The organism is Kitasatospora sp. NPDC085879 (assembly GCF_040686255.1).
Classification (GTDB): Bacteria; Actinomycetota; Actinomycetes; order Streptomycetales; family Streptomycetaceae; genus Kitasatospora.
Map to the genome: position 1 here is coordinate 1 of NZ_JBFBJZ010000053.1, position 53,464 is coordinate 53,464.

Here is a 53,464-nt window from a genome sequence, read left to right on the forward strand (position 1 = left end):
TGCAGATGTCGCAATCCACACCGAGCCAGAAGGCCCTCACTCATTTCAAGATCACCAGACCGTGAACCCCGTCACCAACCTCCATGGTCAGTACAGCTATAGATCGCCCTCAGAGGTCAGATCCAGAGGGTCTTGTCACGGCGGGTTAGCCGGTCAGAGCCCTTCGTTGAGGGCTGCGACCAGCACGGCCGCCTCGTAGCGGACGGCAAGCTTGTCGTATCGCGCGGCGACGCCTGAGGCGGTTGATGCCGCATTCGACCGCGTGCCGTTCGCGGTTGGCCGCCACGGGGACCCGAGCCTCGGCCGGCCCCAACTGCGAGGCCGTACCGACCCCTTGCCAATTGGTATAGGCCAATCGTAGGCTCCGAGCGGCTGACGGTGCGTCGGGTCCGCATCGCCGCGCCCGCAGGCTCCCCGGGTTCGCACCTCTCCCCCACAACCGGCCCGAATCCGTACGAGGAGAACCATGTCCTGGACCCGCAGAGTCCTTGCCGCCGGCGTGCTGACGGCCGGAGCGCTGGCCGCCACGGCCGGTCCGGCGAGTGCCCACGGCTCGCTCTTCGGCCCCACCAGCCGGGTGGCGGCCTGCTACGCCGAAGGCCCCGAGCACCCGCAGTCCCAGGTCTGCAAGGACCTGGTAGCGATGAGCGGCACCCAGCCGCTGTACGACTGGAACGAGGTCAACATCGCCGACGCCGCCGGCCGCAGCCAGCAGATCATCCCGGACGGCAAGCTGTGCTCGGCCAACCGCGACAAGTACAAGGCGCTCGACATGGCCCGCACCGACTGGCCTGCCACCACCGTCACCGCGGGCACCAACTCCTTCAACTTCCGCGTCACCGCGCCGCACCAGGGCGTCATGACGCTCTACATCACCAAGACCGGCTACAACCCGACCCAGCCGCTCAAGTGGACCGACCTCGACCTGGCCAGCCCGGTCGCGCAGTACGCCACCGGGCGGACCGCCACCAACGGGTACTACACCTTCACCGGCACCCTGCCCAACCGCACCGGCCGCCAGCTGGTGTACCTCGTCTGGCAGCGCACCGACAGTCCGGAGGCGTTCTACGGCTGCTCGGACGTCACCTTCGGCGGCACCGCGACCGCCGCGCTCGCGACCGCGCACTCCCCCGGCAACCCGACCGAGCAGCAACTCACCGCCGACGCTGCCAAGTCCACCGCGGCCTACCACGACCACGGCGCGGCGGCGGCCGCGCCCGCGGACCTCGCGATGGCCCCGGCCTCGCTCGCCACCGACTCCGCCTCCTCGGCCGCGCTGCTCGGCCTGGTCGGCCTCTCCCTGGTCTCCGCCGGCGTGTCCGGCGTCTACCTGTACCGCCGCACCCGGACGGTCGCCGCCGCCGCCTGACCACGGATCTGATCACCCGGCCGGTCGGCCCGTGGCCCTGCAGGTGCGCAACTGCAGGGCCACGGAGTGGTGTTGATCACCTCACCGACTGATCACAGCTCCGCAACACGCCGGACCCGGCGGCCCGGCGCAGCGGTAGCGTCGGGGCGCTTCAGCCCGCCCGTCCCTGGGGAGCCCATGCGCCTGAGTACCACCACCCTCGCCCGCACCAACCTTGTCTGCGCCACATTTGCCCGCACCGCACTCGTCTGCGCCGCCGTCCTCGCCGCCGCCACGGCCTGCGCCGAGCCGGGATCGTCGGCCTCGTCCGTGACCGCGGGGGCGGCTCCGGTCTCCGGCCCCGCCAAGGCGGTGGGCGATGCGACCGCCGTGACCAAGCAGCTGCTCGCCACCGGCCTGCCGGTGAAGCTGACCGTCGCCTACACCGACGCCGACGACCCGGAGCGCCGCCTCGGGCAGCCCCACCAGTACGTCTCCAAGACGGCCTTCGACGACACCCGGGTGTCGGGCAGCCCGCTGGCGAAGGAGGACGCGGTCGGCCACCGGCGCGACGCGGTCTCCTACGGCGGCACGGTCGAGGTCTTCGCGACCTCCGAGGACGCCGAGGCACGGGTGCGGGACATCGGCGGCGAGCAGCAGTCGTCCGGCGCTGCCAGGCCGGACTACCTCTACCGCTCGGGTGTGGTCGTGGTCCGGGTGTCCCACCTGCTGACCCCCGAGCAGGCGCGGGCCTACGAGGCGGCGATCGGCTGAGTGCCCGTGCCCGGTGCCTCCGTCGGGCCCGTCCCCGACGGAGGCACCGCCCGGGAACGAGGTCCCGCCCGAAGCCGCCGCAGCGCCTCGCCCCAAAGGAGGCACGGGCACGGGACCTCTGGGATCCTGGCCGTACCATGCCCCCACGCACCGCGAGGAGCGGCCATGTCCGGACAGTTCGAGGCGACCGTCGAGATCGACCGCCCTGTCGAACAGGTCTTCGCCTACCTGGCGGACGGCCGGCACGACCCCGAATTCAGCCCCCGGGTCCAGGAGATCAGCAAGACCCCGGACGGCCCGACCGCCATCGGCACGGTCTTCCGCAGCACGGTGAAGGACGCCGGGATGAAGTCGTCCCGCGAGTTCCGGATCACCCGGTTGGAGGCACCGCGCACCGTCCGGTGGGCGGAGCAGAGCAAGAACCTCATCACCGCCGAGGGCGGCTACGACCTCGAACCGCTACCGGACGGCCGGACCAGGGTCCGGATCTTCAACGAGCTCGAGGGCCACGGCCTCGGCAAGCTCCTGCTCGGCCCCGCCCTCCACGCCGCCCGCAAGGACGCGCCCGCCTTCGGCGACCGCATCAAGTCGGCGGTCGAGCACTCCTGACGGATCATCACTTCGGTGCCCCGCTTCGGCGCGCCACTTCGGAGGGCCCGGCCGGACCGGCGCCGAGGCCTGCCGGCCAGCCGGCGCGGTTGCCGTCGTCCCGGGCTGCGGCGACCGTGGGAAGGTGGAGTGCCGCCGCGGCGTGCGGACCAGCACCGGGACGGCCCTGCACCGAGCACGCCGGCCGGTCGCGCGCACCCTCCCGGACACCGCAGTCCCGCGGGTGCGCCCTCCCGGCCCGAGCGCAAGGGAGCAGTACATGACCGAGGCCCGCCCCGGAACCGACCGGCATGTCACCGACGGCACCTCTCGGTTCCCGGCACGGCCGGAGGGCGACCGCCGCGAGGCCGTCGCCGACCTTCGGCGCGTCGGCATCAACCCGGACTTCTGGTACCCGGTGGCCCTGTCACGGAAGATCGCGAAGCAGCGCACCTTCCCCGCGGTGTTCGCCGGCGAGCGGATCGCCCTGTACCGCGGCCGCAGCGGCCGGGTCTACGCCCTGGAGGACCGCTGCGCGCACCGCCAGGTACCGCTGAGCATGGGCGTGGTGGAGGACGAGATCCTGCGCTGCTGCTACCACGCCTGGGCCTACCGCGGGAACGGGCACATCTCGCAGATCCCCTACCTTCCGAAGGGCTGCGAGCGGCCGCCGCGCGGGGTGCGGTCGTTCCCGGTGCGGGAGGCGTACGGCCTGGTGTTCGTCTTCCCCGGCGATCCGGCGAAGGCCGATTGGGCGCCGTTCCCGGTGCTGCCGGAGTACGACTCGCCCGCGCACCGCACGATGACGTTCTCGCGCACGGTGCGGTGCCACTACTCGTTCATGCACGAGAACCTGCTGGACATGAACCACCAGTTCCTGCACCGAGGCGTGCTGGGCAGGATCCAGCCCGAGCTGCTCGGCTACGAGAGCGGCCCGGACTCCGTGGAGGCGCGCTACCTCTTCGTGCCGGCCGGAGGCAGGAAGGACCGCGGCGCGGGCCTGCTGTCCGCCGAGGGGTTCGGCGGCAAGCAGAGCCCGGACGTCATCACCATCCGCACCGGGTACCCCTACCAGACCCTGCACGACGTCCCGGAGAGTGCCGAGCTCCCCGCCTTCTCGCTCTGGGCGGCCTACGTGCCGGAGGACGCCGAGCAGCGCACCAACCACGCCTACGGGCTGCTGATGATCGCCAAGCCGCCCGTCCCCGGGGCGCTCCACCTGGCCTGGCCGTTCATCCGGCGGTTCACCGAGCGGGTGTTCGCCCAGGACAGGACGGCCGTCGAGGCCGAGCAGCGGGCCTGGGACGAGCAGGGCGGCGACCGCAACCACGAGGTGTTCCCGCTGATCCTGGACGTCCGGGACGTGCTGCGCAGCAACGGCGTACCGATCCGGTCCCACACACCCGTCAACGGCTCGACCGAGCGGAGGCGTCCGTGAAGGATCTCAAGTTCGAGCAGAAGCGCTCGCTGTCGCGGATCGAGGCCGCGGCGCAGCTGGAGGCGCTGGCGGCCGCGCTGCGGCACGGCGGTTCGGCGGAGTTGGAGCTCGGCCCCGGGGTGCTGACGCTGCGCATACCCGACGAGCTGCACACCGAGCTGGAGGTGGAGGCGGGCGAGGGCGAGATCGAGTTGGAGATCGAGCTGAAGTGGTCGACCGGGGCCGACTGACGGCCCGGCCCACCACTGAAACTCAACAACTCGTCGGGCAAGTCGAGCGGGAGTAGCGGGAAGGCCGCGACTCCCGCCGGTCCCCTGTCCGTCCGCCCCGTGGATCACGCCCTACCACACGATCCGCATTCGTTGCGGCGATCCCGCCAGAATCCGCTCGCACGAGCGAATCCGGCGCCGGACCCCGGCATGACAACTCCCGGTGCGGCAAGTCTGGTTGGCGACAGCGACCGACGAGCCGACGGCCCGCCCTTCGCCTGCCTCCGACAGGCGTGCGAATACCTGGCATGTCCCACAAGATTGCGCTAAATCACCTGTACAGCAGTGTTTTTGAGTGAGTGTCAGATATGTCCTGAAACCGGCTATGCTTCTTCCGGCCCGGCCGCCACACCACCGTTGCACCACCGCTGCACCGCCGTTGCACCAGGTCACCGCGGTGGACGCGGGAGCCGCGCCGCGTGCCGAGACGCAGCCCCACGCCTCCGGAGGGCCCGCCCACCCGTCCGTCCCCCCTGCTCGCTCGATCGCTTGAGGATGCCGATGCTTCATGCTGGATCGTCTCCCGCCAACCGGGTCTCCGCTCCTGCCCTCGGATGGCTCCTGCCCACGGTGGTGACGGCTGCGGCCGCGGTCGTCGCCGTTGCGGTGGTCTCCGCCGGCGCCCGCGCGGGAGTCGTCTGGTGCGGGCTGGCGGGCACGGCGGCGGTGGCCGTGGTGGCCGCCGAGGCGGCCCGGCGGGGGCGCGCGCTGGCGGCCGCGCGCGAGCAGTTCGCCCGGCGCGAGGACGAACTGCGCAGCCGGCTGGCCCGGCAGGAGGCCGAGGCCGTCCAACTGGCCAGGGTCGCCCTGCCCGAGGCGGTGGCCCGGCTGCAGCGCGGCGAGTTCCCCGAGGACGTACTGAAGGCCTACGAGTCCCAGGACACCGGCGAGGCCACCGACTTCCGGGCCGCCCGACAGGCCGTGCTGCGCACCGTGCTGGACGCCGTCGACAACGAGGAGGGCATGCGCGAGTCCGCCCAGCGGGCGTTCGTGAACATCGCCCGCCGGGTCCAGGCGATCGTCCACCGGCAGGCCCAGGACCTGCGCTCCATGGAGGACAAGCACGGCAACGACCCGGCCGTCCTCGACGACCTGCTGCTGCTGGACCACGGCAACGCGCTGATCGGCCGTCTCGCCGACAGCATCGCCGTGCTCGGCGGCGCCCGGCCCGGCCGCCAGTGGAGCCGGGCCGTGCCGCTGTACAGCGTGCTGCGCGGCGGCATCTCGCGGATCCTCGACTACCGGCGGGTGGAGCTGCACCCGGTCTCCGAGGTCGCCGTCGTCGGCCCGGCCGTCGAACCGCTCATCCACGCGCTCGCCGAACTGCTGGACAACGCCACCCGGTACTCGCCGCCGCACACCAGGGTGCACCTGTCCGCCGCCGAGGTGCAGGCCGGGATAGCGATCGAGATCGAGGACGGCGGTCTGAGCCTCAGCGAGGAGGGCCGCGCACGTGCCGAGCGGATGCTCCGCGAGGCGCAGGCCGGCATCGACCTCAACGACCTCGGCGAGACCCCCCGGCTCGGCCTGGCCGTGGTCGGCCGCCTCTCCCGGGCGTACGGGTTCCAGGTCTCGCTGCGCCCCTCCGCGTACGGCGGTGTCCGCGCCGTGCTGATCGTGCCGCAGGAACTCATCACCACGGCGCCCGCCACCGGCAGGGCGCACGGCATCGGCGCCGCCGCCGGCCTGCGGCCGCTCACGGGTGCCTTCCCGCAGCCCGCCACCGGGCCGCGGCCCCACGGGCAGACCACGGCGGGCGCGTTCTCCGCCGGGTCCTCCTTCGGTTCGGCCGGCGGGGTCCTCGCGGACTCGAACCGGACGGCGAACGAGTTTCCGGCGGTGATCGAGCGGTCCCCGAACGGGCTCCCGCAGCGCCGCCGCCACGCCAGGTCCTCCCGGCCGGGCCCGGTGGAGGTCTCCCCGGTCCCCGAGCCGGCCCAGGCACCGGTGCAGCCCGGCATGTGGCTGGCCGCGTTCCACGAGGGGGTGAACGGCCACGCGCCGTCCACCGGTGCGGGGGACCACACCAGTGAAGAGTCGGCAGGGAAGGGCGAGCAGTGATGCAGCAGCGCAGCAACATGGACTGGATGCTCAAGGAGCTGGCGAACAGCGTCCCGCACACCCGCCACATCATCGTGCTGTCCGCGGACGGCCTGCGGATGGCGCAGTACGGTACCGACCCGGACACCGCGGACCGCCTGGCCGCCGCCTGCGCCGGTCTGCAGAGCCTGGCCACCGCGGTGGGGCACGAGTTCCCGCACGGCGACGGCCGGATGCGGCTGGTCGTGATCGAGGTCAGCGGCGGCTTCTTCTACCTGATGTCGGCCGGCGCCCGGGCCTACCTCGCCGTGCTCGCCGACGAGGGCGTAGACGCTGGCCTGATGGGCCAGCGGATGCGGGACCTGGTCGCCCGGATCGGTGAGCATCTCAGTACACCGCCGCGCAACGGCGAGCAGGTCGCATGAGTGCAGGCGACCAGGATTGGGACGAGGGCATCCCCGAACGTCTCTATGTGATCACGCGAGGCCGCAGCGGCCTGGCCGAACAGGCCACGTTCGACCTGGTCACCCTGATCGTCTCCCGCTCCGAACCGGCGCCCACGATGCAGCCGGAGCACGCGGCGATCCTGCGGATCTGCGGATCGCCACTCTCCGTGGCCGAGATCTCCGCCTACCTGCGGCTGCCGACCAGCGCGGTCACCGTGCTGCTGGCGGACCTCCTCGCCGAGGGACGGATCGAGGCGCGCTCCCCCGTCCCGCAGGCGATCCTTCCCGAGCGTGCCCTGCTGGAGGCGGTGATCCATGGACTTCAGAGGCTCTGACACCATTGCGGGGCCGGAGCGGGCGGACCTGCTCCCCGACTCGGCCACCATGGCGGTCAAGGTGGTGATCGTCGGCGGGTTCGGCGTCGGCAAGACGACCCTCGTCGGGTCGGTGAGCGAGATCCGACCGCTCACCACCGAGGAGACGATGACGCAGGCCGGTGCGGACGTCGACGACATCGCCGGGGTCGAGCGCAAGACCGAGACCACCGTCGCGATGGACTTCGGCCGGATCAGCATCACCGACGAACTGGTGCTCTACGTCTTCGGCACCCCCGGGCAGGAGCGGTTCTGGTTCCTCTGGAACGGGCTGTTCGAGGGCGCGCTCGGTGCTGTCGTCCTGGTCGACACCCGCCGGCTGGAGGTCAGCTTCGACGTCATCGGACGGCTGGAGGACCGCTGCGTTCCGTTCGTCGTCGCCGTCAACTCCTTTCCGGAATCCCCCGGTTACCCGACCGAGGAGCTGCGGGCCGCCCTGGACCTGCCCGCCGAGGTGCCGATCGTCGCCTGCGACGCCCGTTCCCGCGAGTCCAGCCGGGACGTCCTGCTGACGCTGATGCGCTACCTGTACGGCCTCTCGGCCGCGGCGGCACGGTGACCCGGCCGCCCGCCGCCCCGCCTGAAGACCGGACCTGACGACCCGACCTGACGACCCGACCTGACGACCGTTCACGACGCCCTCCACCGACCCCGATCGCCTTGACGACCCTGCCCCCACGCCGATTCCGGAGACACCGTGACCACTCCGTTCCCCGAGCACTCCGCACCGACACCGCCGCCCGGCTGCCCCGCCCACGGTCTCGGACCCGACGGCCTGCGCCGTCTCTACGGTCCCGAGGCCGAGGCCGACCCGGCCGGCCTGTACGAGAAGCTGCGCGCCGAGCACGGCGAGGTGGCGCCGGTGCTGCTGCACGGCGACATCCCGGCGTGGCTGGTCCTCGGCCACTCCGCGAACCTCGCCGCGATGCGCACGCCCTCCCGGTTCTCCCGGGACTCGCGCCGCTGGACGGCGTTCCAGAACGGCCTGGTCACCGCGGACTCCCCGCTGATGCCGGTGGTCGCCTGGCAGCCGCTCTGCGTCTTCGCCGACGGCGAGGAGCACCGGCGGCTGCGCGGCGCGGTCACCGACGGCCTGAACCGCTTCGACCGGCGCGGCATCCGCCGCTACGTCACCCGCTTCGCCGACCAGCTGATCGAGGAGTTCGGCCCGTCCGGCCACGCCGAGCTGATCTCCCAGTTCGCCGAGCACCTGCCGATGCTGGTGATGACGCAGCTCGTCGGCATGCCCGAGGAGTACGGCCCACGGCTGGTCGAAGCCGCCCGGGACCTCATGAAGGGCACCGAGACGGCGATCGCCAGCAACGAGTACGTGGTGGACTCGCTGCGCCGGATGATGGAGCGCAAGCGGGTCTCCCCCGGTGCCGACCTGGTGACCTGGCTGATGCAGCACGAAGCGGGTCTCACCGACGACGAGGTGATGGAGCACCTGCGGGTGGTGCTGCTGGCCGCGAACGAGACGACCGTCAACCTGATCGCGGACGGGCTGAAGATGGTCCTCACCGACCGGCGGTTCCGGGCCCACCTGTCCGGCGGTCAGATGACCCTGCCCGACGCGCTGGACCAGGTGCTCTGGGACTCCCCGCCGATGATGCTGGTGGCCGGCCGCTGGGCCACCGGCGACACCGAGCTCGGCGGGCAGCGGATCAAGGCCGGCGACATGCTGCTGCTCGGCCTCGCCGCCGGCAACGCCGACCCGGCCGTCCGGCCGGACCTGTCCACGCCGCTCTTCGGCAACCGCTCCCACCTGGCCTTCGGCAGCGGCCCGCACGAGTGCCCCGGCCAGGACATCGGCCGGGCCATCGCGGAGACCGGTATCGACATCCTGCTCACCCGGCTGCCGGACCTCCGACTCGCCGTCCCCGAGCAGGAGTTGACCTGGACCTCGGCCTGGATCTCCCGGCACCTGGTCGAGCTGCCGGTGAGCTTCTCCCCGCGGACGGCCACGGCGGACACCGCGCCCGGCACCACCGCCCCGCCGGTCACCCCGGCCACCCCGCCTGCCACGCCCGCGCCCGTCACTCCGGCAGCGCCCGCCGCCCCGGCAGCGCCTGCGCCCCAGGCGGCACCTGCCGCGCCGCCCGCCGCCGGGCCGGTGTCCGATCCCGCCGGGCCGGCCGTTCCGCGTCAGCGGCTCGGCTGGTGGGACACCCTGGTCCGGCTGTTCCGGCGCTGACGCCCCGGATCCGTGGGCGCCGTCAGCGGCTGTCGTAGGAGCGGCGGGCGGCGTCCACCGCGGGGAGGGAGCGCTCGACCCAGTGGGCGAGGCCGCCGACCAGGTCGGCGGCCTGCTCACCGAGCGGGGTGAGGCTGTAGTCGACCCGGGGCGGGATGACGGGGTGGGCCTCGCGGTGCACGAAGCCGTCCCGTTCGAGGGTCTGGAGGGTCTGCGCCAGCATCTTCTCGCTCACACCGGCCACCGCCCGCCGCAGCTCGCTGAAGCGGTAGCCCCGCTCGCGGAGGGCGATCAGCACCAGGACGCCCCAGCGGCTGGTGACGTGCTCCAGGACTCCGCGCGAGGGGCACATCCGGTCGGTGACGTCGCCGAGGAGGGGGGCGGGGACGGATTCGAGCTGGGTACTCACCTTCATATCAGTACCGTACTTCAAAGTGGGTACTTTCGAACGGTTAGTGCTGCCCCTACGGTGGTGGTTGAAGTCGAAACCACCCGAGGGAGCGCATCGTGATCGTCGTCACCGGAGCCACCGGACAGCTCGGCCGCCTGATCGTCGAAGGACTGCTGGAGCAGGTGCCCGCACAGGACCTGGCGGTGGCCGTCCGCTCGCCGGAGAAGGCCGCCACGTGGGCGGCACGCGGCGTCGAGGTCCGTGAGGCCGACTACAGCCGCCCGGAGACCCTCGACGGCGCCTTCCGCGCCGGCGAGACGGTGCTGCTGGTCTCCGGCAGCGAGGTCGGATCCCGGGTGCCGCAGCACACCGCCGTGATCGACGCCGCCGTGTCGGCCGGGGTCGCCCGCCTCGTCTACACCGGCGTGCTGGGCGGCGACGAGGCCACCTTCGACCTCGCCGCCGAGCACCGGGCGACCGAGGCCGCGATCCTCGCCTCCGGCCTGCCGTACACCCTCCTGCGGAACGGCTGGTACACCGAGAACTACACCGCCGGTGCGGCCGGGGCCGTCGAGCGCGGCAGCGTCGTCGGCAGCAGCGGCGACGGCCGGATCGCCACCGCCTCCCGCGCCGACTACGCGGCCGCCGCCGTCGCCGTCCTCACCGGCGCGGGCCACGAGAACCGCGCGTACGAGCTGAGCGGCGACACCTCCTGGAACCTCGCCGAGTACGCGGCCGAACTCGCCGCCCAGTCCGGCCGCCCGGTCGCGTACCTGGACGTCGCCCCGCAGGAGCACCTGGACGCCCTGGTCGGCGCCGGCCTGCCCGCGGGCTTCGCGGCCGTCCTGGTCGACGTCGACGCGGCCATCCGCCGCGGCGAACTCGACCGCGACCGCGGCGTGCTCTCCACCCTCATCGGCCGCCCGACCACCCCGCTCGCCGACACGGTGAAGGCCGCCCTCGGGGCCTGACCGCACCGCGCACGCCGCGGCTGGCCGTCTGGGCGGCCAGGGACCTTCGGCCCTCCGTGCGGTACCGGCCGGTCCTGGTGACGCGACGACCGCGGTGCCGAGGATGGTCCTGCGCCCCTGCCGCGCAGGTCACCTCCGAGAGGAATTGCCATGCCCCAGTACGTTCTTGCCGGGATCGACGGCTCGCCGGAGAGCACCGCGGCGGCCCGGTGGGCGGCCGAGGAAGCCGCCCGCCGGGAGCTGCCGCTGCGCCTCGTGCACGCGCAGACCTGGCTGGACGACGTCCACGCCGGCGCCGGGCAGCCCGCGGACGTCCGCGGCCTGACGCTGGGCATGCTGGCCGACGCCCGCACCGAGGTCCGCACGGCGCACCCGGCGCTGGAGGTCCGGGCCGACCTGATCGGCGGCGGCGACCCGATCGAGGTGCTGGTCGAGGCCGCTGCCTCGGCAGAGCTGCTGGTGGCCGGGTCCCGCGGGCTCGGCGGGTTCGCCGGGCTGGTGGTGGGCTCGGTCGGCCTGGCCCTCGCCGCGCGCTCCGAGGCGCCGACCGTCCTGGTCCGGTCCACCGGGGCGCACCGGCCGGGCCCGGAGGGGACGGCCGTGGTGGTCGGGGTCGACTCCCGGTCGTCGGCGCCCGACGTGCTCGACTTCGCCTTCCGCGAGGCCTCCCGGCGCGGGTCGGTGCTGCGCGCGGTGCACGGGTGGACCCCGCCGCCGGTGTGGGGCTACGCGGGCGTGATCACCCCCCAGGTCGAGGCGGAGCAGTTCGGGGCGATCGAGGCGGAGCTGTTGCGCGAGGCCCTGACCGGCTGGCGGGAGAAGTACCCCGAGGTGGCCGTCGTCGAGGACTGCCGGATCGCGGGTGGAGCGGAGGCGGTCGTGGACGCCGCTGCGGACGCGGCACTTGTGGTCGTCGGCCGGCGGCGCCGCCGCCACCGGATCGGCATGCAGCTCGGCCCGGTCGCCCATGCGGTGCTGCACCACGCACAGGCCCCGGTCGCGGTCGTCCCGCACGACTGACCGGGGCGCCGGACGCTGGACGCTGGACGACGGCGGTGGACGCGGCCGGCCCTGTGGTGGCGCACCCCCGGCGCGAGTTCTCACGGGCGGACCGCGAGACCGTGACAACGCCGTTCGAGGCGACACCGCGCACATCTCCGAAGGCCGCACCGGGCGTGCAGGCGCGCGGCCCGGCGGACGGCGGGGACGGCGCGGCGCCTCAGGTGAGCAGGTGCTCGATCCGGTCGAGGGCGCCGGGCAGGTCGCGCGGCCGCAGGATGCCGGTGCCGGGTTGGCGGCCGGCCCAGCCCGGGCCGGCGGTCAGGACGACCGGGCGGGAGCGGGACCCGCGGCCGCCCCAGGCGGTCTCGGCGGTCCGCCGGGCCAGTACCCGGTCGGCGGTGTGCTTGGCCTGGGACCAGATCATCACCGCGGCCGGCCCGGTCCTGCGGACCGCCTCCAGCAGCGCCTCGGCCGGCACCGCGGCGCCGAACATCCGGTAGGGCAGGCCGCGTTCGGCCAGCCCGGCGGCGACCGCCTCCAGCGGGAGGGTGTGCAGTTCGGCCGGCATGCCGACGAGCAGCGCGGGCGGGCCCGACCGGGGCGGTTCTGGGCGGTCGGCGACCCGTCGCAGTGCGGTGGAGACGTGCCAGGACAGCAGGTGCTCGACCTCGACGTACCGTTCGCCCTCGCCGGCCCACTTGCGTCCGGCCGCGCGCAGCGCGGGCATCATGACCTCCGTCCAGGCGGCCACCACCCCCATCTCGTCGACCACCTGACGGAGGATCAGTGCGACCTCGACGGTGTCGAGGCGGACGGCGGCGCGGGTGAGGCCGCGGCACTCCGGGCGGACCGGGCCGGCCGGCGAGGCGGTGCCGGGGTCGAACGGGTCGCGGCCGTCGCGGTACGGGGTGCCGGGAGGCTGTGGGGGTCCGGTCCGGGCGGTGTCGAGGGCCAGCCGCGCCGCCTCCCCGGGTGGTACGCCGCGCGCGGTCAGTCGGCGCATGGCCTCGAGGACGGTGACGTCCTGCGGGCTCCAGCGGCGGTGGTGGCCGGTTTCGCGCAGGGCCGGTCCGATGCCGTACCGCCGCTCCCAGGAGCGGACCGTGGTCGGCGAGACGCCGAGCCGACGGGCCACTCCCCCGGTGGTGAGGCTGGCCCCTGCGAGCGGCGGAGCGGAATCGGCTCCGGGCAGGGGCACGGAAGCTCCGGCGGGTGCCGGGCCGCCGCGCACGCCCGTGGCGCTCACCATGCGGCGCGGCGGCGGGAGGCTCGGACGGGTGCGGCGCAAGCCATGACTCTCCTCCTCGCGCTCGGTCGGGGCCGCCCGGCGGTCGCGGCAGTCCTTCGCTCCGCCGGTGGCCCACCTCCGTCCAGCATCGCGAACCGGGCCGGTGCACACGGCTCGCAGCGCTTGCGCACCGAACTGCCGGCGATAGCTAGGCCTCCGGGAGGTCCTTGACGAAGACGATCCCGTCGTGGTCGGCGAGATGGGCCGGGTCGAGGGGGGCGTAGCCGAAGTACGGGGAGACGCGGGGGGCGGGCGGGGCCTCGCCGAGGAGGGCGGCCAGCCGGCGGGCGTCGACGAGTCGGCGCTGCTCGGGGAGTGTGTAGAGGAGACCTTCGAGGGTGTCCGGCGGCGGGGTGTCGACCCCCCGGTGCCGGATGGTGCCGAGGGCCGTGGCCAGGAAGGTGTACTCCTCGCCCAGGTGGGCGCTGACGAGTGCGCCGGCGCTCCACCACTCCAGCGGCAGGTCGCCCATCCGCATGCTGCTCCTGTGCCGCTGGAGGTGGCCGTTGTGGGCGTGCACGAGTGCCGGGCCGCGGGCGGCGATCGCGAGGAGGTTGTCGGCCATCATGCCGTCCCGCAGGCCGACCAGCCGCGCCAGCCGGCTCGACGAGGTGTCGGCCATCCAGAAGTGGTAGCGCAGCAGGCCGGTGGCGGTGCGGCCGTGGAGCCGCGCCCTGTCCCAGTCCTCCCGCGAGGTTGCCGCGATCAGGTGCGGCGTCTGCGCGTCCAGGAGGGCCACGAGGTCGTCGGCGATCAGCCGCAGCTCCCTCGCCGCGGCCGACTGCCCGACGGACTTCGTCGGGGCCCACATCGCGCCGGGATCGGTCCACGGGTCGTCCGCGCCGAGCAGGCGGTCGAGTGCCTCGGCGGTGCAGGGCAGCAGGTCCGCGGCCACCCGGGCCGCGAGGTACCCGTGGAGCGCGGTGAGCGCCTGCCGGGGGCTTGCGGCACCGGTGATCTCCAGCGGGCCGTCGAAGCCGGCGAACCGGAGCCGGTCGGTGGCGGGTCGGTCCGTGTTGAAGTCGCGCATCCAGCGCACGAGTTCGCGGTTGGCCGGGGATTCGCCGAATCCGTGGCTGAAGCCGCGCTCCATGGTGTCGTCGAGGGTGCCCGTGCCGGTGGTGACGTAGTCGTCGACGAGCAGGCCCGTCATGCAGTCGCTCTCGAGTGCGATCGTCCGGTAGCCGTCCTGCTCGACGAGCTGTCGGAAGAGTTCGTTGCGGACGTCGAGCAGGGTGTCCTCGCCGTGGGTGGGCTCGCCCAGGGCGAGCAGCCGCGGCCGGGTGGGGAGCAGCCGCATGACGGCGGCGGCGTCGACGGCGTGGGCGGTGTCCGTGATGTCGGTGACCATGCCTTCAACGCTATCTTTGAACCTTCGGTGGAAACTTTCCGGCGGATTCGGCGGGGTCGTGGGACGAAACCTTCAAGGCGGTGATCGGCTCAGGCCGGTCGATCTGGCGCGTCGGCACGGTCTGTCCACCCAGGCGGTCAGGAACTACGAGGAGGCGGGCATCCTGCCGCCGGCCGGTCGCACACCCCACGGCTACCGCACCTACACCGCGTTGCACGTCGGGGCCCTGGGCGCGTTTCTCGCACTGCTGCCCGGCCACGGCCACCGGACGGCGGCGTCGATCATGCGGGCGGTGAACGAGGACGCCGAGGAGGAGGCGTTCCGTCAGATCGACGAGAGCCACGCCCGGCTCCTCGACGACCGGCGGACCCTGCGGGCCGTGGAGGACGCGCTCCGCAGCCTGGAGGCCGGTGCCGCACCCGGCCCGGGTGCGGTGTCCGGCTCAAGTGCGGTGTCCGGCCTGGGCGGCATGTTCATCGGGCCGCTGGCGAGGCGATTGGGGATCCGGCCGGCGACGCTGCGCAAGTGGGAGCGGGCCGGGCTGGTGCACCCGCGCCGCGACCCGTCGACGGGGTACCGCGTCTACGACGACGCCGCTGTGCGCGACGCCCTTCTGGCTCACCAACTCAGGCGTGGTGGTTACCTGTTGGAGCAGATTGCGCCGCTGATCGGCGAAGTCCGCGCGGCCGGCGGGGTGGAACCCCTGGAGGCGGCGCTGCGCGACTGGCACGGCCGGCTGTCCGCCCGCGCGCGGGCGATGCTCACCGGCGCCGCCGCGTTGGAGGCGTACCTGAGCGAACGTGCCGCTCACTCGTCCTGATGCCCGGGCCCGGTCATTCCCGGACGGCGAGGGTGTCCCGCATCCGGATCAGGCCGTCGCGCATGCGGGTCTTGACGGTGCCGAGGGGGGCGCCGAGGAGTTCGGCGATCTGCGACTGCGAGTAGCCGCCGTAGTAGGCGAGGGCGATCGACTGGCGCTGCAGTGCGGTGAGGGCGCGCAGGCAGTGCCGGACCCGGTCGCGGTCGAGGCGGCGTTCCACGGCTTCGGAGACCTCGTCGAACGGCGGGGCCGGCGAGGCCGCGGCGGCCCGCCGGTCGCGGTCGGCGGCCGCCTGCGAAGCCCGGACCCGGTCGACGGCGCGGCGGTGGGCGATGGTCAGCACCCAGGGCAGCACGCCGCCGCGCTCCGGCCGGTAGCGGGCGGCGGTGCGCCAGACCTCCAGCAGTACCTCCTGTGCCACCTCCTCGGCCTGTGCCGGGTCCCGCAGCACCCGGCGGGCCAGGCCGAGCACCGGTCCGGCCACCGCCTCGTACAGCTCGCCGAACGCCCGCTCGTCGCCGCGCGCGACGCGCGGCAGCACGTCACCGAGGTCGCGAGGGCGGCCGAGGTCACGAGGACCGCCGAGGTCCCGGTGGTCCTCGCGGGACGGCGTCGGGATGCGCTCGGCGGGGGGTGGGGCTAGGGGGTGCTCGCGTACGGCTGTCACACTGCGACCCTCGCGGTCGGCACCGATCAGGGGCCAGTCGCAGCGTTGCTGCACCGTTCCGGAAGGGCGTGTCTCAGTCGGTGAGCAGCGCCGCGACGCGGTGGGCGGTCTTCTCTCCGGCCCGCTGTCTGATCAGCCCTTCCTTGGCGGCGGCCCGCAGGTGGAGGAGGGTCTCCTCCGGGCCTTCCGCGGTGAGGACGGCGGTGACCAGGACGGGGTTCATGTTCCACGCTCCCCCGCCGGTCATCACCCGGATCGTGCGCCGCCCGGCGACGCGCTCGGCGGCTCGCTCTCCGCGCCGCGGTGCGACCCGGTGGCCGATCCGGGCCAGGAGGCCGGTCACCCGGGCCTCGGCGCGGGCGAGGCCCAGCGGGAGCCGGAGGCCGATCTCGTGGACGTTCTTCGGCAGCCGCCTGGCCACGAATGCCGCGCCTCGCCCGCCGATCGAGCCGATCGCCTCGGCCAGCACCCGGTCCTCGAACTCCACGTCCTCGAACTCGACGTCCTTGAACTCCACGGTCCGCCTCCCCTCGAAGCGGCCACGATAGCGGGCGGGCTCAGGCCCCGGCCGGGGTGGTGGTGGAGACGGCCGACGGCGCCGCGCCCTGCAGTTCGGCGGGCGGGGTGCGGGCCGCGTCCATCGCCTCGACCCGGACCAGGCTGCCCCAGACCGCCATCCGGTACAGCGAGGTGTAGACGGGGGTGCAGGTCGTCAGCGTGATGTAGCGGCCCGGCGCGCGGTAGGGGGATCCGGCGGGGACGGGCTCGACGATGCCGATGTTGTCGGGCGGCGTCTCCGGCAGGACGCCGTCCACCCGGTAGACGTACCAGTGGTCGCGGGTCTCGACCACGATCGGGGCGCCGACGCCGACGGCGTCGAGGTCGTGGAACTTCGCCCCGTGGCCGTCGCGGTGGGCGGCCAGCGCGAAGTTGCCCGACGGGTCCCAGGGCATCGCCGCACGGGGCTCCCGGTAGACGCCGGCGACGCCCTGGTCCAGGACGGCGGGGCCGGTCCCCACCTTGATCACCACCGGGTCCGGCCGCATCGCGGGGATGTGCAGGAAGCCGAGGTCCTGGCCGATGCGGTCCGGGACGGGCGCACCGGAGGTGCCGGGCGAGGCCCAGCCCTGCCGCAGCCGGTCTCCGGCCCGGTCGGCCTGCCGGTCGGCGACGAGGTCCGTCCACCAGAGCGAGTACGCCGCGAACAGCACGGCCGCCAGGGCGACCGCCAGCAGCACGTTGCCCAGGCCGTCCGTCCACCGGCCGACGCGCGACCGCGGCCGCGTGCTGTCCTCCGGAACCCGGCCCATCGGGTCCTCCTCCGCCTCGGGTACCCTGCGGATAAGGAACCCGCCCGGGGATGAGTGCCCCCGTCAGACCCCGCTCTGGCAGCGCCGCTTGTCCGTTCCACCAGTCTGCCGAGTGGCGGACACGGATCCGCCCGAACGGCGCGCGGGCAGTCGGGTGGTCCGCCCGTACCGCCCGCGTCCGGGCCGATCCGCAGGCCGCGTTCTAGCCTGGACGGATGGCGATCCACGGCTTCGCGACCACCGAGTTCCAGCTCGTCCTGCTGCGCCGCATGGCCGACTTCCGCCCCGAGCTGGTCGAACAGGCCGTGCGCCGGCTCGGGGCCACCCGGGCCGGCATGCGCGAGGCGAACAAGCGATGGCAGGCGATGCTCCGGTCGAGCCGCCTCCCGCACGGCGCCCGCCGCTACACGGCCGTCCTCGGCCCGCCGGAGGCCGTGCTGCCCCGCCGGATCGGAGATCTCGACTGCACCGCGCAGCACTGGACGCTGCCGCTCTGGCCGGAGCTGCGGTTCGAGATCCTGCTCGGGCCGGCCGGCGAGGCCTCCCCGCCCTGGAACGAGTGGCTGGTCCGCGCACCGGGCGCACCGGCACCCCGCCTGCGGACGCTGGCGGACCTGGCGCCGTGGCGCTGCGTCGTGTCGGACGTCGGCGCGGCCTTCCCGCCCGCCGTCCCGCGCGAGGGCAGTGCGCCGACCCGCTGGCAGCTCGACTTCACCGCCCCGGACGCGGCCGGCCGCCCGCATCCCTGCACGGCCGACTTCACCTGGGGCCTGCTGCAGGAGGTCCGGACCGACGAGCAGGCCGTGCCGCTGCGCTCCGGAGACTGACACCGCGTCGGGGCGGTCCCGGCCCGGGAGGTGGACGGCTTCCGGCGGAAGTTCCTCGTCCGACGTCCCGTTCCCCCGGAGTCGATCGCCCGCCGTCGGGGGCGGTTTGACGAGGTGGCGCCCGTTCGGGTTGGTTGGTGGACACGCACAAACCGCCCCGAAACAGACGAAATCATGACCTCATCCACCGTCACCGTCTTCCGCGGTGTCCGGCCGTTCGGCGCCGGTGCGCCCGTCGATCTGATCGCCGTGGACGGGCTGCTGGCCGAGCGGGTGCCTGCGGACGTCCCGGTGGAGGTCGTCGACGGGGCGGCCGGATCGCCCTGCCGACGCTGGTGGACGCGCACATCCACCCGGGACAGGACGGCCTGGGGCGAGCCCTGGTACAGCCGCCGTCCGGGCCGACGCGCTGCCCGAGTACGTGCGCGGCGACGTCGACCTGTACGAGCACCAGCGGACGCCGCTCGCCGAACGGGCCCACCGGCTGCTCGCGCACGCGGTGACCCGGGGGACCCGGGCCGTGCGGGCGCACGTGGACGTGGCCCCGGCGTACGGCCTGGCGGGGGTGGAGGGGCTGGCCGCCGCCCGGGAGCGGCTCGGTGCGGCCGAGGCGGAGCACTACTTCGCCGTCCGCGAGTCACTGGAGGCGCTGGCCGCCGAGCTCGCCACGCGGAACGCCACCCCGGCCGGGCTGCGCGGCCTGGAGCGGATCCTGGCCCGGACGCGGAAGGCCGCCGAGGCGGGCCGGCTGCGAGAGACTGTCGGCCTGAACGCCGACTTCCACCGGGCGATCGTGGAGCTGTCCGGCAATCCGCTGCTCCAGGACATGATGGCGCCGCTGGACGGCCGGCTGCGCCGGCTGTTCCGCCTCACCTCCGGGCCGGAGAGCACCTCGCCGATGTGCACCGAGCAGGAGCAGTTGCTCGCCGCGATCGCTCCGGCGACCCGGCGGCCGCCGCCGACCTGGCCCGGCAGCACGTCGCGGGCACCCGGGCGTTCGCCCTGGAGGTGCTGGGGCGCGGCGACTCCTGACCGGCACCCTTCGCACCTTTCGTGGTGATCTGCCCGGATCATCCCTAGGATGGGTGACCGGCGCACGGGTGCGGCCGGACGGGTGGCACCCGGGCGGAAAGCCGATCAGCTCGGGACGGGGTCCCCATGGCTCAGGCCGACACTCCGGCGCGGACCGTCCTCATCACCGTGGACGACGATCCCTCGGTCTCCCGTGCCGTCGCCCGCGACCTGCGGCGGCGCTACGGCGAGTCGTACCGGGTCCTGCGGGCCGAGTCCGGCGAGTCGGCGCTGGAGGCCCTGCGCGAGCTGAAGCTCCGCGGCGACCTGGTGGCGGTGATCATCGCCGACTACCGGATGCCCGCCATGAGCGGCATCGACTTCCTGGAGCAGGCGCTCGACATCTACCCGGACGCGAGGCGGGTGCTGCTCACCGCGTACGCCGACACCGGCGCGGCCATCGACGCGATCAACATCGTCGACCTCGACCACTACCTGCTCAAGCCCTGGGAGCCGCCGGAGGAGAAGCTCTACCCCGTCCTCGACGACCTGCTGGAGGCCTGGCGGGCCGACGAGCACCGGCCGGTGGCCGTCACCAAGGTCGTCGGGCACCGCTGGTCGGCGCGCTCATCGTCCGTCCGCGAGTTCCTGGCGCGCAACGAAGTGCCGTACCGCTGGTACTCCTCCGACGATCCCGAGGGCCGGCGGCTGCTGGCCGCCGCGGGCGAGGACGGCCGCCGGCTGCCGTTGGTGGTGACCCCGGACGGCTCGGCGCTGGTGGAGCCGGCCGACCGCGACCTCGCCGCCCGGGTGGGCCTGGCCACGACACCGGCGGCCGGCTTCTACGACCTGGTCATCATCGGAGGCGGTCCGGCCGGCCTGGGGGCTGCGGTCTACGGGGCCTCGGAGGGGCTGCGCACCGTCCTGGTCGAGCGCTCGGCGACCGGCGGCCAGGCGGGCCAGAGCTCGCGCATAGAGAACTACCTCGGCTTCCCGGACGGCGTGTCCGGGGCCCAGCTCACCGACCGGGCGCGGCGGCAGGCCGCGAAGTTCGGCGCGGAGATCCTCACCGCGCGCGAGGTCACCGGGCTGGAGGCCAGCGGGTCGGCGCGGGTCGTCCGGTTCTCCGACGGCTCGGCGATCGCCGCGCACACGGTGATCCTGGCGACCGGCGTGTCGTACCGGCAGCTCGACGCCCCGGGCGTGGCGGAGCTGACCGGCTGCGGGGTGTTCTATGGCTCGGCGCTGACCGAGGCCGCCGCCTGCCGGGGCCAGGACGTCTACATCGTCGGCGGCGCGAACTCGGCCGGCCAGGCGGCGCTGTACCTGGCCCGCAGCGCCAAGTCGGTGACGCTGGTGGTGCGCCGGCCGTCGCTGGCCGCCACCATGTCGCACTACCTCGTCCAGCAGGTCGAGGAGGCGCCCACGGTCGCCGTCCGCGGCTGCACGGTCGTGGAGGCGGCGCACGGCGAGCACCAGTTGGAGCGGCTCACGCTGCGCGACACGGAGACCGGCGGCACCGAGACCGTGGACGCCCAGTGGATGTTCGTGTTCATCGGGGCGGCGCCGCGCACCGAGTGGCTGGAGGGCGCCGTGCTCAGGGACGCCCGCGGGTTCATCCTGACCGGCCCCGACCTGGCGCCCGAGGGCCGGCGGCCGGCCGGCTGGGAGCTGGAGCGGCCGCCCTACCACCTGGAGACCAACGTGCCCGGGGTGTTCGTGGCCGGGGACGCCCGCGCGGAGTCGGCCAAGCGGGTCGCCTCGGCGGTGGGCGAGGGGGCGATGGCCGTGATGCTCGCGCACCGCTACCTGGAGCAGTCATGACCGCCGCCCCGCTGCCCTGCGACCCGCACGAGCTCTCCTCGCTCTTCCTCTTCGAGAAGCTCGCGCCCGAGCAGCTCGACCGGCTCTGCCGGGAGGGCTCGGTGCTGGCCTTCGAACCAGGCCCGGTGTACGCCGAGGGCGACCCGGCCACCTGCTTCTACGTGCTGCTGGAGGGCACCGTCGTGCTCTCCCGCCGGGTCGGGGACTACGACGTGGAGGTCACCCGGACCTCCGACCGCGGTGTGTACGCCGGGGCCTTCCAGTCCTACCTCGGCGACCGGGTGCCGCAGGTCTACAACAGCTCGCTGAAGGTCGCCGAGCACTCGCGGTTCTACGTGCTGCCCGCGGAGTGCTTCGCGCAGATCATGCGCGAGTGGTTCCCGATGGCCGTCCATCTGCTGGAGGGGCTGTTCTTCGGCTACAAGAGCGCGCAGGCCGCGGTCGGCCAGCGGGAGCGGCTGATGGCCCTCGGCGCGCTGTCCGCGGGGCTCACCCACGAGCTCAACAATCCGGCCGCGGCTGCCGTCCGGGCCACCTCCGCGCTCCGCGAGCGGGTCGCCGGGATGCGTCACAAGCTGGGCGCGATCGCGGCGGGCCCGTACCGGCGCGACAGCCTGGAGGCACTGGTCGAGGTGCAGGAGCGGACGGCGGAGCGGGTCGCCAAGGCGCTCTCGCTCAGCCCGCTGGAGGCCGCCGACCGGGAGGACGCTCTGAGCGACTGGCTGGACGACCACGGCATCGACGGCGGCTGGCAGATGGCGCCGACCTTCGTCCAGGCCGGTCTCGACACCGAGTGGCTGGAGCAGGTCGCGGCCGCCGTCGACGAGGGCTCGCTGGCGGGCGCGATGAAGTGGCTCAACTACACCGTCGAGACCGAACTGCTGATGAACGAGATCGAGGATTCGACCAACCGCGTCTCCGCCCTCGTCACCGCGGCCAAGCAGTACTCGCAGCTGGACCGGGCGCCCTACCGCACCGCCGACGTCCACGAGCTGCTCGACAGCACCCTGCTGATGGTCTCCGGCAAGATCGGCCCCCGGATCCGGGTGGTCAAGGAGTACGACCGCGCCCTGCCGCCGATCCCCGCCTACCCAGGCGAGCTCAACCAGGTGTGGACGAACCTGATCGACAACGCCGTCGCCGCGATGAACGACGGCGGCGGGGACGGCACGCTCACCGTCCGCACCGCACGGGAGGGCGACCGGCTGCTCGTCGAGTTCGCCGACACCGGGCCCGGGGTGCCCGAGGAGATCCGCGACCGCATCTTCGACCCGTTCTTCACCACCAAGCCGGTCGGCCAGGGCACCGGACTCGGCCTGGACATCTCCTGGCGGATCGTCGTCAACAAGCACCACGGCGACCTCCGGGTGGAGTCCGTCCCTGGCGACACCCGGTTCCAGGTACGCCTGCCGCTGACCGCGCCCGACGCGCCCGACGACAACGGAGCCGCGCCGCAACCGTCCTGACCGGCAGCCGCGGCGGGCCCCGACCGACAGCGAGGTGGACCGCATGGGATACATCGGCACGGTGGGGCTGGTGCTCCACCCCGAACGCCAGTGCGCGCCCACCGTGGACGCCGTCCTCGACTGGAGCCGCGCCCGCGGCGCCAAGGTCCTCGGCCTCGCGGACGAGGTCGCCCGGATCGGCTGCCGCACGGTGCCGGTCGGGGACGAGGAGATGACCGAGACCGCCGACCTGCTGATCAGCCTCGGCGGGGACGGCACCATGCTGCGCGCGCTGCGCCTGGTGGTCGGCGGCCACGCGCCCGTCCTCGGGGTCAACGTCGGACGCCTCGGCTTCCTCGCCGAGGTCGACATCCCGGAACTGCCCGCCGCGCTCGACGCGATCGACGGCCACCGGTTCAGCGTCGAGCCGCGCTCCGGCGTCCGGGTCCGCCTCGGGGACGACGTCGAGACGGCGCTCAACGACATCGTGCTGCTGCGCAGCCCCGGACACCGGTCGGCGGCGGTCGCCGTGCACGTCGAGAACCAGCCGTTCGTCCGGTACACCGCGGACGCGGTCGTGGTCGCCACCCCGACCGGGTCGACCGCCTACAGCTTCTCGGCCGGCGGCCCGATCGTCTCCCCCGCCGCCGAGGGGCTGCTGATCACCCCGGTGGCCCCGCACTCGGCGTTCAACCGCTCGGTCTTCCTGTCCGCCGGGGAGCACCTCGCCCTCGAAGTGCTGTCGCACAGCGGCGACCTGGCCGTGGAGGCCGACGGCCGGCTGGTCGGCCGGGTGAGCCCGGGCCAGGTCGTCGAGGTGACGATGGTCCCCGCTGCGGCACAGGTCGTCCGCCTCGGCCACACCACCTTCTACCAGCGGGCCCAGCGCAAACTCCGCCTCACCGGCTCGGCCGAACCCACCTGACCGGGCGCCGGCCCGCCGCGCCGGCAACCGGCTGCGGTGTCGGCGACGTCACCTACGGTGCGAGGAACGGTGGATGTCCCCGCGCCGCAGGTCGCGGACGGGACAGTGAGGGGGACTCGTCATGTTCGGTTGGATCTTTTTCGGAGCCCTGCTGATGGCGCCGATCGCCTTCGGAATGACTCGGGAGATCCGCACGGCGCGGCGGGCGGGGGGCTCGGAGCGGATGCTGCGGACGCTGGCCGGCCGCCCCGGCTGGCGGGTGATGAAGCCCGGCGAACCGTGGCGGGAGTACGTCCCGCACTACCCCTGGCTGGACGTGCCGCGCAGCACCACGGCCACCGGTCCCGGCGGGGACGGGCGCGAGGTCACCGTCGCCCGGTTCATCCGGCTGGAACAGCGGCGCGGCCTGCACTGGCTGGTGTTCCACTACGAACTCCCGGGGCGCGTGCCGATGATCCGGCTCGAACGGACCTGGAGCGCCGAGGCCCTGCGGGTCAAGGTGCTCGCGCCGGGCCTGTACATCCCGATGGCCGGGGACGGCCGCACCCCGGTGCTCCGCGACCTCGTCATCGCCACCGACCTGATCGATCGTCTGGAGGCCCTGGGCGCCCCCGCGGTCAGCGTCCAGCGGGACTCGGTCTGCTTCGTCTACCACCCGCTGCCCGACCGCGCCGAGGTGGGGCGGTACGTGGACGGGCTCGCCGCGCTCCTTCCCGATCTGGTGCGGATCGCCGTCGCCACCGAGGCGGCGCCGATCGCCCCGGACGCCCAGGACTCCCGGGGCGAGTGAATGCCCGACCGTGACGGTGCCGAGAGCCCTCTCTGCGCATCAAACCAGGCTTAAGAGAGGGTTAAGCAACCGACGGTCGGACAAAGGTGCAGGTCAGGTGCGCGCGGTTGCGTGCACCTGACATTGCCATGAGGGTTGCCGCTCCGTAATATTCAGGCCCACGGGCGACGCCGCATCAGATCTGAGAGCGCTCTCACTACCCTCAGTGACGGCGCCGGCTCCCTCCCCCCGCTCCCCACCCGACCTCGCGGAGAACGGACCCCCACACCATGACGCCACGTCACCAACGACCGATATCCCGCCGGAAGCTCCTCGCCGCGACGGCGGGCGTGGCCCTCACCGTGCCCGCGGTGGTGACCTGGCTCCAGTCGGCCGCCGGCGCGTCGACCACCACCACCCTGCCGCTGGATCTGGCGAACACCACGGGGAACAACACCGTGTACGCCTACGTCCTCGGCCGGGACCCGGCGGCGGGCGGCAACTGGGCCTTCGTCCAGGCGGACGGGACGAGCCTGTACCACCCGCCGAACCCGGCCAACGACCAGACGCCGCTGGGCGTCGACTGTGCCATCGCGCTGAACGCCTCGGGCGCCGGGCCGCGACGGGTGACACTTCCCCGGCTCGACAGCGGCCGTATCTACTTCGCCGTCGGCGCCAAGCTCACCTTCCTGATGAACCGCGGCGGCGGACTGGCCCTGCCCTCGGTGAGCAACCCCAGTGACCCCAATGCGAACGTCCGCCACGACTTCTGCGAATTCACGTTCAACAACGACCAGTTGTACGCCAACATCACCTTTGTGGACATGGTCTGCCTGCCGATCGCCTTCCAGCTGGAGACCGGGCAGGGCACCCAGACGGTCCGCGGCCTGCCCGCCGACGGGCTGTCCCGGGTGGCCGCCGCGCTGCGGGCCCAGTCCGCCGCCGACGGAAGCGACTGGAGCCGGCTGATCGTCAACAAGAACGGCTCCGACCTGCGCGTGCTCAGCCCGAACCTGGCGATCCGCGGCAACAGTTCGCTGTTCAGCGGCTACTTCGACAGCTACGTCGACCAGGTGTGGACCAAGTACCGTTCCACCGACCTGAAGATCGACACCCAGTTCACCTGGGGCACCGTCACCGGCCGGGTGAACGGCGACACCCTCACCTTCCCCGGGGTGGGCAGCTTCGCCCGGCCGTCGACCCTGTCGATCTTCTCGTGCAGCGACGCGCCCTTCACCACGGGCAACGACGTCATGGGCAACCTGAGCGCCCGACTCGCCGCCGCCTTCAACCGGACCACCCTGCTGGACAACCCCAACCAGCCGACCGCCGAGAACCCGGCCGCCTTCTACACCAAGCCCCGGACCAACCACTACGCCCGGATCCTGCACGGCACCACCCCCGACGGGCTGGGCTACGCCTTCCCGTACGACGACGTGCACCCGGCCGGGGTGGACTTCGAGGGCAAGGTGCAGTCGGGCAGCCCCACCCGGTGGACCATCACCGTCGGCGGGGTGGCCGGCGGCGGCGGGGGAAGCACGCCGACACCGACCGCGACACCGACCGCGACCGCGACCGGTGGCACGGGCAGCGCCTTCGCCACCATCCAGGCCGAGGCGTTCGCCGCACAGTCCGGCGCCCAGGTGGAGGCCTGCTCCGACACCGGCGGCGGCTCCGACGTGGGCTGGCTCGCCAACGGCGACTGGCTGAAGTTCGCCGCCGTCAACTTCGGTACCGCCGGGGCGACCCGGTTCAGCGCCCGGGTCGCCTCCGGCGCGGCCGCCGGGGTGAGCGGCCTGGTCCAGGTCCGGCTCGGCAGCCCCACGGCGACACCCGTCGGCAGCTTCGCCCTCGCGAACACCGGCGGCTGGCAGACCTGGCGCACGGTACCGGCGGACATCAGCCGCACCACCGGTGTCCACGACGTCTACCTGACCTTCACCAGCGGCCAGCCCGCCGACTTCGTCAACATCAACTGGTTCACCTTCGGATAGCGCGGTCCGGACCGGCGCCGATCCGGACGGCACTGGTCCGGACGGCGCCGATCCGGACGGCACCGGTCCGCACGGCACCGCGTCCCAGTGGCGCGGTGCCGCGTCCGGTTCCCGGCGGGCAGGCCGGGGGCCGGACGCATCCGTGCGCCCGGGGCCCGAAGGAGCGGGCTACTCGCCGGCGTGGATCACCGTGAGCGCGTGCTCGCGGGCCGCCGGGCCCAGTCCGGCGTTCAGCTCGTCGAACAGCCGGCCCGCGCCGACGCCGTTCCAGCCGGGCGGGAGCAGCGCGAGCGGGAGCCCCGGATCCCGGTAGGGCAGGCGGCGCCACTGGGTGAGCATCGGCACGTAGACCCGGAAGGCCTCCTGCGGGGAGATGCCGCCGGCCTTCACCTTGTCGAGCACCGGTCGGTAGCGGCGCAGGAAGTCTGCGTAGAGCGCGGTGAGTTCGTCCAGGTCCCACCAGCTGCGGACCTTGGTGCGCAGGTCACCGAAGGCGAGGTGGTCGCCGGCGAAGAGGTCGACGTAGCCGGCGAGGCCGCGGCGCTCCAGGGTCCGGCGGGTCTCGGCGGCGAGGTTGCCCGGTGCGACCCACACGCCGGGCGCGGCGGTGCCGAAGCCGAGCCGGGTCAGGCTGGTCCTGAGTTCGTGCCGCTTCTGCCGCTCGGACTCGGGGACGGAGAAGACCACCAGGATCCAGCCGTCCTCGGCGACCGCCCGTACGCGTTCGAAGATCCGGACGTCGCCCTCCGCGAGGGTCTCCAGGACCTGCGCCGCGAGCGAGTAGCCGGCCGCTCCCTCGTGCCGCCCGCTCTCCAGCACGCCGCGGCGCTTGAGGCGGGAGATCGAGGAGCGCACCGCCTGCGATTCGACCCCGAGGTCGGCCATGAGCCGGACCACCGACGCCACGGAGAGCCAGTTCTGCTCGCCCCGCGCGTACAGGCCGAAGGCGGTGATGATCAGCGGGCCGTGCCGCGCGTCGCGGCCGGTCGCGGGTGACTCCTCGTGCCCGGCCGTCACAGCTGCGCTCTCCTCGCCTCGGGCCGGTGCTGTCCGTGGGACCCGTCACCGGGCAGCCTATCGTCACCCCGCTCGCATGATCGACGCGGATCGCGTGATCGGCACCGGCCGCCGGCACTCACTCCGGGGCGCTCACTCCGGGGCGCTCACACCGGGCGCTCACACGAGGGCGGTCGCGGCCACCCGGTTGCGCAGCTCGCCGAGGCCGGCGACCCGGGTGACGACGAGGTCGCCGTCGTCCAGGAAGATCTGCGGGTCGCGGGCGCTGCCGATGCCGCTCGGGGTGCCGGTGAGCAGGACGTCGCCGGCGCGGAGGGTCATGCCGCGGCTGAGTTCGGCGATCAGCCGGGCCACGGGGAAGGCCATCTGCGCGCTGGACGCGTTCTGCAGGAGAACGCCGTTGACCTCGCACTGCACGTGCAGCGCACCGGGGTCGGGCACCTCGTCGGCGGTGGTGAGCCAGGGGCCGAGCGGCATGGTGGCGTCGATGCTCTTGCCCTTGAGCCACTGGCCGCCGTGCGCCCGCTGGAGGTCGCGCTGGGAGACGTCGTTGGCGACCAGGTAGCCGAGGACGTGCTGCAGCGCCTCGCTCTCCGGGATCGACCGGCCGTCGCGGCCGATGACGAGGGCGATCTCGGCCTCGTAGTCCCACTGGGTCGACAGGGCGGCGTCGTAGGCGATGTCGTCGCCCGGGCCGATCACGGTGTCCGGGCCCTTGGTGAAGAAGGTGGGCCGGATGGGCCGGTCCGGGTCCTCGTGCCCGCGCTTCCCGCGGGACTCCTCGAAGTGGTCCCAGTAGTTCCAGCCGGTGCAGAGGATGTCCCGGTTGAACCGCTGCAGGGGTGATTCCAGGCGGACGGCCGTGAGCGGCAGGACGGGGGCGCCGTCGGCGGCGGCCCGGGCGGCGTCGAGGGCGGCGGGGCCGCCGCGGACGAGGTCGTCGACCGTGCCGAGCCGCTCGGGCAGCACGGCGACGGCCGCTGCGGCCTCGTCGACCGCGCCGGCCCGTCGGCGGCCGTCGACGGTGAAGGATGCGAGTCTCATGCTGCCCTTCTCACGGATCCGTGGCGCTCGTCAGGAATGGTCGATGCTGGCGGGGGCGGCCGGCCTGTCGCGGTCGCCGGGGCGCACCAGGCGCTCGTCCGGGATCACGGCCACGCCGAGGATCTCGATCAGGGCCTCGGGCTGCCAGAGCGCGGTGCAGCCGATGCCGGCCATCGCCGGGTAGACGGGGCCGGCCAGCTCCCGCCAGACCTTGCCGATCTCCTTGCCGTGGGCCTGGTAGCCGGGGATGTCGGTGAGGTACAGGGTGATGCTGACCAGGTCCTGCGGTTCGCCGCCGACCTCGCGGAGGGTGGTGAGGACGTTGCCGAACGCCTGGCGGAACTGCTCGACGATGCCGCCCGGCACGATCCGCATGTCGGCGTCGAGGGCGGTCTGCCCGCCGAGGTGGAGGGTGTTCCCCGCGAGGGTGCCGTGCGAGTAGCCGCTCGGTGCGGGAAGGGTGTCCGGGTTCACGGCGACGGGCGTCATGCCACCTCCGGTCGGGGCTGCGTCGGGCCGGTCCGCCCGGCCGGGCGGGGCGTATTGACAATAGATGACGGTCGTGAAAAAAACGAGAGACCGAGCGGCCCGGGCGCCGGGCGGAGCAGAGCCGGCCCGGCAGCAGCCTCCTTCGACACCACCATGGCGCCGGTCACGGCAGGGACCTGACCGGCACGCCGACGTCCGCCGCACGAAACGGAGCCGTCCGCATGGAGCCCGAGCCCCGCACGTACCGCCTCGAGGGCGACAACTCGATGTACCGTCTGCCGAGCGGCCTGGTCGCCCCGGTGGTGACCCGCCGCGGCCTGGAGGACCCGGGCACCGCCGACTCCGGCGGGGCGGTCCGCGTCTCCGGTGTGAGCATCCAGCACACTCCGGCCAGGCGGCTGTGGTTCGGCAAGGTCAGCAACGAGCCCGGCTACCGCTCGGTCTCCCACCACCACGGCGAGGCCGAGACCGGCGGCTACGTGCTGTCGGGCCGGGCGCGGATCTACTTCGGCGAGGAGTTCGCCGACTACCTCGACATGGAGGAGGGCGACTGGGTCTTCGTGCCGCCCTTCATGCCGCACGTGGAGTGCAACCTGTCCCGGACGAAACCGCTGGTCTGGATGACCACCAGGACACCGGAGAACATCGTGGTCAACCTGCCGGACGTGGCCGACGCCGACCTGCGGGACTGGGAGGACCGGTGACCGCCGCCGACGTCCCCACCTCCGCGGTGTTCACCGCGGCCGTCACCCTGGCCCCGGCCGAGCCCCTGCACTTCGACCTCGCCTTCACCGCCACCACCCAGCCCTGCCCGTGGCCGAAGGCGTACGGCGGCGACCTGGTGGCGCAGGCCGCGGCGGCGGCCATGCGGTCGGTCGCGGACGGCAAGTCGCTGCACTCCATGCACGGCTACTTCCTGCGGCCGGCCGACATCGGCGCCGCGGTGCGGTACGAGGTGGAGCTGCTGCGGGACGGCCGGGGCTACAGCACCCGGCAGGTGCGCGGCTACCAGAACGGCAAGCCGGTCTACGTCTGCCTGGCCAACTTCGCCGCCGGCGAGCCGGGCGGGACCTTCGAGGCCGGGCCCGAGCTCGACCTGGAGGTGCCGGCGCCCGAGGACCTGCCCACCTCCGCCGAGTACCTCGCCGGGCGGGTCGGCGGCACCATGACCGAGGAGTCCAGGGCGTACTGGTCGGGCGGGCGGAGCTTCGACATGCGCCACGTACCGGGCCCGCTCTACCTCGCCGTCGAGGGGAAGCAGACGCCCTGCCAGGCGGTGTGGGTCCGGCCGTTCGACCGGCTGCGGCCGGTCGAGGGACTGACCGACGCCCAGCGGGACCGGGCGGCGCTGGCCTACGTCTGCGACTACACCGTCCTGGAGCCCGTGCTGCGGGTCCTCGGCCTGCCGTGGGCGATGCCCGGGCTGGTCACCGCGAGCCTCGACCACGCGATGTGGTTCCACCGCCCGGGGCCGGTCGACGACTGGCTGCTCTACGTCCAGGAGGCGGTGGCGGCGGACAGCGGCCGCGGCCTCGGCACCGGCCGCTTCTTCACCCGCGACCACCGCCACCTGGCCACCGTCGCCCAGGAGGGCATGATCCGCACCGTCTGACCTCGTGCGTCACCGCCATGGAAGGACTCCCCCGTTGAAGCTCTCACCCTCGGCCCACCTGGACACTTTCACCCGCGACCACCTGCCCCCGGCCGACCGGTGGCCGGTGATCGAGTTCACCACCCCCGACCTGCAGTACCCGGAGCGGCTGAACGCCGCCACCGAGCTCGTCGACCGGGCCGTGCTGATCCACGGACCCGACCTGCCGGCGCTGCGCACCCCGGCCGGGGAGACCTGGTCGTACGGGCTGCTGCGGCTGCGGGCCAACCAGATCGCCCAGGTGCTGACCGAGGACCTGGGGCTAGTCCCCGGCGGGCGGGTGCTGCTGCGCTCGCCGAACAACCCGTGGGCGGTCGCCGCCTGGCTGGGCGTGCTGAAGGCCGGCGGGGTGGCGGTGGCCACCATGGCGGCGCTGCGGGCCGGGGAGCTCGCGCCGGTCGTGGAGCGGACCGGGCCGGCGGTCGCGCTGGTCGACCACCGGTTCACCGCGGACGCGCTGGCCGTCCGGGACACCGTCCTCCCCACGATGGCGGTGGTGGCGCACGGCGGCACCGGCCCCGACGACCTCGTCGCCCGCGCCGCCGCGAAGTCGGGCGAGTTCGCCGACGTGCCGACCGCCGCGGACGACGTGGCGCTGCTCGGCCCGACCTCGGGCAGCACCGGCGTACCGAAGATCACCATGCACTTCCACCGCGACGTGCTCTCCATCGACCACACCTTCGGCCGCCCGCTGCTCGGCCTCGGCCCCGGTGACACGGTCGCCTGCTCGGCGCCGCTGGCCTTCACCTTCGGCCTGGGCATGCTCGCCGTCTTCCCGTTGAGAGCCGGCGCCTGCGCACTGCTGACCGAGTCGGCGACGCCGCTGGAGCTGGCGGAGCACGTGGAGCGCGAGCGCGTCACCGTGCTCGCGACCGCGCCCACCGCCTACCGGGCGATCCTGCGGCACGGGCAGGAGCGGCGGCTCGCCGGGCTGCGGGCCGCGGTGTCCGCCGGCGAGCACCTGCCGAGCACCACCTGGGAGCAACTGCGCGACCGGATCGGGCTGCGGGTCATCGACGGCATCGGCGCCACCGAGCTGCTGCACATCTTCATCGCGGCGGCGGGCGACGACATCCGCCCCGGTGCCACCGGCCGTCCGCTGCCGGGCTGCCGGGCCGCCGTGCTGGACCTGGACGGGCGGGAGCTCGGCCCCGGCGAGGTGGGGCGGCTCGCGGTGATCGGCCCGGTCGGCTGCCGCTACCTGGACGACCCGCGCCAGGACGAGTACGTCGTCGACGGCTGGAACGTCACCGGTGACCTCTTCCACCGGGACGACGACGGCTACTTCTACTACCGGGCCCGCAGCGACGCCATGATCGTCTCCTCCGGGTACAACATCGGCGGCCCCGAGGTGGAGGCCGCCGTCGACACCCACCCGGACGTGGTGGAGTCCGGTGTCGTCGCCAAGCCCGACCCGGAGCGCGGCTCGGTCGTGTGCGCCTTCGTCGTGCTGCGGGACGGCGTGGTGGGCGACGACGCCAAGGCCAAGGAGATCCAGGACCACGTGAAGGGGATCCTGGCGCCCTACAAGTACCCCCGCGAGGTGCGGTTCTGCGCGGCCCTGCCGCGCAACACCAGCGGCAAGCTGCAGCGCTTCGTCCTGCGCAGGATCGTCGACGGCGAGCGGGCCACCGAGCCCGCCGTCGAGCTGTGAAAGGAACACCCGTGAGGATCGCGATCGTCGGCGGCGGCCCCGGCGGCCTGTACTTCGCCGCGCTGATGAAGCAGCTCGACCCGGCGCACCGGGTCACCGTCTGGGAGCGCAACGCCCCGGACGACACCTTCGGCTTCGGCGTGGTGTTCTCCGACGAGACGCTCGGCGGCATCGAGAACGCCGACCCCGAGTTCGCCGCCGCGGTGTCCGACCGCTTCGCCCGCTGGACGGACATCGACATCCACCTCCGCGGCCGCAGCCACACCGTCGGCGGGCAGGGCTTCGCCGCGCTGGGCCGCCGGGAGCTGCTCCGGCTGCTCCAGGAGCGCTGCCTCGGCCTGGGCGTCGACCTGCGCTTCGGCACCCCCGCCCCGGACACGGCGGAGCTGTGCGCCTCGCACGACCTGGTGGTCGCCGCGGACGGCGCCAACTCCCTCGTCCGGCAGGCGTACGCGGAGGAGTTCAGGCCCGCCCTGGACACCCGCCGCAACAAGTACATGTGGCTCGGCACGGACCTGGTCTTCGAGGCGTTCCAGTTCTTCGTCAAGGAGACGGAGTGGGGGACGATGCAGGTCCACGGCTACCCGTACTCGGACTCCGGGTCCACCTTCATCGTGGAGCTGCCCGAGGACGTCTGGCGGCGGGCCGGCTTCGACACCGCCGACGCGGCGGGCCTGCCGCCCGGGGTCTCCGACGAGCCGGCCGTCGAGCGGATCCGCGGCGTCTTCGCCGAGGAGCTGGACGGCCACCGGCTGCTGGCGAACAACTCGAAGTGGCTCACCTTCACCACCGTCCGCAACGAGCGCTGGCACCACGGCAACCTGGTGCTGCTCGGCGACGCCGCGCACACCGCGCACTTCTCCATCGGCTCCGGCACCAAGCTCGCCATGGAGGACTCCCTGGCGCTCGCCGCCTGCCTGCACGAACACCCGGACCTGCCGGGCGCGCTGACGGCCTACGAGGCCGAGCGGCGGCCGGTCGTCGAGTCCACCCAACGCGCCGCCCAGGCCTCGCTGGAGTGGTTCGAGAACCTCGGCATGTACGTCGACCAGGAGCCGACCCGGTTCTGCTTCAACCTGCTGACCCGCTCCCGCCGCATCACCTACGACAACCTGCGGACCCGCGACCCGCAGTTCGCCGACCGGGTGTCCGCGGCCTTCGCCGAGGCCCAGGGGGCGGCCGAAGTGGTGCCGGCGATGTTCCAGCCCTTCCGGCTGGGGCAGCTGGAGTTGAAGAACCGGGTCGTCGTCTCCCCGATGGACATGTACTCCGCCGTCGACGGCGTGCCCGGCGACTTCCACCTCGTCCACCTCGGCTCCCGCGCGATGGGCGGTGCCGGGCTGGTGATGACCGAGATGGTCTGCGTCTCCCCCGAGGGCCGCATCACGCCCGGCTGCACCGGGTTGTGGACGGACGGGCAACAGGACGCCTGGCGCCGGATCGTCTCCTACGTGCACGCGCGCACCACCGCCCGGATCGGCCTCCAGCTCGGCCACTCGGGCCGAAAGGGCTCGACCCGGCTGATGTGGGAGGGCATGGACGCCCCGCTGGCGGAGGGCAACTGGGAGGTCGTCGGCCCGTCCGCGCTGCCGTACGGGCCCGGCTCCGCCGTCCCGCGCGAGGTCACCCGGGCCGACATGGACCGGATCACCACCGAGTTCACCGCCGCCGCCCGGCGCGGCGCCGAGGCCGGCTTCGACCTGCTCGAACTGCACTGCGCGCACGGCTATCTGCTCTCCTCCTTCCTGTCGCCGCTGGCGAACCGGCGCACCGACGCGTACGGCGGCCCGCTGGAGAACCGGCTGCGCTTCCCGCTGGAGGTCTTCGACGCGGTCCGCGCCGTGTGGCCGGCCGACCGACCGATGATCGTCCGGATCTCGGCCACCGACTGGGCACCGGACGGCAACACCGAGCACGACGCCGTCGGGATCGCCCGCGCCTTCGTCGAACACGGCGCCGACGCCATCGACGTCTCCACCGGCCAGGTCACCAAGGACGAACGCCCCGCCTACGGCCGCTCGTACCAGACACCGTTCGCGGACCGGATCCGGCACGAGGTCGCCGCCCGGGCCGGCGCGGCCGTCATCGCGGTGGGCGCCATCGCCTCCTGGGACGACGTCAACTCGATCCTGCTGGCCGGCCGCGCCGACCTCTGCGCACTCGGCCGGACCCACCTGTACGACCCGCAGTGGACCTTGCACGCGGCCGCCGAGCAGGACTACCGCGGCCCCGCCGCGGACTGGCCGCTGCCGTTCCGGGCCGGCAGCCGCAAGCCGCCGACCGCGCGGACGGACGCGGTCCGGCCGCGGCTCTCCCTGCTCCGCGCCGAGCACGACGACCGCGCCGTCCACCTGCGTTGGACCCCGCACCGCGAACCGGCCCCCGTTCCCTGAGCCACCGTTCCCTGAGGGGTGCCCGGCCCGGGCGCGTCGTACCGCGGTACTACACGGCCCTCGATGATCAGCCCGCGGTACCACGGTCCGCGCCCGCGGCGAACCTAACGTTGCTGGTGAGCGGTCGGGACGGTCCGGCCCGCAACGACGTAGGGGTGACCGATGATCGAGGCGAACCAGCTGACGAAGCGGTACGGGGAGAAGACCGCGGTCGACGCACTGGACTTCACCGTCCGGCCGGGAACGGTCACCGGCTTCCTCGGGCCGAACGGCGCCGGCAAGTCCACCACGATGCGCATGATCGTCGGCCTGGACGCGCCCACCAGCGGCTCGGTCACCGTCAACGGCCGCCGCTACGCCTCGCACTCCGCGCCGCTGCAGGAGGTCGGGGCACTGCTGGAGGCCAAGTCGATCCACCCCGGCCGGTCCGCGTTCAACCACCTCATGGCGCTGGCGCACACCCACGGCATCCCGCGCGGCCGCGTCGACGAGGTCATCGGCCTCACCGGCCTGCAGTCGGTGGCGAAGAAGCGCGCCGGCGCGTTCTCCCTGGGCATGGGCCAGCGGCTGGGCATCGCGGCGGCGCTGCTGGGCGACCCGGCCACGGTGATGCTGGACGAGCCGGTGAACGGCCTCGACCCGGAGGGCGTGCTGTGGATCCGCAACCTCCTGAGCGGCCTCGCCGCCGAGGGCCGGACCGTCTTCGTGTCCTCGCACCTCATGAGCGAGGTCGCCCTGGTCGCCGACCACCTCATCGTCGTCGGCCGAGGCCGGCTGCTGGCCGACACCACCGTGCAGGACCTGGTCCGGCAGGCCGGCGGCGACGTCGTGAAGGTCGCGACCGCCGACCCGGGCCGCCTGCGCGAGGTCCTGGCCGGCCCCGGCGTGGAGATCACCGGCCGGGCCGGCTCCGAGGAACTCCTCGTCACCGGCCTTGCCGCGCGCACCATCGGCCTGAAGGCCGCCGAGCACGGCATCGCCCTGTTCGAGCTCGCCACCCGCACGGTCTCCCTCGAGGAGGCGTTCATGGACCTGACCCGGGACGCCGTGGAGTACCACGGCTCCACCACCGGCATCGAATCCCAGGAGCGTGCCGCATGAGCACCGTCGCACCGAGCCAGGCCCCGGCGCCCGCCGCCGGGCGACCCGCCCGCCCCGCCTACAAGGTGACCTCCGTCCGTGTGCTGCGCTCGGAGTGGGCCAAGATGTGGTCGCTGCGCTCCACCTGGATCACGCTCGGCCTGGGCCTGCTGTTCCTGATCGCGTTCGGCCTGATCGCCGCCTACCAGTTCAAGTCGCGGATCACCTCCGGCCGGCACATGGACCGCGACTTCGCCGACGCCACCGCCCTCAGCCTCTCCCTCTTCGGCACCAACTTCGCCCAGCTCGCCCTCGGCGTCCTCGGTGTCCTGGTCGCCGCGGGCGAGTACTCCACCGGCATGATCCGCTCCACCCTGGCCGCCGTGCCGCGCCGCCTGCCGGTGCTGTGGTCCAAGGCCGCGGTGTTCGGCGCGGTCGCGCTGCTACTCGGCACCGCCGGGGTGTTCGCCACGTTCCTCGCCGACAGCGGCATCGTCTCGGGCACCCGCGCCGCGATGACCCTCTCCGACGCGGGCGTGGTGCGCAGCCTGCTGGGCGCGGGGCTCTACCTCGGGCTCGTCGGGGTGATCGGCGTGGCGCTGGGCGCGCTGCTGCGGTCGGTGGCCGGCGGCATCTCGGTCCTGGTGGCCTCGCTGATGCTGGTCCCGGGCCTGGTCTCGCTGCTGCCGAGCTCGTGGCAGGACGACATCAGCCCCTACCTGCCCAGCCACGCGGGCGAGGCGATGTTCACCCTGCACCACGACACGACGACGCTGTCCCCGACCGCGGGCCTGATGGTCTTCGGCCTGTGGACGGTGGCCGCGCTCGCCGCTGCGGCCGTCCGCCTCGTGCGCAGCGACGCCTGAGACACTGCGCGTCGCGGCGCCCGGCGCGGGCCGGGCGCAGCGGCCGCCTTCCCGCCCACCACGATCAGGTGAGATCCGTGAACCACGAGGAGAGCGCCGCCTTCGGCCCGGCCGTGCCCGGGGCCGGGGGCGGCGACCCGCTGTCCGGCCACCCCTTCTTCGTCCGTCTCGCCCGCGCGGGTCAGCGCCTGCGGCGGGTGGACCGCGACCATTCGTGGATCCTGGACACCGCGGTGGTCGCCGTCGTGTTCCTGGTGTTCTGCCTGCCCGAGCTGGTGCACGGCGACGGGGGCGAGGGCCCGCGCGAGCACCGGATCGCCTTCACCCCGCTGCCGGTGCCCGCGACGCTCGCCCTCCAGGCGGGCCTGCTGGTGCCGCTGCTGTGGCGCCGGCGGCGGCCGACGGCCGCGTTCGCCGCGGTCCTGGCGGTGTTCGTGCTGCAGTGGGCGATCGGCGCGGCGCTGCGCGCGGACGTGGCGCTGCTCGTGGCGCTGTACAGCCTGGCACTGCACGGGCGGCTGCGGCACCTGGCGTGGGCGTGCGGCGCGGCGGCCTGCGGCACGGCGCTGGTCGCGGTGCGGCTGTCCGCCGCGGTGTCGGTGTGGGACAGCCTGTTCTTCCTGTTCGCCGCGGCGACGGCGGCCGTCGCCCTGGGGATCGCGGTACGGATCCGGCGGGCGCAACTGGCCGGGCTGCGTGAGCGTGCGGCGCGGTTGGAGATCGAGCGGGACCAGCGCAGTCGGCTGGCGGCGGCGACCGAGCGGACGCGGGTGGCGCGGGAGATGCACGACATCATCGGCCACAACCTGTCGGTGATCATCACGCTGGCGGACGGCGGCGCGTACGCGGCGCAGGCCTCGCCGGAGCGGGGCCGGGAGGCGCTGGTGCTGATCGGCGACGCCGGACGGCAGGCGCTGGGTGAGCTGCGGCGGATGCTCGGTGTGCTGCGGGAGCGCGGGGACGGCGGGCCGGAGCTGGCGCCGCAGCCGGGCATCGCCGACATCGACGGGCTGTGTACGCGGATCCGGGCGGCGGGGCCGCAGGTGGCCTACCGTTCCGAGGGTGATCTGGACGGGTTGGACCGCGGGGTGCAGGTGATGGCGTACCGGATCGTCCAGGAGGCACTGACCAATGCGCTCAAGCATGCGGGGCCCGGGACGCGGGCGCGGGTCACGGTGACGGCGGACACCGGCCGGCTGCGGCTGCGCGTCGACGACAGTGGCCCGGCGGGCGGTGCGGCCGCGGTCCGGCCGGTCGGCGAGGGACACGGGATCGCCGGGATGCGGGAACGGGCCGCGCTGTACGGTGGCGCGGTCGTGGCGGGGCCCGCGGCCGGAGGGGGATGGTCGGTGGTGGCCGACATGGATCTCGCGCCGGCTCTCGACGCTGTCGACGCTGCGGGCGGTCCGGCGTGACGACGGTCCTCATCGTGGACGATCAGCCGCTGCAGCGGTACGGGTTCCGGATGCTGCTGGAGAGCCAGCCGGACACCGCGGTGGTCGGCGAGGCCGGGCACGGGGCCGAGGCGGTGCGGCTCGCGGCGGAGCTGCGGCCGGACGTGGTGCTGATGGACATCCGGATGCCGGGGATGGACGGTATCGAGGCGACCCGGTTGATCGTGGCCGCCGGCGGCCGCTCACGGGTGCTGGTCCTTACCACGTTCGACCTCGACGAGTACGCGCATGCGGCGCTGCGCGCCGGGGCCAGCGGATTCCTGTTGAAGGACGCGCGTCCCGAGGAGCTGCTGGCGGGGATCCGCGCGGTGGCGGAGGGGGACGCCGTGGTGGCGCCGGCGGTGACGAGGCGCCTGCTGGACACCTATGCGCACCGGCTGCCGGGTGGACCGCCCGGCGGGCCCGGAGGGGATCCGCGGCTGGGCGCCCTGACGGACCGGGAGCAGGAGATCCTGGTCGCGGTCGGCCGGGGCTGGACGAACGGTGAGATCGCGCGGCGCCTGGTGCTGTCGGAGTCGACGGTGAAGACGCACGTCGGCCGGGTCCTGGCGAAGATCGGCGCCCGGGACCGCGTCCAGGCCGTGATCTTCGCCTACGACATGGGGCTGACGCGGCCGAACCGGCCCGGCTGACAGCGGGCCGCCCGTGTCGGCGCGTGTCGGCGCGTGGGAACGGGCGCCGGTGCCGCGCGGCCCCGGCCGCGGACACCGGGTCCGGGGCCGGGGCGACGGGGTGGCAAGGTCAGGAGGCCGGCATCAGCACGGTGTCGACGATGTAGACGGTGGCGTTGGCGGTCTGCACGTTGCCGCACAGCACCTTGGCGCCGTTGTCGACGGTGAAGGCCTGGCCGGAGCCGGTGACCTCGACGGAGTCGCCCTGCAGGGTCTTGTGGTCGCCGGCCAGGGCGGTGGGGGCGAGCCGCCCGGGGGCGACGTGATAGGTGAGGATCTTGGTGAGCTTCGCCTTGTCGGCGAGGACGGCGTCCAGGTCCGCCTTGGGGAGCTTGGCGAAGGCGTCGTTGGTGGGCGCGAACACCGTGATGTTCTGGGCCGAGTTGAGGGTGTCCACCAGGCCAGCCTGGGTGACCGCCGTGACCAGGGTGGAGAGCAGCGGGTTGTTCGAGGCGGCGGTGGCGACCGGGTCCTGGGCCATGCCGGCGAAGCTGCCCGCGCCGTCCTTCGGCACGGCGGCACAGGCGGCTCCGAACGGCCGGGCGGCGGCCGCCGCCGTCGCGCCGTTGCCCGCGCCGTTGCCCGCGTCGGGCATGGCGGAGGCCGCGTCGGCGGTGGCAGCGGGGCCGGAGGCGGCGTTGCTGCTGGAGGAGGCTCCGCTGCCGCAGGCGCTCAGGCCGAGGACGAGCGCGCCGGCCGCGAGGAGGGCGGCGAGGGCCTTGCTGCGGGACAGTGCGATGGACATGAGTGCTCCTCGTCTGTGGTGACCGTGTCGGTCGTGGAACGCCGTCGGACGGTTGCGGGTGGACTCGGTGCCCGTCGCCCCGTCACATGTCTTCTTCGGGGCCGCCCGCCGCCCGGTTGGGTGCGACTTCCGGGATCACCCCTCGCGGTGAGGTCAGGAGGTCGGCATCAGCACGGTGTCGACGATGTAGACGGTGGCGTTGGCGGTCTGCACGTTGCCGCAGAGGACCTTGGAGTTGCCGTTGACGGTGAATTCCTCGCCGGAGCCGGTGACGGTGACGGTGCCGCCCTGCAGGGTCTTGTGGTCGCCGGGCAGGGCGGTGGGGGCGAGCCGCTCGGGGGCGACGTGGTAGGTGAGGATCTTGGTGAGCTTCGCCTTGTCGGCCAGGAGGGCGTCCAGGTCCGCCTTGGGGAGCTTGGCGAAGGCGTCGTTGGTGGGCGCGAACACCGTGATGTTCTGGGCCGAGTTGAGGGTGTCGACCAGGCCCGCCTGGGTCACGGCGGTGACGAGGGTGGAGAGCAGCGGATTGTTCGAGGCGGCGGTGGCGACCGGGTCCTGGGCCATGCCGGCGAAGCTGCCCGTGCCGTCCGCGGGGACGGCGGAGCAGGCCGCGCCGAACGGCCGGGCCGTGGGCGCGGCGGAGTTCGTGCTCGGGGACGCGGCGGTGGACGCGGCCGCGGCCGGTGCGGCGGTGGATCCCCCGCCGCTGCTGCTGCACGCGCTCGCACCGAGGGCGAGGGAGCCTGCGGCCAGCAGGACGGCGAAGGACTTCGGGCGGGAGAGACGGGACATGGGGTGCTCCTGAGGTGTTCGTGGTGGCGTGTCAGGTGACGGTGACGACGGTGCTGTGCCAGCCCGTCGCTCCGGAGGGAAAGGGGGGCTTGCGGTTCTCGGGCTGCGTCCGGCCGAGCGCGTCGGTGGCGCGGACCTCGATGCGGCGGGTCCCGGGTGCTGCCGTGTGCCAGGTGTGCGACCACTGCCGCCACAGGTCCGGACCGGCGTCCGCGGCGAGGGCGGCCTGCTGCCACGACCCGCCGTCGACCCGGACCTCGACGGCGGCGAGCCCGCGGTGGGTCGCCCAGGCGGTGCCGGCCAGCAGGACGTCGCCGCGCGGCACGCGGGCGAACGGTGCCGGGACCTCGATCCTGGAGGCCGTCGTCACCACCCCCGTGCGGTCCCAGCCGCGCCTCACCCAGTACGGGTCGAAGGCGGCGAAGCGGGTGACCTCCAGGTCGACCAGCCACTTCGTGGCCGAGGTGTAGCCGTAGAAGCCCGGCACCAGGGATCGGCAGGGGAAGCCGTGCGCGACCGGCAGCGCCTCCCCGTTCATGCCCACCGCCAGCAGGGCCCGGCGGCCGTCGAGGACGGACTCCAGCGGCGTGCCGATCGTCATGCCGTCGCGGGAACGCCCGACCAGCTGGTCCGCCCCGGCGCGGACGCCGGCCCGGCGCAGCAGCGCGGGCAGGGAGGCGCCGAGCCAGCGGGCGGTGGCCGCGTAGGTACCGCCGACCTCGTTGGAGACGCAGGTCAGCGTGTAGTCCATCTCCTCCAGTGGCCGGCGCAGCAGTTCGTCGAAGGTGAGGACGGTCGGGTGGTCGACCAGGCCGTGGATCCGCAGGGACCAGTCGCGGGGGTCGATCCTCGGCACGGTCAGCGCCGTGTCGACCCGGTAGAAGTCGGCGTTCGAGGTGACGAACGGAGTGAGCCCGGGGGCGTCGGGGTGGGCGCCGCGCGGCAGTGCCGGCGCGGGGACGGCGGGGGCGGGCAACCTGACGGCGTTGCGGGCGGCGGTGATGTCGCTGCGGCTGTCCGCGAGGCGGCGGCCGCCGACGGCACCCAGTGCGGCGACGGCGGCCGTGGCCGCGGTGGTGACGAGGACGGTGCGACGTGCCGGGCCGCCTGCGGTCCCTCCGGCAGGACTTGCGGTGGCCTCGGCGGGGCGATCGGTGACAACGGCCGGTTCGGGTGCGGACGCGGTCGCGGGGCCGGGTACGGGGTGCGGCCCGGTCGCGGCCTGCAGTAGGCGGGCCAGCCACCACAGGGCGGCGGCGCCGACGACTCCGGCGGCGACGGACGGGAGGGCGTCGCCGGGGCCGGCCGTCGGCCGGGAGACGGCGGCCCACACGCCGACGCCGCCGAACAGAGCGATCACGGCGGCGCCGGCGGGGGGCCGCTGACGGCCCAGCAGGCCGGCCGCGACGGCGAGCAGCGCCATCGTCGTGTAGATCCCGGTCAGCAGCACGGCCTTGTCGTGGGTGCCGAAGGAGCGGACCGCGTACTCCTTCAGCCAGGTGGGGGTGAGGTCGATCGCCGCGGAGCCGACCGCGATCACCGGGGCGCTGCCCGGGCCGGTGAACGCCGCGGCGATCTCGCCCACCGCCACGGCGAGGCCGGCCGCGGCCAGTCCGGTCGCGCCGGCGGCCGAGGCGCGGCCGACCACGCGGGTGAGGGCAAGGGCGCGCAGGCGGCGCCGGCTCTCGGTCTGGTTCTCATCGGGTGTGCTCACACCGGGCATTCGGAGATGCCGTCCGCGCCGGATGGGTGAGGATTGCCGGCGCGCCCGGCCGGGCTGCTGCCACCGGGTCGACGGACCTCCGTGCCGACGGGCCGTCATGCGGTCGGCGGTGACTGCCGTCCGCGCGGTGGGTGCGCTGGTCCGGTCGGGGGACTTCGCTCCGTCGACAGCAGTCCTCGTCGCGTGCTGCGGCGAATCGGAGGTGCCCGGCCGCGCCGGAAAGCGACGGCCGGGCGGTCTCGGGGCGGGGCCGTTCGCCGATCCGGTCCGACGCACAGGCGGACGGGCCCGCCCCTCGGCCAGGGACAGCGGGCCGAGGGGCGGGCCTGGACAGCGGGCTCAACGACGGCGGCGAACCCCGCGCCGCGGGCCTCCTCCACACCTCCGACGGCACCCTGCTGCTGCCCGCCGGCATCGACGGCGCCCACGCCTTCGCCCTCTCCGCCGAACCCGCTACCGGCTCTCCGCAGCCGACCACCGACCCCGTCCTGCTGCTCCCGCTCGTCTGACACACCGCCACCCGTCCTCCCGACCCAACCGTGGGGCGGCCGCAGCCAAGCCGCGGGGTTCCGGCGGACGGCCGACAGCCGGGGTGGCAAAGTCCGCGCGCCACGTGGAGCGGATACGAATGGAGCAGGACGAACTGAACGGGGCTCAGAGGTGTCCCCTTCTCAAGACGGACTTCGGGCAGAGGGGATACCAGCGTGACGACGACCGAGGGACACGCGAGTCGCCGAGCAGTCCTGGGTGCGGGTGCCGGGACGGTTCTGGCCGCCGCGATGTCGCTGGGCGGAACGGCCCGCGCGGCGAGCCGGACACCGCAGCGCGGAAACGACGTCACCCGGGCGCTGGCCGACCTCGAGCGTGAGCACGGCGCCCGGCTGGGCGTGTTCGCGCGGAACACGCTCACGGGCGCGCAGGTGGTGCACCGCGCGAAGGAGCTGTTCCCGATCTGCTCCGTACACAAGATCATGACGGTCGCCGCCGTGCTGCGGGACCTCGACCGGGACGGCGAGTTCCTCGCGCGGCGCATCCACTACACCGGCAAGGACGTCGCCGCTGCGGGCTACGCACCGATCACGGGCACTCCCGAACACCTGGCGGCCGGCATGACGATCGCCGAACTGTGCGCCGCGGCGCTCGACCACAGCGACAACGCCGCCGACAACCTCCTGCTCCGCGAATTGGGCGGCCCCGCGGCGATCACCCGCTTCTGCAGGTCCGTCGGCGACGGGGTGACCCGTCTGGACCGCCGGGAGCCCGCCCTGAACTCCGCCGAGCCGGGACGCGTGACCGACACGACGAGCCCGGCCGCCATCGCGCGGACACTCACCGACCTCGTCCTCGGCGCGGCACTCGCCCCGCGGGACCGGTGGCAGCTGACGGAGTGGCTGCTCGCCAACACCACCGGCGCGGCCCGCCTGCGCGCCGGCCTGCCCCCGCACTGGGCCCTTGCGGACAAGACCGGCACCGGGAGCTACGGAACCACCAACGACGTGGGGATCGCCTGGACCACCGACGGAACGCCCCTGGTCCTGTCCGTCCTGTCCACCAAGGCGAACGCGGATGCCACCGCCGACGAACCCCTGATCGCCCGCACAGCCGCTCTGCTCGTGCCTGCGCTTTGCTGACGGCCCGCAGGCCGTCCGGACCGGTCCGGCGCAGCACAGCGGCCACCGCAGGCACCCGGGGACGACGGCCCGCCCCGGCCACCCGCGCGGAGCAATTGTCAAAACCTGTGGGCGGGCGGAGTCACGACGAGGGGTTTGCGCCCTGGATGATCTTCCAGCCGTGAGCTTTGTTTCCTGAAACAAGGAGAGGCGTTCCTGCTCCGCGGAGGGTCACGAGGGCGGTGTGGGAGGGATCGAGTTCGTTGACCGGACGCCCGTAGAAGAGGATCTCCGCCAGCTCCAGGTCGATCGGGACCGCAGTGTCGCGGATGCGGTCGAAGCGCGCCCCGAGGCGGACAGGTCCTCGGACGCAACGCACGACAGCTGTTGCCTTGTCCTCGTCGGTGCCCCGGACGTCGTCGATCTGGAGTTCCGCGTCGATCCGCGGGTGCTCGGGAGTCATCGTCACGCCGCCATGGTCTCAGGGCGTTCGACAAGCTGGCCGCGTCTGCACGACAGCACCGGGCGCTACGTCTCGGGTGATGTGGCGGCCGTCGGACCCGACGTCACCTACCGGCGCACGACCGACCACCACCTGGCCGTCCACGCGCTGTCTGCCGAGCGGCATGCCGCCTCGGGCCGCGGGCCTGCCCACTGAACGCGCCCACCAGTCGCGGTACTTCCTCTCCGCCTCCCCCACCGGCATGGCGGAGGGCGACCCGCGTGGCAGCCTATGCGCAGTTAGACTACTTATGTCGTGCACTTGAGTATCTGATCTCGACTCGCTATACATACTCGGTATGCAAGAGGTTCCGGTGTTCCGAGGGGGATCCATGTCTGGACCGAATACGCAGGTGGTGCTGCGCCTGGAGGGGGTCGGCCGAATGCACGGCAGTGGCGCGGCCGAGGTGTCCGCGTTGCACGAGGTGGACCTGACGGTGCACGCCGGGGAGTTCCTGGCCGTGATGGGGCCGTCCGGCTCGGGGAAGTCCACGCTGTTGGCGCTGGCCGGAGGGTTGGATCGGCCGACCGCCGGCAGGGTGCTGGTGGAGGGAGTGCCCCTGGACGGGCTGAGCCGGCGCCGGCTGGCCGATGTGCGGCGCCGCTCGGTGGGCTACGTCTTCCAGGACTACAACCTGATCCCGGCCCTGACCGCGGCCGAGAACATAGCGCTGCCACGGGAGCTGGACGGCGCCTCGACCCGCACCGCCCGGCAGGAGGCACTGGCGGCGCTGGCGGAGCTGGGCATCGGCGAGCTGGCCGACCGCTTCCCCGACGGCATGTCGGGCGGCCAGCAGCAGCGGGTGGCGATCGCTCGGGCCCTGATCGGCGAGCGCCGGCTGGTGCTGGCGGACGAGCCGACCGGGGCGCTGGACTCCGCCACCGGCGAGGCGGTGCTGGGCGTCCTGCGGGCCCGCTGCGACACGGGGGCCGCGGCGGTGATGGTCACTCACGACCCGGCGCACGCGGCATGGGCGGACCGGGTGGTGTTCCTGCGCGACGGCCGGATCACGGACCAGTCGGTGCAGCAGCGGATCGAGGTCGCCCGGTGAGCGCCCGGTCGTGGCGGGTCGCGCTGCGGATCGCCCGCCGGGACGCGCGGCGGGCGCGTGGCCGCAGCGCCCTGGTGCTGGCCATGGTCGCGCTGCCGGTGCTGGGCGTGGCCGGCGCGGACGTGGTGCACCGCAGTGGGCAGTTGACCGCCGCCGAGCGTTCGGACCGGCAGATGGGCCGGGCCGACGCGCTGATCGGGGCGTACGCGCCGGGGCGGACGGTCGACCAGGCGGTGTTCCCGGACGACGGGGTGCGCACCCTGCCGCAGCCGCCGAATGCCGAGCCCAGCGCGGAGCAGCGGCGCGCGGCGGGCACCGAACCGAACGTGCTGCTGGGCGAGTTGCTGCCCTCGGGCAGCGCGCTGGTGCCGGCTCGCACCGGGCCGGTCACGGGGGTGCACACCCGGGACGGGCTGACCCCGGTCGAGACGTTCGAGGCGGACCTGACCCGGCCGGTCTGGCAGGGGCGGACGAACCTGGTGGCCGGCCGTGCACCCGCCGCCCCGCGGGAGGCCGCCGCGACCCGGGCGTTCCTGGCGGAGACCGGGCTGCGGATCGGCGACACCGTCACCGTCCAGGGCCTGGAGTCCGCGCCGTTCACCCTGACCGGAGCCGTGGAACACCCCGGCGACCTGCGGAAGGTCGAACTGGTCGCCCGCCCGGGCGAGTTGTACGGGCCGTTGGACGCCGCCCAAGCCGCCGCCGGAGTCGCGCCGCTCGGCGCGCAGGCAGAGGAGGCCGCCGCCCGCAAGGCCGCCTGGCTGGTCGAGCTGCCCGCCGGGGCGACGCTCGGCTGGGAGCAGGTGAAGGAGTTCAACCGCTACGGCTACACGGTGGCCGCCCGGCAGGTGGCGCTGCATCCGCCTGCGGCGGCAATGGCCCACCAGGAGGCGTTCGGCGCTGCGGACCAGCGGGAGCGCACGGTGATGGCGGCGGCCACCACGGCGGGCCTGGCGCTGCTGGAAGTGGCGCTGCTGGCCGGACCGGCGTTCGCGATCGGCGCGCGGCAGGCCAGGCGCCAGCTCGCCCTGATCGGTGCGGCGGGCGGACGGCCCGGGCACGTCCGCGCGGTGGTGTTGGGCAGCGGCCTGGTGCTGGGCGCGGCCGGGGCCGGGCTCGGCACTGCGCTCGGCTGCGGAGCGGTCGCGCTGCTCCGGCCGTGGATCGAGCAGGCCGGCGGCAGCCGGTTCGGGCACCTGGCACTGCGTCCGGTCGACCTGGTGCTGATCGCCGCGACCGGAGTGGCGACCGCGCTGCTGGCGGCGCTGCTGCCCGCCGTGCAGGCCGGACGGCGCGAGGTGCTGGCCGGGCTGACCGACCGCGACACCGTTCGCCCGCCCGGTCGGTGGGTGCCGCTGCTCGGGCTGGTGACCGTTGCCGCGGGCGCGGGGCTCGCGCTGTACGGGGCGGTGGCCGGGCAGGTCGGCGGAGCGCCGGTGCTGGCCGGGCTGTCCGTCCGCACTCTGGCGGTGCTGGCCGGAGCGGTCACGGCGGAGCTGGGGCTGCTGCTGCTCACCCCGCCGCTGCTGGCCCTGTGCGGCCGGTTCGCCGGCAGGCTGCCGCTGGGTGGCCGGCTGGCCCTGCGCGACACCGCCCGGCACCGGTCCCGGACCGCGCCCGCGGTGGCCGCCGTGCTCGCCGCAGTAGCCGGAGCGGTCGCGGTCGGCGTGTACACCAACGGCTCGCAGGCCCAGGACAGGTCCGCCTACCAGCTCCGGCGGCCCGTCAACTCGGTCCAGCTGGAGGTCCACGGCGACGGGGCGACGCTGCCGCAGCTGCGCACCGCGCTCGCCCAGGACCTCCCGGACCTCGGCGAACGCGCCGACATCTACCAGGCGGCGTACGTCTTCTGCCAGGGCTGCCGGGCCACCGTCTACGCCGAGGGCGGCCAGCGCTACGGACGGCCCGTCACCAGCCCGCTGACGGTCGGCGATGCGGCGGTGCTGCACAACCTGCTGGCGCTGCGCGATCCGGCTGCCGAGGCCGCGCTCGCCGCCGGGAAGGCGGTGGTCACCGACCCCGGCTACCTGCACGACGGGCGGGTGCGACTGCAGATGCAGGGGGCCGCCGGTGTGGTGCGGGAGGCGAGCGTGGAGGGCGTACTGGTCGAGCGGCCCGCCGCCGTCCGCTACGCGCCGCTGCTCCTCGGCGCGCAGACGGTCCGCCGGATGGGCTTGTCGGTGGAGCCGGCCGGGTCGATCTGGCTGCCGTCGAAGCCGACCCCCGAGAAGGCCGAGCGGCGGGCCGCCGCCACGGTCGCCCGGCTCGCCCCGTACGCCACCCTCGAGGTGGAGCGCGGCTACCGGCCCGGCGACAGCCTGATCGGGGTGGCGCTGAGCGCCTTCGCCGCCCTGGTGGTCCTCGGCGCAGCGGTGGTCGCCACCGCGCTGGCCGCCGCCGACGCCCGCCGCGACCGGGCGGTGCTCACCGCGATCGGCGCCCGCCCGCGCACCCGGCGCGCCCTGGCCGGACTTCAGGCCGGTCTGATCGCCCTGCTCGGCGCGCTGCTCGGTACCGTCAGCGGCGCCGTCCCGGCCTTCGCCCTGCTGCGATCACGGGCTGCGGGACAGCCGGGCTCGCCGTCGGTCGGCCTCGCCGACGCGCCGTGGCCGACGATCGCCCTGCTCGCCCTGGTACTTCCGTTGCTGGCCGGGGTGCTCGGTGCGGTCCGGCGGGAGCGCGGTGGACCGTGGCGCGGGTAGGAGGGCGCTGGCACACATATGCCGTTCAGCGGTATATGTAGTCGCATGACAGAACGCGCGATGCAGGAGTCCACCCTGCTGCTGCTCACCGCCCTCGCCGACGCCCCCCGGCACGGATACGCGCTGATCCGCGAGGTCGACGCCATCTCCGGGGGGCGGGTGCGGATGCGCACCGGCACCCTCTACGGGGCGCTCGACCGGCTGCTCCAGCAGGACCTGATCGAGGTCGCCGCCGAGGAGGTGGTCGACGGTCGGGCCCGCCGCAGCTATGCCCTCACCGCTGCCGGGCGCGAGGTGCTGACCGCCGAGGTCGAGCGGCTGCGCGCCGTCGCCGCAGAAGCGCAGCGGCGCCTCGGCGGCTCGGCGGCCCACCCGCGCGGGGCGCTGGCATGACCGCTCGCGCGGTTGCCCTGCGCACCGTCATGGCCCTCTACCCGGCGCGCTACCGCCGCGACCGCGGGGCCGAACTCGCCGAGGTGTTCGCCGACACCACCGCCGGAGCCGGCCGGCTGGCCACCGCCCGCGAGGCGCTGGACCTCGCGGCCTACGGTCTGCGGCTGCGCACCGGCCTGACCGCCAGCACCCTCGGCGGCCAAGTACTCGCCGCCGCCGCTCCCCTGCTCGCCGGTGCGCTGCTGGGCCTCGGTGCCTTCCCGGGCCTCGGCGACCCGCGCACCCGCGAGGTGGGCATCGCCGCCCGGGCGGGCCTGGCCGCACCCTGGACCGAAGTGCCCGGCCATCTCGCCGTGCTGGGCTTGACGGTGGTCCCCGCGCTGCTCGCCGCCGCGGCGGCGCTCGGCGCCTGGCGGGCCGTGCGGGTGCTGGCCCTCGGCGTGGCCCTGCTCGGTGCGCTCCGGATCGGCCTGCTTGCCGCTGACGTGCAGGACAGCTGGCTTCTCGTGTACGGAGCGACCGCTCTCGTGCCGTACCTGGCGGGCGGTGCGCTGCTCGCCGCCGCGCCGCCGGACCTGCTCGAGCCACCGGGGCGGCACTCCCGGCTGCTGGTACTCGCCGGGGCGGCCGCGGGCTTCGCGGCGACGCGGGCCCAGGGCGGCTACGACACCCGCCATCTGATGGACGGTTGGTGGCCGGTTGTCCTGCTGATCGTGCCGCTGCTGCTTCTGGTGCTGTGCGCGGCGCGCGGCCGGCTCCGCGCCGCGGCCGCGGGGATCGCGGTGCTGCCGTTGACCGCCTCCTTCAGCCTGTTCAGCCTGTGGGAGCAGGCAGGCGGAGTTCCGAGGCTGCTGCCCTGGGTGGCGGCCGTCGCAGTGGTGCTGGCTTCCGCAGCCCGGCTGCTGGCAGGCGGTTCGCCGCGCCGGGCGGCCGGGTGACCGGTGGCCGGCCACGGGGTGCAGCGCACCGAACAGCGCCTGGCCGACACCATGACAAGTCAACGCCCGCGGCGACGGCCGGCACGATCGAGGGCAGCTGCCGGCGGGACGGCGCCGGGCCCAGCCCGGTGCACGCCGCCGCCGGTCGGCGGGCGGGATCCGCACGCGGAGCCTATGTTGAGGATGAAATAGCACAATTATCCACAATAGGTTCGGAGTCGTCGTCATGAACAAGGGACAGCTCGTCGAGGCGGTGGCCGGGCAGCTCGGCAGCCGCACCGCGGCCGAGGACGCCGTGGACGCGGTGCTCGACGTCATGGTTCGCGCCGTGGTGGCCGGGGAGCGAGTGCAGGTCACCGGGTTCGGCACCTTGGAGAAGGTGGAGCGCGCCGGCCGCTACGCCCGCAACCCGCAGACCGGCGAGCGCGTGAGGGTCAAGAAGAGTTCGGTTCCGCGCTTCCGCCCGGGCCAGGGGTTCAAGGACCTGGTCTCCGGTGCGAAGAAGCTGCCCAAGTCCGGCCCGGCCACGGCCAAGGCCCCCAAGGGCTCCCTCACCGCAGGGAAGGCCGCCACCGCCGCACCCGCTCGCAAGCGGACGACGGCGAAGCGCACCGCAGCAGCGGTCGGCACCGCACCGGCCGCCGCGAAGAAGACCACCACGCGGAAGACCGCCACGAGGAAGACGACCGCCGCGGCCCCGCAGACCGCGACGCCCGCCAAGAAGACCACGGCACGGAAGGCCACCCCCGCAGCGAAGAAGTCGACGGCACCCGTGAAGAGGACCGCCCCGGCCGCCAAGAAGGCGGCGCCGGCCAAGCGGGCCACCCGCCGTACCACGGCGTGATCAGGGCGGGACGGGTGCTCGGTGATCGACACCGGGCACCCGGCCCGTTCACGGCCCGGTGCGAGCGGCGCGGCGACGTCGCCGGCTCAGTGGAGGTCGGCGGCGGGGACGGTGACGGACAGGTTGCTGCCGGGTCGATCCACAGGTCAGCCCCGGTGGGCGCAGCGGCGAGGAGTTCGGGGCGGCGAGGGTGCGCCGGCCGTGCCAGTCGCCCGGGGGTGGGGGTGTGGCCGGTGTAGATGCTGAGGACCGGGCAACCGTCGGGGCGACCAGGGGCGATCCAGGTGTGGGCCAGGACGGCGGCGAGGACGTCGTGTTCGCTGCCGTGGCCGGTGGCCGCTGCCTGAAGGGCGGCGGTGACGGGGTTGTCGGCGGCGGGCAGGCCGAGGGCTCGGATCCTCGGCCGTGACCTGGAGATCGTCCGCAAGGAACCTGACCGGCGCGGCTTCCAGGTCCAGCCCGAGCGGTGGGCGGTAGCGCGGACCTTCTCGTGGCTCACCGCCCACCGGCGCCTTGCCCGGGACTACGAGACCGGCCCGGCCCACTCGGAGGCGATGACCCGCCGGGCGATGATCGGCGTGATGGTGCGCCGACCGGCCCGAGGCCGAGAAGCCGTCCGGAGCGGCCCGCGGCTCCTCGCCGACTCGGGCTCAGGTGTCGTAGCAACCGTTCCAGGGAGCCTGGAGACCTAGCCCGTCCGGATAGAACTCGGCCCACACACCGTCGTCCTCCTCGCCCTCGTCCTCGTCTTCCTCCAGGACCAGGCCGAACAGGGCCCCCTCGAACCGGACGACGAAAGGTGCGATCGCGACGTCCTGGTACCGCCGATCCGGCAGAGCGTCCAGCCACTCGGCAAGCAGTCGGCGTGCGGCCGTGATCGCCTGCTCTTCGCCGTCAGCCGTGGTGCCGGTGAACCGGATGCGCGAGTCCAGATGGCTACCGGCCTCGTCGAACCGATGGAGCACCGCGCACCAACGCTTCTGGGACTGCCAGTCGTCGTCGCTCCAGCCCTCGGGGAAGGCCGCAGTGACCGATGCGAAGAACTGACCGCCCTGCCACCGCCCGATGGTGCTCGTGCGGTGATCAGGCTCGTGTCGGATCGGGATGACCTCGGGAACGCTCACGGGCGAACCCTAGCCGCTACCTGGGACAACGGGTGATGACGGACCTCGCCCGACGTGTGCCCGATGAGATCTCAACCGCGGTCTCACCGTGGAACAGGTCATTGCGATGGCTGCCGCAGTGTGTTGAGGATTGGGGCTCGACCCGGAGCCGCCGGCCGGTGGGTCGATGTCCGACCACGCGTGACCGCTGCGCAAGTACTCCGTTCCTGGTGGAGGTTATGCGCGCGGCAATTGGGCTCCCTGACCGCAGTGGATCAGGACCACGTGGTGCTGCAGGGCACCAGTATGGCGACGCCGTTCGTGGCGGCGGTCATGGCGCTGCTGCTCCCCAAGGACAAGACCCTCGACTCCGCCACGGCGATGAACAGGCTCAAGTACGCCGCCAGGAACGGGTGGCACGCCTGACACCGACACCTGGGGCCGGGGACTGATCGATCTCGCCGACTCGTGACAACCCGGCACTGCCGGCGTTCCCGAGGGAGCGACGGCGGCCTTCTTCGGTTGAGCATCGCCGCCGGCACCATGGACGCCATCGAGGTGGAAGGAGCGGGTTGGCCGCAGGTGAAAGCCTGGCGGCGGCGCTCGAGGCCCGGCTGCCTTCGATGACGCCGCCGCGTGTCTGAACCCGGCGATGCTGCGGCCGGCTGTTCACGGTTCGGATCATGTGGTTGAGGTCAGGGGCCTCAACCACATGATCGATCCGCGAAGGTTCAGGCCTGCCGCGTGGCTTTCCACCCCGGTGCGCGTGCCTCCGGCCTGCCCGGCCCGAGCGGCCGTTGCGCCGGTATGGGAGCAGCGAGGGCCCGGAGTCCGTTCAGGCGGGCGTGCGTTCCACGAGCACGTTCCTCAGTTCCGACGTTGAAGACCGCAGGATGCCCGGCAGGTCCGGTCGGCCCGGCTCGCTGATCCAGCGCGCGAAAGCGACCTTGAACACGGCGATCCCCGTCTCGGCGGCCAGGCTCGCGGCCGGCTCGGGAGTGCCGCGGTCGCGCAGGGCGTCGGCCATCGTCTCGGCGAGCCCCGCGAGCTTGATCAGTTCGCGTTCCCTGAGGTCCGCGTTGGCCGACACGACGGCGTCCCGCAGTCTGACGCGTTCGGCATTCTCCTGGAACTCGACGCCCAGGGCTTCGAGGGCAGCACTCACCGCGTCCATCGCCGACGCGTCGGCCGGTGCGTCGGCGACGGTCCGCGCCAGCAGGTCCTTCGCCATCTCCGTGCCGAAGAACAGCACTTCGCGCTTGTCGGCGAAGTGGCGGTAGAAGGTGCGTTCGGTCAGCCCGGCCCGTGCGGTGATCTCCACGACGGTGGTCTGCTCGTACCCGTGCTCGGCATAGAGCTCCAGTGCCGCCTGCGCCAGCCGGCCGCGTGCGTTCGGCTCCCATCGACCCATGCCGCGATCCTACGCGGATCCCGCACGATGACAGAGCCTGTCATCACCTGTACTGTGATGACAGCACCTGTCATCACTTTTGGGAGGCACCGCCATGCGGGTATTCGTCACGGGCGCGTCCGGCTGGGTCGGCTCGGCCGTCGTCCCCGAACTCATCGGCGCAGGTCACCAGGTACTCGGGCTCGCCAGGTCCGACTCATCGGCCGCCGCCGTCGCCGCCGCCGGAGCCGAGGTGCTCCGCGGCGACCTGGACGACCTCGACGCCCTGACCGCCGGGGCTGCCGGTTGCGACGGAGTCGTCCACCTCGCGTTCATCCACGACTTCACCCGGTTCGAGGCCTCCGTGCAGGCCGACGCCCGCGCCATCGAGACGCTGGCCGCCGCGCTGGAAGGCTCCGGCAAGCCCCTGGTCGTCACCGCCGGCACCGCCGCGGTGCCCGGACGGGTCGCGACCGAGCACGACACCTCCGCCCCGGGCTCACCCGCGGCCGGCCGGGACGCGAACGCCAGGGCGGCGCTCGACTCGGCTGCACGCGGCGTCCGCCCGTCCGTCGTGCGGCTGCCCCGGACCGTGCACGGCGATGGCGACCACGGCTTCATCGCACACCTGGTCACCGCCGCCCGGGACAAGGGGGTCTCCGGCTACGTCGGCGACGGGACCGGCCGCTGGCCCGCCGTGCACGTACGGGACGCCGCGCGCCTGTACCGCCTCGCGCTCGAGCAGGCCCCGGCCGGCTCCGTGCTGCACGCCGTCGCCGACGAGGGCGTGCCGGTCCGCGAGATCGCCGAGGTGATCGGCCGCCACCTCGGTCTGCCGACCGCCTCCGTCCCTGCCGAGGACTTCGGTTTTCTCGGCCGGATCCTGGCTGTCGACCAGCCGGCCTCCAGCGTTCTGACCCGGGAACTGCTCGGCTGGCGCCCCTCCGAGCCGGGCCTCATCGAAGACCTGGGCAAGGGCCACTACTTCGTCTGAGCAAGCCCGCCGTCCCACACCGTCGGCGCACCGCGGCGCGGACGGCGGCCACCAGGCCGGCTGGGGCGCTGTGCAAGCCGGCTCGCGCACGCGGACCTCCCCGCCCCAGTGGATGTCGCGCTGCGGGCGGCGGTCCACGGGGCGGAACCCTCTCGATCGGGCGGCAGGACTGTACTGCGGATCCATGCCACGGGCTTACGAGCTGGTGCGTGATTGCGGCGGGGACGCGACGGCCTGAGCTGGGGCGTTGTTCAGGCGGCGGCGGTGCGGTCGGAGACCAGTCCGGCGATGG

Annotated in this window: 52 protein-coding genes and 2 pseudogenes; 39 read left to right on the forward strand and 15 right to left on the reverse strand. The window is 73.8% G+C overall.

Annotated features, from left to right (window positions below):
• Nucleotides 1-466 precede the first annotated feature (466 nt).
• The 10 genes from AB0P35_RS30715 (at nucleotide 467) to AB0P35_RS30760 (ending at nucleotide 9,471) form a co-directional block, all read left to right on the forward strand.
• Complete coding sequence (locus tag AB0P35_RS30715) at nucleotides 467-1,369, forward strand: lytic polysaccharide monooxygenase (RefSeq protein WP_363517265.1); 903 nt, start codon at nucleotides 467-469, stop codon at nucleotides 1,367-1,369.
• A 177-nt stretch (nucleotides 1,370-1,546) separates the two neighbouring features.
• Nucleotides 1,547-2,122 carry a hypothetical protein gene (locus AB0P35_RS30720; RefSeq protein WP_363517268.1) on the forward strand — a complete coding sequence of 192 codons (576 nt, stop codon included), beginning with the start codon at nucleotides 1,547-1,549 and terminating at the stop codon, nucleotides 2,120-2,122.
• A 165-nt stretch (nucleotides 2,123-2,287) separates the two neighbouring features.
• A complete protein-coding gene (locus tag AB0P35_RS30725) occupies nucleotides 2,288-2,731 on the forward strand; it encodes an SRPBCC family protein (RefSeq protein ID WP_363517271.1) in 444 nt (147 codons plus the stop codon).
• Nucleotides 2,732-2,990: 259 nt separating this feature from the next.
• Complete coding sequence (locus AB0P35_RS30730; RefSeq protein ID WP_363517274.1) at nucleotides 2,991-4,148, forward strand: aromatic ring-hydroxylating dioxygenase subunit alpha; 1,158 nt, start codon at nucleotides 2,991-2,993, stop codon at nucleotides 4,146-4,148.
• Entirely contained in the window at nucleotides 4,145-4,378 is a 234-nt protein-coding gene (locus tag AB0P35_RS30735; protein WP_363517277.1) for an amphi-Trp domain-containing protein, read from the forward strand. The genes AB0P35_RS30730 and AB0P35_RS30735 overlap by 4 nt, the downstream gene beginning before the upstream one ends.
• Before the next feature lie 540 nt (nucleotides 4,379-4,918).
• Nucleotides 4,919-6,478 (forward strand): ATP-binding protein, encoded by a 1,560-nt coding sequence (locus tag AB0P35_RS30740; RefSeq protein WP_363517280.1) that lies wholly within the window; start codon nucleotides 4,919-4,921, stop codon nucleotides 6,476-6,478.
• On the forward strand, nucleotides 6,475-6,882 hold the full coding sequence (locus tag AB0P35_RS30745) for a roadblock/LC7 domain-containing protein (protein ID WP_095871184.1): 408 nt from the start codon (nucleotides 6,475-6,477) through the stop codon (nucleotides 6,880-6,882). The genes AB0P35_RS30740 and AB0P35_RS30745 overlap by 4 nt, the downstream gene beginning before the upstream one ends.
• Nucleotides 6,879-7,238 carry a DUF742 domain-containing protein gene (locus tag AB0P35_RS30750; protein WP_095871185.1) on the forward strand — a complete coding sequence of 120 codons (360 nt, stop codon included), beginning with the start codon at nucleotides 6,879-6,881 and terminating at the stop codon, nucleotides 7,236-7,238. Before AB0P35_RS30745 ends, AB0P35_RS30750 begins: the two co-directional genes overlap by 4 nt.
• Nucleotides 7,219-7,836, forward strand: a complete 618-nt coding sequence (locus AB0P35_RS30755; RefSeq protein ID WP_095871186.1) for an ATP/GTP-binding protein — start codon at nucleotides 7,219-7,221, stop codon at nucleotides 7,834-7,836. The genes AB0P35_RS30750 and AB0P35_RS30755 overlap by 20 nt, the downstream gene beginning before the upstream one ends.
• A gap of 138 nt (nucleotides 7,837-7,974) precedes the next feature.
• Nucleotides 7,975-9,471, forward strand: a complete 1,497-nt coding sequence (locus AB0P35_RS30760) for a cytochrome P450 (protein WP_363517285.1) — start codon at nucleotides 7,975-7,977, stop codon at nucleotides 9,469-9,471.
• A gap of 22 nt (nucleotides 9,472-9,493) precedes the next feature.
• Here AB0P35_RS30760 and AB0P35_RS30765 read toward each other — a convergent pair whose 3' ends face one another.
• Nucleotides 9,494-9,823: a helix-turn-helix domain-containing protein gene (locus tag AB0P35_RS30765; RefSeq protein WP_363517390.1), complete on the reverse strand. Its 330-nt coding sequence runs from the start codon at nucleotides 9,821-9,823 to the stop codon at nucleotides 9,494-9,496.
• A gap of 152 nt (nucleotides 9,824-9,975) precedes the next feature.
• Here AB0P35_RS30765 and AB0P35_RS30770 point away from each other — a divergent pair, with 152 nt between their 5' ends.
• Nucleotides 9,976-10,833 carry an SDR family oxidoreductase gene (locus AB0P35_RS30770; RefSeq protein ID WP_363517393.1) on the forward strand — a complete coding sequence of 286 codons (858 nt, stop codon included), beginning with the start codon at nucleotides 9,976-9,978 and terminating at the stop codon, nucleotides 10,831-10,833.
• Nucleotides 10,834-10,983: 150 nt separating this feature from the next.
• Nucleotides 10,984-11,853, forward strand: coding sequence for a universal stress protein (locus AB0P35_RS30775; RefSeq protein WP_363517288.1), 870 nt, complete (start codon nucleotides 10,984-10,986; stop codon nucleotides 11,851-11,853).
• A 199-nt stretch (nucleotides 11,854-12,052) separates the two neighbouring features.
• On the opposite strand, the gene AB0P35_RS30780 is transcribed toward AB0P35_RS30775, so the two are convergent.
• The gene (locus AB0P35_RS30780; protein ID WP_363517291.1) at nucleotides 12,053-12,970 is read right to left on the reverse strand and encodes a MerR family transcriptional regulator; all 918 of its coding nucleotides are present in this window, start codon (nucleotides 12,968-12,970) and stop codon (nucleotides 12,053-12,055) included.
• A gap of 301 nt (nucleotides 12,971-13,271) precedes the next feature.
• Nucleotides 13,272-14,474, reverse strand: a complete 1,203-nt coding sequence (locus AB0P35_RS30785) for an erythromycin esterase family protein (RefSeq protein WP_363517294.1) — start codon at nucleotides 14,472-14,474, stop codon at nucleotides 13,272-13,274.
• 58 nt (nucleotides 14,475-14,532) lie between these two features.
• On the opposite strand from AB0P35_RS30785, the gene AB0P35_RS30790 reads away from it, so the two are divergent.
• A complete protein-coding gene (locus AB0P35_RS30790) occupies nucleotides 14,533-15,294 on the forward strand; it encodes a TioE family transcriptional regulator (RefSeq protein ID WP_363517396.1) in 762 nt (253 codons plus the stop codon).
• 13 nt (nucleotides 15,295-15,307) lie between these two features.
• Here the strand turns inward: AB0P35_RS30790 and sigK are convergent, their stop codons facing one another.
• The 3 genes from sigK to AB0P35_RS30805 all read right to left on the reverse strand — a co-directional run bounded on the left by sigK (nucleotide 15,308) and on the right by AB0P35_RS30805 (nucleotide 17,271).
• The gene (gene sigK / locus AB0P35_RS30795; RefSeq protein WP_363517297.1) at nucleotides 15,308-15,961 is read right to left on the reverse strand and encodes an ECF RNA polymerase sigma factor SigK; all 654 of its coding nucleotides are present in this window, start codon (nucleotides 15,959-15,961) and stop codon (nucleotides 15,308-15,310) included.
• A 73-nt stretch (nucleotides 15,962-16,034) separates the two neighbouring features.
• Complete coding sequence (locus AB0P35_RS30800; protein ID WP_363517300.1) at nucleotides 16,035-16,478, reverse strand: hypothetical protein; 444 nt, start codon at nucleotides 16,476-16,478, stop codon at nucleotides 16,035-16,037.
• A 40-nt stretch (nucleotides 16,479-16,518) separates the two neighbouring features.
• The gene (locus AB0P35_RS30805; protein ID WP_363517303.1) at nucleotides 16,519-17,271 is read right to left on the reverse strand and encodes a class E sortase; all 753 of its coding nucleotides are present in this window, start codon (nucleotides 17,269-17,271) and stop codon (nucleotides 16,519-16,521) included.
• A 215-nt stretch (nucleotides 17,272-17,486) separates the two neighbouring features.
• Between AB0P35_RS30805 and AB0P35_RS30810 the strand changes: the two genes are divergently transcribed.
• The 8 genes and pseudogenes from AB0P35_RS30810 (at nucleotide 17,487) to AB0P35_RS30845 (ending at nucleotide 26,066) form a co-directional block, all read left to right on the forward strand.
• Nucleotides 17,487-18,098: a hypothetical protein gene (locus tag AB0P35_RS30810; protein ID WP_363517306.1), complete on the forward strand. Its 612-nt coding sequence runs from the start codon at nucleotides 17,487-17,489 to the stop codon at nucleotides 18,096-18,098.
• Between the two features lie 174 nt (nucleotides 18,099-18,272).
• Nucleotides 18,273-18,687, forward strand: a pseudogene (locus AB0P35_RS30815) (cytosine deaminase); the annotation flags it as partial.
• The gene (locus AB0P35_RS30820) at nucleotides 18,664-19,158 is read left to right on the forward strand and encodes an FCD domain-containing protein (protein ID WP_363517399.1); all 495 of its coding nucleotides are present in this window, start codon (nucleotides 18,664-18,666) and stop codon (nucleotides 19,156-19,158) included. The pseudogene AB0P35_RS30815 and the gene AB0P35_RS30820, both read left to right, overlap by 24 nt.
• Before the next feature lie 98 nt (nucleotides 19,159-19,256).
• Entirely contained in the window at nucleotides 19,257-20,933 is a 1,677-nt protein-coding gene (locus AB0P35_RS30825) for an FAD-dependent oxidoreductase (RefSeq protein ID WP_363517309.1), read from the forward strand.
• Nucleotides 20,930-22,399, forward strand: coding sequence for an ATP-binding protein (locus AB0P35_RS30830; protein ID WP_363517312.1), 1,470 nt, complete (start codon nucleotides 20,930-20,932; stop codon nucleotides 22,397-22,399). Before AB0P35_RS30825 ends, AB0P35_RS30830 begins: the two co-directional genes overlap by 4 nt.
• Before the next feature lie 43 nt (nucleotides 22,400-22,442).
• On the forward strand, nucleotides 22,443-23,303 hold the full coding sequence (locus AB0P35_RS30835) for an NAD(+)/NADH kinase (RefSeq protein WP_363517315.1): 861 nt from the start codon (nucleotides 22,443-22,445) through the stop codon (nucleotides 23,301-23,303).
• A 121-nt stretch (nucleotides 23,304-23,424) separates the two neighbouring features.
• Nucleotides 23,425-24,093 carry a hypothetical protein gene (locus tag AB0P35_RS30840; RefSeq protein ID WP_363517317.1) on the forward strand — a complete coding sequence of 223 codons (669 nt, stop codon included), beginning with the start codon at nucleotides 23,425-23,427 and terminating at the stop codon, nucleotides 24,091-24,093.
• Between the two features lie 269 nt (nucleotides 24,094-24,362).
• The gene (locus AB0P35_RS30845; protein WP_257018839.1) at nucleotides 24,363-26,066 is read left to right on the forward strand and encodes a beta-1,3-glucanase family protein; all 1,704 of its coding nucleotides are present in this window, start codon (nucleotides 24,363-24,365) and stop codon (nucleotides 26,064-26,066) included.
• Nucleotides 26,067-26,234: 168 nt separating this feature from the next.
• Here AB0P35_RS30845 and AB0P35_RS30850 read toward each other — a convergent pair whose 3' ends face one another.
• The 3 genes from AB0P35_RS30850 to AB0P35_RS30860 all read right to left on the reverse strand — a co-directional run bounded on the left by AB0P35_RS30850 (nucleotide 26,235) and on the right by AB0P35_RS30860 (nucleotide 28,616).
• Nucleotides 26,235-27,083 carry a PaaX family transcriptional regulator C-terminal domain-containing protein gene (locus AB0P35_RS30850; RefSeq protein ID WP_363517320.1) on the reverse strand — a complete coding sequence of 283 codons (849 nt, stop codon included), beginning with the start codon at nucleotides 27,081-27,083 and terminating at the stop codon, nucleotides 26,235-26,237.
• Nucleotides 27,084-27,242: 159 nt separating this feature from the next.
• Nucleotides 27,243-28,127 (reverse strand): fumarylacetoacetate hydrolase family protein, encoded by an 885-nt coding sequence (locus AB0P35_RS30855; protein ID WP_363517323.1) that lies wholly within the window; start codon nucleotides 28,125-28,127, stop codon nucleotides 27,243-27,245.
• 30 nt (nucleotides 28,128-28,157) lie between these two features.
• Entirely contained in the window at nucleotides 28,158-28,616 is a 459-nt protein-coding gene (locus AB0P35_RS30860) for a RidA family protein (RefSeq protein WP_363517326.1), read from the reverse strand.
• Between the two features lie 221 nt (nucleotides 28,617-28,837).
• Here AB0P35_RS30860 and AB0P35_RS30865 point away from each other — a divergent pair, with 221 nt between their 5' ends.
• The 8 genes from AB0P35_RS30865 to AB0P35_RS30900 all read left to right on the forward strand — a co-directional run bounded on the left by AB0P35_RS30865 (nucleotide 28,838) and on the right by AB0P35_RS30900 (nucleotide 38,346).
• Entirely contained in the window at nucleotides 28,838-29,320 is a 483-nt protein-coding gene (locus AB0P35_RS30865) for a cupin domain-containing protein (RefSeq protein ID WP_095871201.1), read from the forward strand.
• A complete protein-coding gene (locus tag AB0P35_RS30870; protein WP_363517330.1) occupies nucleotides 29,317-30,228 on the forward strand; it encodes an acyl-CoA thioesterase domain-containing protein in 912 nt (303 codons plus the stop codon). The genes AB0P35_RS30865 and AB0P35_RS30870 overlap by 4 nt, the downstream gene beginning before the upstream one ends.
• A 34-nt stretch (nucleotides 30,229-30,262) precedes the next feature.
• On the forward strand, nucleotides 30,263-31,921 hold the full coding sequence (locus AB0P35_RS30875; protein ID WP_363517333.1) for an AMP-binding protein: 1,659 nt from the start codon (nucleotides 30,263-30,265) through the stop codon (nucleotides 31,919-31,921).
• Between the two features lie 11 nt (nucleotides 31,922-31,932).
• On the forward strand, nucleotides 31,933-34,314 hold the full coding sequence (locus AB0P35_RS30880; protein WP_363517336.1) for a bifunctional salicylyl-CoA 5-hydroxylase/oxidoreductase: 2,382 nt from the start codon (nucleotides 31,933-31,935) through the stop codon (nucleotides 34,312-34,314).
• A 162-nt stretch (nucleotides 34,315-34,476) separates the two neighbouring features.
• The gene (locus AB0P35_RS30885) at nucleotides 34,477-35,415 is read left to right on the forward strand and encodes an ATP-binding cassette domain-containing protein (RefSeq protein WP_363517339.1); all 939 of its coding nucleotides are present in this window, start codon (nucleotides 34,477-34,479) and stop codon (nucleotides 35,413-35,415) included.
• The gene (locus AB0P35_RS30890) at nucleotides 35,412-36,260 is read left to right on the forward strand and encodes an ABC transporter permease (protein WP_363517342.1); all 849 of its coding nucleotides are present in this window, start codon (nucleotides 35,412-35,414) and stop codon (nucleotides 36,258-36,260) included. Before AB0P35_RS30885 ends, AB0P35_RS30890 begins: the two co-directional genes overlap by 4 nt.
• A 113-nt stretch (nucleotides 36,261-36,373) precedes the next feature.
• Nucleotides 36,374-37,675, forward strand: coding sequence for a histidine kinase (locus tag AB0P35_RS30895; protein ID WP_363517402.1), 1,302 nt, complete (start codon nucleotides 36,374-36,376; stop codon nucleotides 37,673-37,675).
• Nucleotides 37,672-38,346 carry a response regulator transcription factor gene (locus AB0P35_RS30900; RefSeq protein ID WP_363517345.1) on the forward strand — a complete coding sequence of 225 codons (675 nt, stop codon included), beginning with the start codon at nucleotides 37,672-37,674 and terminating at the stop codon, nucleotides 38,344-38,346. Before AB0P35_RS30895 ends, AB0P35_RS30900 begins: the two co-directional genes overlap by 4 nt.
• A gap of 109 nt (nucleotides 38,347-38,455) precedes the next feature.
• Here AB0P35_RS30900 and AB0P35_RS30905 read toward each other — a convergent pair whose 3' ends face one another.
• From AB0P35_RS30905 to AB0P35_RS30915, 3 genes are all read right to left on the reverse strand, one after another.
• Nucleotides 38,456-39,130, reverse strand: coding sequence for a fasciclin domain-containing protein (locus tag AB0P35_RS30905; protein ID WP_363517348.1), 675 nt, complete (start codon nucleotides 39,128-39,130; stop codon nucleotides 38,456-38,458).
• Nucleotides 39,131-39,283: 153 nt separating this feature from the next.
• On the reverse strand, nucleotides 39,284-39,922 hold the full coding sequence (locus AB0P35_RS30910; RefSeq protein ID WP_363517351.1) for a fasciclin domain-containing protein: 639 nt from the start codon (nucleotides 39,920-39,922) through the stop codon (nucleotides 39,284-39,286).
• Between the two features lie 31 nt (nucleotides 39,923-39,953).
• Nucleotides 39,954-41,645 carry a molybdopterin-dependent oxidoreductase gene (locus AB0P35_RS30915; RefSeq protein ID WP_363517354.1) on the reverse strand — a complete coding sequence of 564 codons (1,692 nt, stop codon included), beginning with the start codon at nucleotides 41,643-41,645 and terminating at the stop codon, nucleotides 39,954-39,956.
• A gap of 131 nt (nucleotides 41,646-41,776) precedes the next feature.
• On the opposite strand from AB0P35_RS30915, the gene AB0P35_RS30920 reads away from it, so the two are divergent.
• The gene (locus AB0P35_RS30920) at nucleotides 41,777-42,154 is read left to right on the forward strand and encodes an anti-sigma factor (RefSeq protein WP_363517357.1); all 378 of its coding nucleotides are present in this window, start codon (nucleotides 41,777-41,779) and stop codon (nucleotides 42,152-42,154) included.
• Between the two features lie 270 nt (nucleotides 42,155-42,424).
• Nucleotides 42,425-43,276: a class A beta-lactamase gene (bla, locus tag AB0P35_RS30925; protein ID WP_363517405.1), complete on the forward strand. Its 852-nt coding sequence runs from the start codon at nucleotides 42,425-42,427 to the stop codon at nucleotides 43,274-43,276.
• Between the two features lie 121 nt (nucleotides 43,277-43,397).
• On the opposite strand, the gene AB0P35_RS30930 is transcribed toward bla, so the two are convergent.
• Entirely contained in the window at nucleotides 43,398-43,724 is a 327-nt protein-coding gene (locus tag AB0P35_RS30930; RefSeq protein ID WP_363517360.1) for a hypothetical protein, read from the reverse strand.
• A 364-nt stretch (nucleotides 43,725-44,088) separates the two neighbouring features.
• Here AB0P35_RS30930 and AB0P35_RS30935 point away from each other — a divergent pair, with 364 nt between their 5' ends.
• The 6 genes and pseudogenes from AB0P35_RS30935 to AB0P35_RS30960 all read left to right on the forward strand — a co-directional run.
• Nucleotides 44,089-44,808 carry an ABC transporter ATP-binding protein gene (locus AB0P35_RS30935; RefSeq protein WP_363517363.1) on the forward strand — a complete coding sequence of 240 codons (720 nt, stop codon included), beginning with the start codon at nucleotides 44,089-44,091 and terminating at the stop codon, nucleotides 44,806-44,808.
• A complete protein-coding gene (locus AB0P35_RS30940) occupies nucleotides 44,805-47,510 on the forward strand; it encodes an FtsX-like permease family protein (RefSeq protein ID WP_363517366.1) in 2,706 nt (901 codons plus the stop codon). The genes AB0P35_RS30935 and AB0P35_RS30940 overlap by 4 nt, the downstream gene beginning before the upstream one ends.
• Nucleotides 47,511-47,555: 45 nt before the next feature.
• On the forward strand, nucleotides 47,556-47,903 hold the full coding sequence (locus AB0P35_RS30945) for a PadR family transcriptional regulator (RefSeq protein ID WP_095871214.1): 348 nt from the start codon (nucleotides 47,556-47,558) through the stop codon (nucleotides 47,901-47,903).
• Nucleotides 47,900-48,841 (forward strand): hypothetical protein, encoded by a 942-nt coding sequence (locus AB0P35_RS30950; RefSeq protein WP_363517369.1) that lies wholly within the window; start codon nucleotides 47,900-47,902, stop codon nucleotides 48,839-48,841. The genes AB0P35_RS30945 and AB0P35_RS30950 overlap by 4 nt, the downstream gene beginning before the upstream one ends.
• A 226-nt stretch (nucleotides 48,842-49,067) precedes the next feature.
• Nucleotides 49,068-49,685, forward strand: coding sequence for an HU family DNA-binding protein (locus AB0P35_RS30955; protein WP_363517372.1), 618 nt, complete (start codon nucleotides 49,068-49,070; stop codon nucleotides 49,683-49,685).
• Between the two features lie 410 nt (nucleotides 49,686-50,095).
• Nucleotides 50,096-50,377: pseudogene (locus AB0P35_RS30960) on the forward strand (hypothetical protein); the annotation flags it as partial.
• On the opposite strand, the gene AB0P35_RS30965 reads toward AB0P35_RS30960, so the two are convergent.
• A complete protein-coding gene (locus AB0P35_RS30965; RefSeq protein ID WP_363517378.1) occupies nucleotides 50,336-50,809 on the reverse strand; it encodes a hypothetical protein in 474 nt (157 codons plus the stop codon). The pseudogene AB0P35_RS30960 and the gene AB0P35_RS30965 overlap by 42 nt on opposite strands.
• Nucleotides 50,810-51,058: 249 nt before the next feature.
• Between AB0P35_RS30965 and AB0P35_RS30970 the strand changes: the two genes are divergently transcribed.
• Nucleotides 51,059-51,214, forward strand: coding sequence for a S8 family serine peptidase (locus AB0P35_RS30970; protein WP_363517381.1), 156 nt, complete (start codon nucleotides 51,059-51,061; stop codon nucleotides 51,212-51,214).
• A gap of 409 nt (nucleotides 51,215-51,623) precedes the next feature.
• Here the strand turns inward: AB0P35_RS30970 and AB0P35_RS30975 are convergent, their stop codons facing one another.
• A complete protein-coding gene (locus tag AB0P35_RS30975) occupies nucleotides 51,624-52,199 on the reverse strand; it encodes a helix-turn-helix domain-containing protein (protein ID WP_363517384.1) in 576 nt (191 codons plus the stop codon).
• Between the two features lie 94 nt (nucleotides 52,200-52,293).
• On the opposite strand from AB0P35_RS30975, the gene AB0P35_RS30980 reads away from it, so the two are divergent.
• The gene (locus tag AB0P35_RS30980; RefSeq protein WP_363517387.1) at nucleotides 52,294-53,172 is read left to right on the forward strand and encodes an SDR family oxidoreductase; all 879 of its coding nucleotides are present in this window, start codon (nucleotides 52,294-52,296) and stop codon (nucleotides 53,170-53,172) included.
• Nucleotides 53,173-53,464: the final 292 nt, after the last annotated feature.

Bases quoted from the DNA above. Each gene is read 5' to 3' on its own strand.
- AB0P35_RS30715 (WP_363517265.1), top strand. From the start codon at position 467: ATGTCCTGGACCCGCAGAGTCCTTGCCGCCGGCGTGCTGACGGCCGGA.
- AB0P35_RS30720 (WP_363517268.1), top strand. From the start codon at position 1,547: ATGCGCCTGAGTACCACCACCCTCGCCCGCACCAACCTTGTCTGCGCC.
- AB0P35_RS30725 (WP_363517271.1), top strand. From the start codon at position 2,288: ATGTCCGGACAGTTCGAGGCGACCGTCGAGATCGACCGCCCTGTCGAA.
- AB0P35_RS30730 (WP_363517274.1), top strand. From the start codon at position 2,991: ATGACCGAGGCCCGCCCCGGAACCGACCGGCATGTCACCGACGGCACC.
- AB0P35_RS30740 (WP_363517280.1), top strand. From the start codon at position 4,919: ATGCTTCATGCTGGATCGTCTCCCGCCAACCGGGTCTCCGCTCCTGCC.
- AB0P35_RS30750 (WP_095871185.1), top strand. From the start codon at position 6,879: ATGAGTGCAGGCGACCAGGATTGGGACGAGGGCATCCCCGAACGTCTC.
- AB0P35_RS30755 (WP_095871186.1), top strand. From the start codon at position 7,219: ATGGACTTCAGAGGCTCTGACACCATTGCGGGGCCGGAGCGGGCGGAC.
- AB0P35_RS30765 (WP_363517390.1), bottom strand. From the start codon at position 9,823: ATGTGCCCCTCGCGCGGAGTCCTGGAGCACGTCACCAGCCGCTGGGGC.
- AB0P35_RS30775 (WP_363517288.1), top strand. From the start codon at position 10,984: ATGCCCCAGTACGTTCTTGCCGGGATCGACGGCTCGCCGGAGAGCACC.
- AB0P35_RS30785 (WP_363517294.1), bottom strand. From the start codon at position 14,474: ATGGTCACCGACATCACGGACACCGCCCACGCCGTCGACGCCGCCGCC.
- AB0P35_RS30805 (WP_363517303.1), bottom strand. From the start codon at position 17,271: ATGGGCCGGGTTCCGGAGGACAGCACGCGGCCGCGGTCGCGCGTCGGC.
- AB0P35_RS30810 (WP_363517306.1), top strand. From the start codon at position 17,487: ATGGCGATCCACGGCTTCGCGACCACCGAGTTCCAGCTCGTCCTGCTG.
- AB0P35_RS30825 (WP_363517309.1), top strand. From the start codon at position 19,257: ATGGCTCAGGCCGACACTCCGGCGCGGACCGTCCTCATCACCGTGGAC.
- AB0P35_RS30830 (WP_363517312.1), top strand. From the start codon at position 20,930: ATGACCGCCGCCCCGCTGCCCTGCGACCCGCACGAGCTCTCCTCGCTC.
- AB0P35_RS30835 (WP_363517315.1), top strand. From the start codon at position 22,443: ATGGGATACATCGGCACGGTGGGGCTGGTGCTCCACCCCGAACGCCAG.
- AB0P35_RS30840 (WP_363517317.1), top strand. From the start codon at position 23,425: ATGTTCGGTTGGATCTTTTTCGGAGCCCTGCTGATGGCGCCGATCGCC.
- AB0P35_RS30845 (WP_257018839.1), top strand. From the start codon at position 24,363: ATGACGCCACGTCACCAACGACCGATATCCCGCCGGAAGCTCCTCGCC.
- AB0P35_RS30855 (WP_363517323.1), bottom strand. From the start codon at position 28,127: ATGAGACTCGCATCCTTCACCGTCGACGGCCGCCGACGGGCCGGCGCG.
- AB0P35_RS30860 (WP_363517326.1), bottom strand. From the start codon at position 28,616: ATGACGCCCGTCGCCGTGAACCCGGACACCCTTCCCGCACCGAGCGGC.
- AB0P35_RS30865 (WP_095871201.1), top strand. From the start codon at position 28,838: ATGGAGCCCGAGCCCCGCACGTACCGCCTCGAGGGCGACAACTCGATG.
- AB0P35_RS30885 (WP_363517339.1), top strand. From the start codon at position 34,477: ATGATCGAGGCGAACCAGCTGACGAAGCGGTACGGGGAGAAGACCGCG.
- AB0P35_RS30890 (WP_363517342.1), top strand. From the start codon at position 35,412: ATGAGCACCGTCGCACCGAGCCAGGCCCCGGCGCCCGCCGCCGGGCGA.
- AB0P35_RS30905 (WP_363517348.1), bottom strand. From the start codon at position 39,130: ATGTCCATCGCACTGTCCCGCAGCAAGGCCCTCGCCGCCCTCCTCGCG.
- AB0P35_RS30910 (WP_363517351.1), bottom strand. From the start codon at position 39,922: ATGTCCCGTCTCTCCCGCCCGAAGTCCTTCGCCGTCCTGCTGGCCGCA.
- AB0P35_RS30915 (WP_363517354.1), bottom strand. From the start codon at position 41,645: ATGCCCGGTGTGAGCACACCCGATGAGAACCAGACCGAGAGCCGGCGC.
- bla (WP_363517405.1), top strand. From the start codon at position 42,425: ATGTCGCTGGGCGGAACGGCCCGCGCGGCGAGCCGGACACCGCAGCGC.
- AB0P35_RS30935 (WP_363517363.1), top strand. From the start codon at position 44,089: ATGTCTGGACCGAATACGCAGGTGGTGCTGCGCCTGGAGGGGGTCGGC.
- AB0P35_RS30945 (WP_095871214.1), top strand. From the start codon at position 47,556: ATGACAGAACGCGCGATGCAGGAGTCCACCCTGCTGCTGCTCACCGCC.
- AB0P35_RS30950 (WP_363517369.1), top strand. From the start codon at position 47,900: ATGACCGCTCGCGCGGTTGCCCTGCGCACCGTCATGGCCCTCTACCCG.
- AB0P35_RS30955 (WP_363517372.1), top strand. From the start codon at position 49,068: ATGAACAAGGGACAGCTCGTCGAGGCGGTGGCCGGGCAGCTCGGCAGC.
- AB0P35_RS30975 (WP_363517384.1), bottom strand. From the start codon at position 52,199: ATGGGTCGATGGGAGCCGAACGCACGCGGCCGGCTGGCGCAGGCGGCA.
- AB0P35_RS30980 (WP_363517387.1), top strand. From the start codon at position 52,294: ATGCGGGTATTCGTCACGGGCGCGTCCGGCTGGGTCGGCTCGGCCGTC.